The following is a 51,798-nucleotide window of genomic DNA, read 5'->3' as shown; positions in this document are numbered from 1 at the left end:
TCGGCGTCGAGGGCTCCGTGGAGCTCGTGGGCTCGTCGGCCAGGGGAACTTGGCTACCCGACGGCGTGGACGTAGATGTCTTCGTGGTGTTGCCCAGGAAGTACCGGAGGGAGTTCCTAGAAGAGCTCGTGGGCGAGATCAAGGCGGAGATGGCGAGGGACGGAATAACCGCGGAGACCCGATACGCCGAGCATCCCTACTTGGTGGTCCACTACGAGGACGTCGAGGTGGACGTCGTGCCTTGCTTCGAGCTGAGGCCTGGCGAGGAGGTCCTCACCGCGGCGGATAGATCAGTATTACATCACAGATACCTCTCGGCGAGGCTCGACGATAGGCTGAGGCTTGGGGTGCGCTTATTGAAGAAGTTCATGAGAACCATCGGCGTTTACGGCGCCGAGGTGAAAGTCGAGGGGTTCTCGGGGTATTTAACGGAGCTATTGGCGGTCCACTACGGCGGCTTTTTAGAGGTCTTGAAGGCGGCCTCTCGATGGAGGCCCTATAGGACCGTGGTGGACCCCGAGGGGCATTACCCGGATCCCCGCAAAGCGGCTCGTAAGTTCAAAAGCCCGCTTGTCGTCGTAGACCCCGTCGACCCCGGGAGGAACGTCGCCGCTGCCGTCTCCTTGACCTCAATGGCTACTTTCGTCTTGGCCGCCAAGAGGTTCCTCGAGAGGCCCTCGTTGAGCTATTTCGCCCCGACGACCGGGGCGTCCTCCTTGCCCGTGCCGGCGGTAGTCGTGAGGTTCTCCTACCCCGCAAAGCCTCCTGACGTAGTCTGGGGCATGTACAAGAGGTACGCCAGGACGTTGGCTGTCAAGCTCGAGGAGTGCGGCTTCGAGGTGTTGCGCTTCGGCGTGTACAGCGATGAGAGGACCTACGTCGACGCGGTCTTCCTCGTGGAGTCCGCTACGCTTCCCGAGTACGAGCTACACGAGGGGCCTCCCGTTTTCGAAGACGCCGTGGGTAAATTCGTCGAGAAGTACTTAGGCGAGGACGTAGTTGGGCCGTTCGTCGTGGGGTCCAGGGTCTACGTGATAAGGAGGAGGAAGATAAGGGAAGTCGAGGAATGTCTAGACAAGACCTTAAAGGAGCTGGGCCTCACGCCCGTCGAGGTGAGAAGAGGCGTATACCCGCCCATCTCAGCCAAGAACTACTGGATAAGCTGACAGTTTAATTTATATTTCCGCAGAACGAGGCGCCCATGGACGTTTACACCCTCAAGTTCTACAAACGGGCCGCCGACTTCATGGCGGAGCTCGACGACGAGATACGCAAACTAGAGGAGTCGACCAAGGCGCTGGGCTCCGAAGTGGAGCAGTTGAAGGCCGTGGCCGAGAGGTACGCAAAGCTCCAGTCCTTGCTCAAGAAGTTCAAGCCCGGAGAAGGCGGCCAGTCCGCGCCTCTGGAGATCACGGGCTTGGGCGTGTATATAGACCCCAGCCCGTTGACCAAGTACGAGATTTACAACGAGTCCTACGCCCACATGTTGGACCTACTGTCTGTGTTGAAGAAAGTGAGGGAGGTAGTAAACGCCGTCGTGTCCGAGGGCGGCTTGAACGAGGCGCCGATAGCCGTGCAGTTCAAACAAGGAGTTCCGGTGAAGCTAATAGTGTTGTAGCATCCTCCTCAAGGAGTCCCCTTTGATTATAATCGACGCGTTCTTCTCTACGCCCAGCCTCCTCGCCAACACGTCGCATTTCGCTCTGAACAAAAGCAAGGCAGGCCTCCCGACGCCCCACTCTAGGTAGGCCTCGGCGTTGGCTATGCCCTTGGCTAATATAAACCCGTCGCCCAACCACCGAATGGGCGAGATGTTGCCCGGCGTCGCCAAAAAGCCCTTGGCTGGATCCGCCACCACGTCGATCTCGTACGGCTCGGATCGGGCCACCGGCACGGGCTTAATGCCGTTTCTCCTCAGAGCCTCCATCACCACGTAGTCTATCTGGGCCTCGCCCTCGTTGTCTATCACGTAATAAAGGGTATCGGGGAGCTCTACGCGCTCCTCTATGGCGGGCTCGTCCCATATCGCCAACTCCAGCTTCCTGGGCCTATAGCCCAAGACGCTTGAGTCTATAATGTTGGCGGCCGCCGCTATGCGCAACGCGGTCCTTAAATCCCAGCCGACTTCCTCGAGCTTCCTCTCGACGACCGCGGCGACTTGCCTCCCTATTTCGGCTAGTTGTTTCTTATAATCGCCGTATGGGTCCTTGGACTCCAACAACGACGCAACGAACTTGAAACTCTCGGCGAAGGCCTCGCTTCTGCTACTCTTCTCAACAGCCCTGGATAGATAGGCCAAGAGCTTGGGGAGTTGCGGCGCTCCGCCCAGCTTGACTAAATCGGACGTCCTCGAGTGGATTAAACAAAGCTTGCACTCATTCTCGAGCCACATTGTTCAAGACCTCTGCTACTTTGACCAAGTCGTCCTTGGTCACGTCGCCCATGACTCCTATCCTGATGACTTTGTCCTTGAGGTGTCCCATCCCGGCGCTCGCCACGTAGCCGGCATCGCGTAGGGCCTTCAACGCTAGCTTGACGTCGTTACAGTAGAACGCAGCGACTGTGTTGCTCCTGTGCTGGGGCTTGGGCACGGGCCGGAGCTTAACGCCGCCGTAGAGCACGTCCATGCGCTCCTTGTGGAGCTCAGCGTATCGCTCGAGCCCAAGGCCCAAGATGTACTCCAACGACGCCTCTAAGCTGTAGACGACCGGTATTGGCGGAGTATACGGCGTGTCGAGGGTCGAGGGGACCTTGACGTACCCTCTTAAGTCCATGGCGGGCGGGACCCCGGCCTTGGCCCTCGGCTCCGCGTTGAGGAAGAGTATTGAAGCGCCCGGCGGCGCCATGAAGGCCTTGTGGGACGCCGTGGCCACCACGTCGATTCCGGGAGGGAGGGGCTCCGCCGGCATTCCCGACACGCTGTCCACGAGCAACAACGCGCCGTGGGACTTCACTACGTCGATTATCTTGGCCAGGTCCTTGTAGGCTATGCCCATGCTGGTCTCGTTGTGCACGAGGGCCACGGCGACGACGGGGCCCGCCCTCCTCAACTTATCGTCGACCTCGTCGGGTGCGGGCGGGGCCTCGACCTCCCACTCGATCACCTCGGCTCCTCTGCTTCTCAGAGATGCGGCGAACCTCCTCCCGAATTCGCCGAAGATTATTGCGAGGACCCTCTCGCCCGGGTTCACGTAGTTGTAGACCATCGTGTCGACGGCCAACGTGCCGGTGCCCGGCATTATGACGGGAATCCCGCCGTATACTCTCGACATCTTGTCCAAGACCGATTTAAGAGTTTGTTTAAACTCCTCCGATCTATGGAAAGCGGGTTGTCTATACGCTGCTTTGAGGACGAAATCGGGTAGCTGTATGGGGCCTGGAGTCAAGTACTTCATACCCTCTTCACGGCCTCTAGGATGTTCAGCGCGAGCTCCTCTGCCAGTTTTTCATAAGCCTCGTAGGTCTCGGAGCCCACGTGCGGCGTCACTACGACCTTTTCGTGCGATATGAGCTTTAACAACTTCTCGCTCTTGGGGGGCTCCTCGGGCAATACGTCGAGCGCGACCCCCCATAGCCTATCTATGTGCTTCGCCAAGGCGTCTATGTCGACGACTTCGCCCCTGCTGGTGTTTATCAACATAGAGCCGTCCTTCATCAAGGACAGCCTATCGTCGTTAATTAGCCGGTACGTGCTAGGCATCAGGGGCACGTGGAGGCTCACCACGTCGCTCTCGGCCAACAGCCTTTCGAGGGGCACTTGCAAGGCGCCTATCTTCGCGGCCTCGGCCGATACGTCTATGACGTCGCTCGCCAAGATCCTCATGCCGAGAGCCGCCGCGTATTGCGCCACGGTCCTCCCTATCCGCCCGAAGCCGACCACGCCGAGGGTTTTGCCGTAGAGCTCTCTGCCTATGTACTTCCCCTTGGGCCATCCGCCCGCCTTCACCTCCTTATCCAATATAGGTATACGCCTCGCGAGCGCGATCATTAGGCCTATGGTGAGCTCGGCGGCGCTCCTAGTGGGAGCGTTGGGCGCGTTGATAACCGCGATGCCTCGTTTTATGGCGTACTCGACCGCTATGTTGTCGAGGCCTACGCCGTATCTGGCCACGATCTTGAGCCTAACCCCCCTATCGATGAGCTCCTTGTCTACCTTAGTCCTGCTCCTGACCACCAAAACCTCGTACCCCTCGATGGCCTTGAGGAGCTCCTCCCTGGAAATGCCGGGCCTGTAGTCCACCTCGAGCCCACCGCCTCTGAGTTTTTCGATCAACCTCTCACTGGTCTGATCTGCCACGAGGACCCGCATTGGGCCCCCCGTACACGGAGTTTTTAAATATGCGCTGGTCTATTGTGCAAATCGCTTTTAAGCTTGAGGACATAAAATTCAATTGAACGATGATGACGATACGGTCTTCCGACGATGACGACGAGACCGACTTCTGAGGCGGCTTCATGGCCCAAATCGACGCGTTCGCCGCGCGGCGATATGAGGTTAAATATTTTAACGCGTTTAACTCAGCACATAATGGGTATGTCGGACTCTATATACAATGTATTGAAGACCCTCGTCGATATATACTCAAAGGAGGGCGTGCCCGTCAAGTCTAAGGAGATAGCAGAGGCCTTGAGAGTACACGAGGGCTATATAAGGAACATAATGTCGGTCCTCAAGTCCATGGGGCTCGTGTTGAGCAAGGCTGGCCCCCACGGCGGGTACGTGCCCACCAGCAAGGCCTACGATATAATAAACAAACAGACGCTCTCGGTGCCTATCTACCACAACAACACAGCAGTGGGGTACGCGCTCGACATATCCCTTATAGGGCTCCTCACTGAGAAGCCCTTGGCCTCTCTAAGAGTTTTAGGCGATCTGTCGCCCTATCTACACAAGGAGATTAGGGTGGGTCCATTGCCCAACGGGATAGTCATAGTGGGCAGACTGATCAAGGCCGATATAGAGTCCTTGATAGAGGTGGATTCCGTCGTCTCAGTGCCCCACGTGCCCGTCAGCGAGATAATGACCAAGAGGCCCGTGACTGCTAAACCCGACGACCCGCTCGAAAAATACATAGACCTCATATCCAAGAGGCGCTATAGGGGTATACCCGTCGTCGACGATCAAGGAAGGCCTATAGGCTTGTTGATGTCGTCTATGGTGATCGAGGCCTTGGCCAAGTGCGCCGGTAACCTCAAGGTGAAAGACGTCATGGTGACGAACCCGCCGGTGATTAACGCATCAGACGACATCCACGACGTGATCAACGCCATGTTGTCCAACAACATAGGTCGTCTGCTGGTCGTCGACGACGACGGCAAGCTCGTCGGGATAGTGACGCGGACCGATGTGCTGAGCAGAATAGCCTCGTTGGAGACCATCGCGATAGCGCAAGCCTAGTCTAACTTCCTCACCTCGCAGTCGTATTCCAACTTTTCGATCCTCTTAAGGCGCAGATATCCGGCCGTATACTGCGAGGCCTCGCAGAGGGCCTCCTCAGGGTCTCCGTTCCTCAACACATACGCCGAGAAGACGGCCAAGAACACGTCGCCACTCCCGGTGACGTCGTCGACGTCGAGCCCCGCGCTGGGCGCATAGTAGAGACGCCTCTCGAAGGCCATATAGGCGCCTCCGCTACCTGTGGTGTACAAAGCTATCCTCCACTTGTCGTTGTACTTGGCCAAATCACGCGGGTCTATCGCCAAGTCGTCGTCGGAGAAGTGGACTATGTCCGCCGCGGGCGCCTCCCCTCCGGACCTCACAAAGCCTTGGAGATCCACCGCGGACACGTCGGCGTAGAACTCCACTTGGCCTATCTCGTCGAAGACGGGGTTCAACACGACTAGAGGTCCCTCCACTAGCCCAGAGATCTTGCGGGACGGCCTTCTGATATTACTGCTCCTACGCGGCTTAACTCTGTAATCCAGCTCGAAGACGGCCGTGGCATCGCCGACGATCAGCTGGGGTTCCACGCCTATTTTCCTGAGCTCCTGCTCCACAAACTCCCTCTCGTCCGGCCCGACCACGCCGATCGCTACGACCTCAAGGCCGAGTCCCCTAAAGGCCAAGCCCATGTAGTAGGGAGGACCCCCGATCCTCGTCGAGACTCCATCCTTGGTTATCACGTAGTCCAACGTCGGGTTGCCGACGACGAACGCCCTCACGGACGCAAGCCGCTCGATTAATATATTTTAACGAGCGTTTGTGTCCACATGCGCCGCAAGACGGCTGCCATCAGGGGCCACGGCTGGAGCGACCAGTTCGGCTCGCCGTTGCCCCCTGTATACCTCACCGCGATCTTTGAACAGATAGGAGAGGCCAGGAAGAGCGATAGGGGCGTGGACTTGAAGTACGCAAGGGAGGAGAACCCTACGGTGAGGGCGTTCGAGAAGATCATGGCGTCCCTCGAATCGGGAGGCGACGCGCTGGCCTTCAACAGCGGCATGGCCTCGATATCTACCCTTTCTATATATCTGCTGAACGCCGGCGACGTCCTCCTCACGACGAAGGAGGCCTATGGGGCTACCCTCAAGCTGTTCTCGGCTCTAGAGGACAAGTTCAACGTGCGGGTGGTCAAGGCGTATCCGGACACGGAATCGGTAGTGGAGGCTATAAAGTCGGTTAAGCCCAAGGTGGTATTCCTCGAGACCATGACGAACCCCACGTTGAAGGTGTTGGACCTCCCAGAGGTGATTAAGGCCGCCAAGGACGTGGGGGCCATAACGGCCGTTGACAACACGTTCGCGACCCCTGTCTTGGTGAACCCGTTGACCCTCGGCGCAGATTATGTAGTGCACTCCGCCACCAAGTACATAGCAGGCCATAACGACGTCGTGGGGGGCGTAGTGGTGTCCAGAGGCGTGGATGCGGAGCTCTGGACCTACAGGGCGATGCTAGGCGGCATAATGCAGCCCTTCGAGGCGTTCCTCTGCTTGAGGGGCGTTAAGACCTTGTTCCCGCGTTTCGAGACGCAGAGCAGAAACGCTAAGGCCGTCGCCGAGTTCTTAGCCGAGCACGGCAAGGTGAAGGAGGTATTGTACCCAGGCCTCCCGACTCACAGAGACCACGAAATAGCCAAGAAGCTCTTCGGAGGCGAGCTCTACGGAGGGGTCCTCTCGTTTAGGATAAAGGGAGGCAGAGCGGAGGTCGAGCGCGTGCTCTCATCCTTCAAGGTCATCACGCCGAGCCCCAGCCTAGGAGGCACAGAGACCATAGCCACGTATCCCATAATGAGCGCAGCATCGCCCATACCTCCCGAGGATAGGGAAGAGCTCGGGATAACCGAGGACTTAATAAGGCTGTCCGTGGGGCTCGAGGACGTTGACGACATCATAGAGGACTTGGATAGGGCCCTCTCCTCGATATAGCTGTTGTCGGGGCATCATTGTTTTAATTGCCGAAGTAGCTAACCTGTATGAGGGTCGTAAGGACGGGCTTGCCGGTTACTGAGCTGTTAGACGAGCTGAGGAGGGACCTCCGGGACGAGAACATCGAGTACATGCAGAGGATACCAGCGCCGAGGCCCGGCGAGAGGTACAGAGACATAGTCGCCGAGCTCTTCACCAAATACGGCGTGGCCGCCGTGTACATATTCCTGAAAACCCCGAAGGGCGAGAAGAGGTACGTCGTCCTTGCGCGCTACGATTGGTCGGCTGGAGGTTTCGCAGAGGGCTGGATAGTTGAAGGCGACTCGGTGAGAGTCTTCGAGCCCATAGGAGTCAGCCTAGGCCAATTCTCGGCCGCCTTAGAGGAGTTCGGGGAGTTGTTCTGGAAGACCGAACAAGCGCTTGCCGGCAAGAAGGTGGAACAAGCAGGGAAGGAGCCCTATTGAACCCTCAATACGGGCGAGGCCTCGCCTATGGGCATTACGTAGTCCAATATAGTCCTCCTAACCTCTCCGTCGTTTTTTAAGGCCACCGTCGACAACCTCCTCTTGAGGACCCAGTTTATCTCGACCACGTTGCCGAGGAAGCCGACGTTACTTCCGTCGAAGACAACGGACAAAACGCCGAGCTTAAACGGTATGTGTTGCCTTATAGATTTGGCCGAAAGGGAATATACGACGGAGTCGAACGTCTTGTACTTAAGGCCTACGTCGGCAGGCACTATGAGGTTCCTCCCGTCGTGGAAATGGAGCTGGATCCGGCCGCCCGCGACATAGTTCTTGCCCTCGACTCTTAATAGCTTAAGGTCGGCCTCGTCGCTGGGTATCTGCACCGGCTTTATGTAGCTGGTTCGATCCGGCACTAGCCTGAACACCTCGCCCGTGGGGACTATCTCAACGATGTCCATCACGCCTATGGGGTATTTGTAATCCCTTCGGACTCTGCCGTCCACTTTGATGTAGCCTCTGGCTACTATATACCGGGCCTCCTTAAGGGTCTTGGCGTAACGCAAGACGTCTCTAATAAATATCGCTAGCGGCATCGAGCGGCGAAGGCTATGCGGCCCCGTCGAGGGCCTCACCGTCCAGACTCCGCCTATCTTCCTCGGTATCGGCCACCAAGCCGGCGATACGCTGCGTCGAAGATGCGGCATGGCCGCTTTCGCGGAGGCCTATTTAAGGTTTATCCCACAGACCCTCAACTCGAGAACTTTCGGTAAAGAAGAGGGGCCGCCACCCCTATCGCGAAACCCAGCGCGGCTAGCGCTATATCGCGCATCAACGCATCGCTGGAGAGCGTGCTCCAAAAGCTTAAGTCGTTGAGCAAAATAAGGAGCCCTATCAAGATAGCCGCGGCGCTTAGCGCGTACACCAACACGCCCCTCGAGGCCATGGAGGGGCCATCCCGATGCTATTTAATACTTTAGCTCGCATTACTTTTAGCGAGTTCGTATCTATCGTGGAGGTGGGCAGAGGCGTCGGCAAGATAGTGGTGGCTGCTATGAGCTCGGCCGCGCGGCGCATCTGGGTCTCCTCGCCTTGGATCGGCTCGTCCTACGCCAAGATCTTGATCGAGAAAGCGCTCGCCGGCGTGGACGTCCGGGTCATAACCTCGGACCTCCCCGACAACGAGGGCAAAGAGCTGGGCCGCGCCGCGGATATCTACGGCGAGGAGGAGCTTCAGGAAGCCGCGCTGAGAGCGGCCTACTGGAGGGGGCGCCGCAGATCGGCCCGAATAGCGGCCGTTAGGGATCCGTTGCTCTTGTTCTCGGCCGTCGCCCTCATCGCTTATGTCCTAGGCCTCGAGCCCGGCTACGCCTACGTCCTCATCGCAGCTGGGGTAGGCCTCGCGGCGTTGGGAGTCGCCTTGGCTCTATACAGGGTCAAGGCCCTACGCAAGATAGAGCCGCAGCTACTCGCCGCCGAGGCGGAGCTCGAGAGGATGAGCAAATCGCTGGCCGTCGCCCGCGAGATCGTCAGGAGGAACCTCAAGGCCCTTGTCGTGCCCACACAACTGGCCTTCGTCCACGCCAAGATATATATCGTCGATGGGAGGGCTTGGGTCTCCTCGGCCAACCTCACCGATAGCGGCGTCTCCAAGAACGTGGAGGTCTTAGTCGAGGTGGATCCCGTCGTGGCGGCGCGCTGTTTCGAAGAGCTCTGGGCTGAGCTCTCGGCGGAGCTCAGTCGGAGATCTTTATGAAAGTACCGGGGTAGTCGACGGAGCTTCTGCCCGCCGATACTAATATCACCTTGTGTCTAGAAGCGAGCTCCGAGAAGAGCTTCCTCGTCTCGCCGGTCTCGGCCAGCTCGAAATCGCTGAGCACGACGACTATCGACCGCTTACGGGCCCTCATCAACACGAACTTTATGGCCTCGTCCGGTATAGTGCCGCCGCCGCCCCTTAGCCCTCTCTTTATCTTCTCCACGTCGGTGGGCCTCCTCAGCTCTATAGGCTCATAGGCCCTGGCATCCCAAGGGACGACCACCACCCTCGACGCCCCGGCCTTCAACATGCCATAGACCTCCGAGGCGAACCTCCTTAGCTTCTCGTCGTCTATGGAGGCGGAGGTATCGAGGAGCACATATATCTCGACGGCGTTGGGGCCGAGCCCTATCTTCGAGGGGTACCACTCGGACTTCCGCGAAGTCCTGGACCACCTCTTGCGTATGTCTCTCAAGCTCTCCACGGCCTCCTCGAGCTCTTCCCTCAAGACCCTCCTCCAGTCTATCGACGGCTTCTCTATATCGGGCACGAACCTCATCTGCCCATAAGGCGACGTGCCGGGCTCTTTGAGGGACCTCGCCCTCCTTAATTTTCTCTCGAGCACCTTCTTGAGCTCGCCGGGACCGTTCGCCCTCCTCACCTCCTCAGAGCCTTGATTTATGGGCACGTAGTTGGATATCTGCCTCTCGCCCTCGGCTATCTTGGAGGACTGCTTGTAAAGGCGCAGGAGTTGCCTCCTCGAAAGCCCCGACAGCCTAGCCGCTAGCTCCTCGGCCGACATCTTCAACGCGGCGGCTCTGGAGATTCCCACGTGGCTCGCCCTTAACATATCCCACGGCACCTCGAAACCGCCCGCCTCCAGTTTTTCGTTTATCACGACGTCGGCCGCCACGTTAAACGCCATAACTTCCTCGGCCTTGCCCATCCGCATGAGGTCCTTGGCGCGCTCCAGGTGGCCCAAATAGGCGTGGAGCACTTCGTGCATGAGTATGGCGGCTCTGTTCTCCACAGTGAGCGTCTTGTCGAAGAAGCGGTCGCCTACTAGTATCATATTGCCGTTAAACACGGCGTATGCGTTCCTCGGCACCTCACTAGAATAGCCTATGGGGAAGGACATCACGAGGAAGTAGTAAGTCGGATCTCTCAACATCAAATACTCCTTGATCTTCTGGAACTCGTCCAACACGCGCCCTGTATCCACGTGTATTAGATATCGGATAATTAAATCCTCCCCTATCTCCAGAGGTTGACCGCCGCCCTCCTCACCTTTAAAGGCAACTTGCTAGCGAAATCCTCTAGGACCTCTCGGTTCATGCCCACTCGCTCCTTGAGCGTCCTCACGGCGCTGGAGAGTATATAGGCGTAGAACTCCCTCTCGTCCTCAGCCAAGTACTCGAGGAGGCCCAGGTCTATCAAGTTGCCCGAGAGGTATTTATCCACTAATGCCTTTGCATAGAGCGAGGCAGCTATCAACTTCTGTTCAAGGTCGAATTTCCTCCACCACTCTAGAGGTTTTTCGAAAAAATTCCTTGGGGACCTTGGATAGATAGAAATTGAGGAATTTAGAGCCCGCCGACCTCCCCACGTTGCCGTAAGTTATCTCCGCTATGAGATCCTCGTCGGCCTTGGCCCCGCCCAGGATATGGAGCTGGACGGCTAGCCTGGTCCAAGATCTAGGCGTAGGATAGGCCTCGAGCCCCTCGGGCTCCTTCGGCGGCTCGAACAAGAAGGAGGGGCCCTCCTTTAGGAATTCGCAGACGGCTCTCTCCCACGCGTTGCCGAATTTTCTATCCATGTAGGCGCACCACTCGTCCACAGTAGGCGGCTCCACGTTTAAGACGGTCAACCTGTTGAGGAGCGGGGCCGGCAAAGGCTCGGCGTCTGCGCTCATGGAGGGCGGGTTGCCCGCGAGCACTATTATGACGTCGGGCGAAAGCCTCCAGCTCCAGCCGGCCTTCCCCTCTTGGACTAAACTGTAGAAGAAGACTCTCTGGTCGGCCCTCTTGACATTGGTCATTTCGTCAATGAAGAAAAGGCCTCTGCACTTGGACAATATCTTGAGCCTCACTGGCGTCAAGAAGTCTATGACGTCCCCGGACGCCAAGGGCTTAGGGATGGAGACATCCTCGGGGAATATGTGGGGGGCCGCGATTCTTATGTAGACGAAATAGCCCTCGCAATCCTTCACGAGCTTGTGGGCAGTCTCCTCGTCTATCAGATCTAGGTCTACGAACACCCTCCCTTCCTTCTTGGCCAACTCCCTCGCGTACTGCTCAGTGATCTCGGTCTTTCCTATGCCGGGCCCGCCGAGAAGGAGCGTCTTGTTCAGAGTCTCCGGGGGCAAACTGAGTATTTGAGTAATTCTGACCACGCCTTATCGGCATTGTGTATATAAATCGTTACGCAACGTAGAGCACAAGCAAGGCGGCGTAGAGCGCCGAGTAAATGCCGTGGAGCAACAAGGCCGACGTGAAGCCGCCCTTCTCGTAGGCGTATGCGAATATCAAGCTCAAGAGGAAAGTCGCCAAGAGGTCGAGCGGCGCCATAGGCGCCGTCATGAGCAACGCGTACGCGAGGGAGGAAACTGCGTAGGCCAAGGCCTTCCCCTTGGGCGCTAGGCTCTGGAACAATATCCCTCTGAACACCGCCTCCGAGACCACGGGCTCCTCCAACACGTAGACGACCACGAGCAACGGCAGATAGCCGCCGGCGGCTAAGCTCCTCAGCGTCTCGGCCGATTCCGTAGAGCCTAAAAACGGCGATATTAACATGACGCCCATAAGCCACAACAAGAACAAGAGAAAGGCGTTGTAGAACGCCTTTGCGGAGTACTTGAGCTTGACCAGCTTAAACGACGCGAAGAACGCCGTCTCGAGGGCGGCCAGAGCGTAAACCGATGCCCAGACGGGGATTAAGGGCGACACCACGTCGTAGACCGCCAAGAGCGCTATGTACGTCAACGCGACATAAAGCGGCCGCGCCGTGGAGCCGAGCCCGCGCGTCTTGCCGATCTCCGAAACGCGTAGGCCATGGCGGAGCTGGGCACAAGACCAGCGTTGATGGACGCGGATATCGGCGAGGCTCGGCCCGACATCTCCTCGTTCTCCGCCCATACCGGCCGTCTCTGTCTGCATAAATACCGCGAAGTCGCGTAAATATATGCCATCGTTCTTAGCTCTAGGACACCTCCTCATGGACATACAGTTATACCTCTCGAAAAGGCCCGACGAAGAGGAGGAGGCCGTCTTGGTGGCAGAGCTCAGATACGGAGGGGGAGGCTCGGCGTCTAACTTCGCCGTGGCAGCCAGAAGGCTCGGCGCCAACGCGGCTATAATAACGTCTGTCGGTTTCGACAGCTTCGGGCGTTTGTTGTTGGAGGAGTTGCTGAAGGAGGGGGTCGAAATCGGGAGGGTTAAAGTCGTCGTGGGGCAACAGACCGGCACGTCCTTCTTGCTCGTGTACCCTAGCGGCGAGGTGAGGGTTCTCGAATACGTAGGGGCCTCGGAGGCGGTGGAGCCGTGGGAGGTGACCGAAGATGCGTTGATGAGTTTCGACGTTTTACATATCACTATGTATAAGCTCGAGACGGCCGTGGAGGCCGCCAGACGCGCCAAGAAGTTGGGCCTAATGGTGAGCGTGGATCCCGGGAGGATATGGTCGCGCAGAGGGCTGTCGTACCTAGAGGGCTTATTGAGGGAAACGGACTACTTATTCCTCAACGAATCGGAGTTCCGCAACCTCCTGGGCGGCGACGCATCGGCGGCCTTTAAGCTCGGCGTGAGGGCCATCGTGGTCAAAAGAGGCGCCAAGGGAGCGACGGCATATCTTAGCGATGGGGATGTGTTGGAGGAGCCCGGCTTTAAGGTAAACGCCGTCGACACCACGGGCGCAGGCGATGCCTTCGACGCGGCCTTCCTCGTGGCGATCACGGAGGGACGCGATGTGAGGTATGCGTTGAGGTTCGCCAACGCGGCCGGCGCCTTGAAGACCACGAGAAGGGGGGCCAGATCCTCGCCTACGAGGGAGGAGGTCGAGAGGTTGCTCGCGGCAAGGGATATATAAATCGGAACCAGGTATATTGTGTGAAGCTGTACTTCGGCTTCTATAGGTTTTTCCTGGAACGAGGCGGCTTCCTATTGTTCCTCGCGGCCGCCGCCTTCGCTTGGGCCAAGGGCCTACACGCGATCTCGGCCGTAGTATTGGCGGGGCTCATCGCCTCGTGGGCGGCTGCGTGGCGCGCGACGAGCTTGAGCGCCCCCTACTGTAGCATCGAGGGGCAGAGGCTGACACACATCAGCTTGCGCGGAGGCTCTGTCAGCTTGAGGTACGGCAACGCCTTGTTCACGTTGAAGGGTTATGGAGGGGCGTTAGCCGCTTTCGAGTGCGTCTCCAGGAAGGCCCCCGAGCTGATCGATGCAGTTTACAAGTTCGTAGAGCCCAAGGTGCTCGACGCAGATCTCAGAGGCGCTTGTATATACGCATATATGGTGGGCTCCACTAAGGACGTCGATTTGTATATATGCGAAGGAGGAGTCGACTTGGGCATCTCGCTTAGGGGCGGATGTCCGGTCGTAATGGCGGTGCCGAGGATATTGGAGGACCTCGGCGCTACTGTAATCAAGAGGACGTACAGCGGGGCCGTGTTCGCCTCGGCTTTCTTTAAGCGCGTGGAGGACGCCGTTAAGTTCTTGAACAACCTAGCCGAGTTCTGCCGCCCCGGCAAGGCTTGTGAGGGGCTCAACGCCAAGGAGTGCCTGGCCCTATACAAGCTCCTCTTCTCCTAAACCTTTAATAGGCCCGTATAACCTCTTCCGTGAAGCTAGCCGTGGCGGCGCACAGCGCTGAGTCTGAACAACTAGCGCCTAAGATCCGGGAATTCTTCGACGAGCTCGTGGAGTGCGCCAAGCCGGTCGTCCTCGTGGGAGGGTATTGGGGGCTCATGAGGCACGTAGTCGACGAGGCCGTGCGCAGAGGCCTCCTCGTCGTGGCGCTCCTCCCGATAGAGAGGGAGGACGTGGAGTTGCCCGAGGGAGCCGTCGGGATAAGGACCGGTTGCGAGTACCGATGCCGTAGCGTCATGCTTGTGCGCTCCGCCGACGTAGTCGCGGCCTTTGGGGGAGCCGCGGGCACCATGATAGAGATCTTGATGGGCTACGCCATGGGGAAGCCTGTCCACGTCTTGACGAACACGGGCCTGGCCTCCGATAACCTGAAGCGGGCGTTCCCCGACTACATAGACGAGAGGAAAACAAGCATTATTGCTTACCACGAGGACCCCCGAGAGATGGCCAAGGCGATCTGTAGGTCTAAGCTAGGCGGGAAGATCGCCGAGGTGGGCTAATCGCTTGGGGTAATGCCATGCGCTCACAGCCTCGCTAAGTATACTATATGGGAGGCCTCCGGCAACACTATGCCGAGGCCTACCTCCACGGCGTTGGGGGAGCCCGGGAGGACCACCACGAGCTTGCCGTTAGAGACGCCAGCCAGCGCCCTGGACATTATGGCGGCGGTGCCCACTTCTTGATAGCTCCGTAGCCTGAAAATATCGCCGAATCCCTCCAACTCCTTATCCAAAAGGGGCCTCACGGCCTCCACCGTCACGTCGGTCTTGGCGATCCCCGTGCCGCCTGTGAGCACTATCACGTCGACGTCAGGGCGCCTCAAGAGGTCCAGCAAGACTCCTCTAATCATCACTATATCGTCCTTGACCAACGACCTGCCGACAACTCTATGGCCGGCTCTCGATATCAACTCGACGGCCTTATCCCCCGACTCGTCGACGTAGGGCTTCCCGGAGGCCATCGCCTCATATCGCGACGTGCTGACTGTGACCACCCAAAACGACAACTCCTTGGGGCCCTTAGCTCTGTGCTCTTCGTGCGGCCTCATGGGCGTCGTAACGTCTTCATTATAAAGGCGTTGCGAGGTCAGCACCCCCTACCCTTGCTCACTAATCGCCGAGGGGACCACAAAGCGACATCACCGAGATCTCAAGGACCTCTTTTTAAAAACATAAAAGAGCTGAGGACTCGGTGAGGAGATGACCCGGGCCGACGGTGAGGAGGGCGTCCTATACCGATGTCCTCCGTGACGCGGGTTGGGCCAACATAGTCGGCAACAGCCGCCGGGGCGTCACAGCTCTATCGTCGCGGACTTTTGCACGAGCATGTCGATATAAACCTCGGCGGCATTGGCCAAATAGTCCACTACTCTGTCTGCGTGCAACATGGCTATCTCGTCCTTTGCCGTTTGCCTTATATGGAACCTCATCTTATTAATCGCGTCTATGAAGGCGAAGATATCCCTCACGTCTTTGGCGGAAGCCGTCTTGATGAACTCGGCCACGGCCTCTCTTAAAATCTCGGCGAGCTCCCTGGGAGGCTCCAGCTTGGCGAGCTCCACTATATGGTCGGCCGCTCTCTCCACATATCTGGCCAGCTGGACGTGGCTCACGCACGCGCTCGTCGGGTACTTGTGGCACAACCTCTCGATCATGTGCCTGTATCTGTCCACCTCGTCGTCTACGCTCTCGAGCAACGCGGCGTCGGCCTTAGGGGCTGTTATGAGGTGGTCGATCATGAAGGCCAACGTCGAGGTCATCCTGGCTATGAGCTTCTCCTTGTCGAACTTCACGTCCTCGACCTTCAAGACGACGTAGTCAGAGCCCTCCTCTAGCGGCAACATGTAGAGCCCTCTCGCCGCGGATGTTATCTTGTGTCGGAACTGGAGGTCCATGCCCCTCACCTCGAGCCTTACCTCGTCGTATCCCGACACTAACGCGGCCATGAGCAGCTTCACCACGACGTCCAGGTCGGGGGAGGAGATCTTGGCGGAGAAGGCCTTGGGCCTGGACGGCTTGACGACCACCACGTCCTCCTCCCACATCACGTTGACCTCGCTCCTCTCCCCCACGGAGTTCCTCTCACACCACTGCTTGGGTAGAAAGACGGCGTACGATTCCCTTATCTTAAACACGCGCCTAGTCTCCATAACTTTGTTTAAGCTAGATAAATTTTGCTATAACTAATGCGCCGACGGAGGCCTTATCGTAAACGAGGTCGTCGGGTGTTAGAAAAGCTCATTTACCATAGTTAAAATAATGCATAAAAAGAAGTATTGAAGGAAGGATGTGTCGGTCGCCCAATTCGCATCTACGGATGTAGTAAAGGCTACTCCAGACATATCTATAAAAGATGCCGCGAAGCTCTTGAGGGAGAAGAACATAGGGCTCTTGGTTATAGTTGATAGCCGAGATCCCGCTAAAGTAGTCGGCGTAGTCTCCGAGAGGGATTTAGTGAGGGCGGTCGCTGAGGGCGTGGACTTGTCGAGGCCTGTATGGGACATAGCCACTAAGACCGTCATCACGGTCGAGGCGGAGGAGCCGTTGAGCAAGGCGGCTAACCTAATGAGACAACACAACATTCGCCACCTCGTGGTGACTAAGGAGGGCAGACTATATGGCGTTTTGTCGATAAAGGATATCGTGTACGAGGACAACGCGCTGAAGGCGATCGCCGGGTACGAGGAGTGGACCTTTGAGCCGGGGATGAGCGCTTGAGCGCCACGGAGCGGGCCGCGGCTTGTTTGCCCCACATCTCGATCGGCCAACGGCCTCGCCTTAGGGGCAGTCCTCGCCGGGCGTGGCCCCGTCTGGCGAGCAAGCGCCCCTCGCATTTCACGCCCCCTCGCGACGGCGGCTTGAGCTGTCTATTATATCTCTCGTTGTTTGCAGAAGGGGATTCGAGGCAGTAAGCCCGCCACGTCTGAGGGAGTCTAGTGCCTATAAGACGTCTTCTCAGTGGCGAAGAGGACAGCGGAGCTCAGATGCAACGTTTCTCAATATATGTTGACAAGGAGAGGGCTTTGGCGTGTAGCGTGTTAGAAAGTTGATTCGACTCTTTCAGTCCTCTTCTTGAGATTCTCATACTCGAACGAGGTAGATACCTTTCAGCTATCCTGGACCTCTCCCTCGATCCTTTTCGAGATCCGCCGCTAGGGTAGAAGGGTTTGGAGCCTTTGAGCGCGGATACTTCATCGCGGTGAGAGGGGCAGGACGAGAATGCGCATCGATGAATATACCATCGTGCGGAACCCCGAGAACCGCCCAGAGGGCAAGGCCGGCGGCCGATTGAGATATAGGGCAAGGCCCGCGCATCACCTCCTCAACAACGCCGCCACGAGCTTGGCGGCCGCCAGAGGCCTCTTCGCCGCGGCCAAGAACAAGCCGCGCGCCGAGAGCTCCTCCTCTATATAATCGCGCAACAGCGCATCCTCGGCGAGTAGCGATATGCCGCCTCCGCTTGAGACTAACCTAGACGCCAGCCGGAGCAACCTCCTCTGCAACTGTATCTGCCTGATGATTGGCGCCATCCTCCTCTTGTATTCGTCTAACGGCCTCTTAGTCCTCAAGGACTCGGCGAGGGCCAACGCCGAGATCACGCCGGGTCTTATCCCCTCGCCCGTCAAGGGATAGACCAACCCTGCGGCCTCGCCCACCTTGTAGCGCCCCTCCGAGCCGAGGTCCACTTCGGGCATCACGGTCAGCGGAGCGCCCTTGATGAGCCTTATCCTCCCGCCCAGCTTCGACACGAACTCCTCGACCAGCGGAACTGGGTTGTCCACTCCGAGGAAGCCTCCGCCTACGTTGTACACGCCGCCGTGGGGGAAGACCCAGAAGAACCCCGTTAAGCCTCGAGGGAATATGAAATCGGCTGTCTCGTCGTCCCTCCTCACGCCCTCGACGTATGCCATCGCCACGATCAGTTTGCCCCCGCGGCTCGCGTAGGGGCCCCTCGCGTCCACGACCACGCCGTCGTCCTCGCCGGGCCTTATGCTTGCTCTGAGCGACTCCACCCAAGCGGCTTTATCTACTATGTACCACCTAGGCCTACTGTAGGAGACCTCGCCGATTTGCCCCTCGCCGAGGAAGAAGCGATATCTCCTAACTACGTCGACCACGAACTCGCGCGAAACAAAGGGCGTCTCGACGGGCACCGCCTCGCCGCAAGCCTTGTAGTAGCGCTTGTTGGGGTCCACTGCTATGGCGGAGCCCAGCGCAGAGCCTAGCGCGGCGCCCGACGGGCCGAGGCCCAACACTCTGACCATGGAGCTCACCGCGGCCGTGTATTTAAGCGCGTGTAGCCCGCGGGCGCGCGGAGGAGGCCGCGGCGAGGCGAGCGCCTTGCGGCGACGCGAAGAATAGATATTAATAAGTACACCGATAAGTACATGTTCAAGAGAATTCTGGTGGCATACGACGGCTCCCAACACGCCAAGAAGGCCCTCGAGGTCGCCATCGACATCGCCAAGAAGTACGGCGCGAAGATATACATAGTGGAGGTGGTCGACACGGCGACTATATTAAGCCTCTCGATAGGGCCCGTCCCGGCGGATGTGATAGACTCTATGAGAGATAAGGCCAAGGCGGATCTCAACGACGCAGAGGCCAAGGCGAGATCGGAGGGCGTGCAAGTGGAAACGGCGTTGTTGGAGGGCGATCCTGCAAACGCCGTTGTGGAATACGCGGACAGGATAGGGGCGGATCTAATCATCACGGGCAGCCGGGGCCTCTCGACGATAAAGAGGGTTCTCCTAGGAAGCGTCTCGACGGGGATCGTGACCCACTCTAACAAGCCCGTCTTGGTGGTCAAGTGATTCGGCGGAAGGGTGATGAGGAACCGGGCCCCTAGCGGTGAGGAGTTGATAGGCCGCTGAAATCGTCGTTATAAACTCCTCTTTTCTCGGGCTTCGTGTACGTGTTCGACCTCGACGGCACTCTCGTGGATTCCGTCGACGCGCACGTGAGGGCTTGGGTGGACGCTCTCGCCGAGCTCGGCGTTAGGGTAAATGAGGAGGAGGTAAGGCCGTTGATGGGGTTGCCGGCCACCGAAATAGCTAGACGCCTTGCCCCCGGCAAGGCGCAGGAGCTGGCGCGGCTCAAGATCAAATACTTCCTTGAGAGGCATATAGAGGAGGTGAGGCCCTATCCCGACGTGGACGCCTTGGGCCTTCTGCCTAGGCCCATAGCGGTCGTCACGTCCTCCAGCGGCGTGTTGGCGAGGGAGATATTAAGAAGAGTAGGCATAGCGGTAGACTTCGTCCTAGGAGGCGACGAAGTCGAGAAAGGAAAGCCGAATCCCGACCCCCTCTACGTCGTATCACGCGTCTTCGGCGTGCCGACGAGCTCCATGGTCGTGGTCGGCGACAGCATATACGACGTCGATATGGCGATCGCGGCAGGGGCTAGGCCGATTTGCTTGGCGAGGATGGCCCGCCCTTGCAAGGACGGCGTTATGTTCGTGAGGTCCTTGAGGGAGCTCCTATATATAAACTCATAACAGACGACATGGACTTCGTGAAGAGATACGTCCAGGGGAACCACATCGTGACGACATACATCCTTGACATAGGCGGGTCGAGAATCGCGATAGATCCAGGACCGCCCAACTCGATCCCTCCCATCGACGTCGACCACGTGTTATGCACTCACATACACAACGACCACTGCGGCTCGGCGGGCCATTTGGGTAAGCCTGTATACGCGCATGAGAAATACATCAAACATTTGGCGGACCCGTCGAGGCTTTGGCAATCCACCAAGGAAGTGCTGGGCCCCATAGCTGATCTCTTCGGCGAGCCTAAGCCTGCCCGCGACGTGAGGCCGTTGAGGGATGGAGATAGGCTCCTCGACGCTGTTGACGTGTACTTCACGCCGGGCCATGCGCCTCATCACGTGATGTTCTATTTCAGAGACGAGGGCGTCTTATTTACTGGGGACGGCGCCGGGGTCTACGTGCCCGAGATAAAGGCCATATTCCCGACGACGCCGCCGCCCTTTAAGTACGACCTATACGTGGAGTCATTGAGAAAAGTCGTCTCCATAGGGGCCAAGATGTTGTGCTTCCCGCATTTCGCCTGCACCGAGGATGTGGACCTCTTGAGGGTACACGCTGAGCAGATAAAGGCTTGGCGCGAGGCCGCCTCGGCGGTCAAGGGCAGAGGCGGAGGGCCCGAGGAGCTCTTGGCGGAGCTGAGGAGAGTCGACGAGAACGCGGCGAAGGCGGCCAATAAAGGCGGCCTCCTCTACAGCTTCTTTGTCTGGCAGACCCTAATAGGGCTGTTGCAAAGCGCCTAGGGCCTCCTCGTAGGACAAGGCGGCTGAGAGGAGTTTCTCGTCGTCGGACGAGATCAGCTGGACGCCCACAGGTAGGCCCGGCGCGGGGGCAGGCACTGAGATAGCGGGTAGCCCCGTCAAGTTGAAAAGCTCGGTGAAAGCCAAGAGCTTGGGCCTCACAGATATGGAGTCGGCCTCTTCTATTTTCGGCGCCGCTATAGCCGTGGTTGGCGTGACTAATACATCGTATTTCCTCAACAGGGAGCGGAAATACGATTTGGCCTCCCTCTGTACTTCGAGGGCCTTTATATAGGCCGGCGCAGGCAAAGAGGCGCCGGTCTTTAGCAGAGACGCCACGTCGCGGCCCATGGACCGCTCGTGTTGTTTGAGATAGCTCCAGTTCACCGCGGCCGCCTCCGCCAACAATATGGCGGCTCTCGCGTAGGAGAAACGACGGACGTCGACCGGGACCTCGAAGCGCTCGCCGCCCGCTTTCTCCAACGCCGAGACGGCCCTCCAGAAGGCCTTATCCACGTAGTCGTCGACCTCGGCTATGCCCTTGAGCACTGCGAAACGGAAGCGGTCCAAGGGCTCCGCCTTGATGCCCTTGAGGACCTCCATGAGGTACGCCATATCGGAGACCGACTTGGTGAAGAAGCCCACGTGGTCCAGAGTGGGCGCCAGAGGCCTTACGCCATCTAGCGGGAAGGCGCCGTATGGGGGCTTATAGCCGACTACTCCGCAAAGGGCGGCGGGGATTCTGACAGAGCCCCCCGTGTCGGTGCCCAGCGCTAAATGCGCTATTCCTAGAGCCACAGCGCCTGCCGAGCCGCCCGAGGATCCCCCCGTTATCCTCGACGGATCGCGCGGGTTCCGCGCGGGGCCGTAGTGCGGGTTTATGTTGGTCGCCCCCAAGGCCAGCTCGTGCATGTTGGTCTTGCCCAAGATAAGGGCCCCCTCGGCCTCGAGGGCCTTGACCACTGAGGCCGTGCGGTCGGGCGTCGACTTGGCGTACGGCGCGCCGTTCGTCGTCGCGAAGCCCTCTACGTCTATGTTGTCCTTGACCGCCACTATGAGCCCGAGGAGGCGCCCCTTTCGGATTGAGAGCGACTGGGCCCTCAGAGGGAGGGATCTGTCGAGGGCCAAGAAGTAGTTGTGGTCGTCGGCCTCGGCGGCCCTCAACGCCTCCTCGGCCGCCTTCACGATGGAGGCGGGATCGGCCAGGTTCCTCTCGACTATTTCCTTTATCATATAAGCCCTAGCCCTTTCAATATCGACTCCACTTGCCTCTCGACTTCCTCAGTTGCCTCCCCCAGACCCAGCTCCTTGATCAACTCCTTGACGTATTTCATACATCTGGCGGCACGTGGAGGCATAAAATAATTTCTCGGAAATCCAGTTGGCTTGATTGGAGATATAGTCGACTTTTTTCCGGAGCTCGAAGTCCCTAGGCTCGAGGGCCAACATATCTAAGTACAGCCTCTCCACGGCCGCCCTCAGCGATTCGGCGGCTTTTAGGTTCTTTTTAACAAGCTCCTCGTTAGCCCTTCTTCCCAACTCGCCGGCTATATCGGCAATTCCCATGAGGTACGTCATGACGTCCACGCCGAGCTCCTCTGGGCTCGGGACTCTCCCCTCCTTTAAGAAGAGCCAAAATGAGTAGGCCTCGACGTATTCCTGCAGCCCTTGCGCTCCGTTGTTGTAGAACATGGGGTACTTGGCCACGAGGTCCTTTAGCTCCGCGGCGACGGCCTCCATGTCCTTGAGGTGCCTCTCCGCGGCCTCCGCATCGCCTCTTATCAGCGAGTATATAACCGATTTGCTGAGCCTCGTCACTCTGATAGACGTCTGGATCACCCGCTCCCTCGCCTCCTCGTATGCCCTCAGCTCCTTGTAGAGCCTCTCCACGTCGAGCACGGCACCAACTCGACGTTTTTATAAAACTATTGCCAGTATTCTGGGTACCTCAACATGACCACGAAGGGCAACGGGACGTACTGGAACTGGTACTTCTTGGCCAATTCGTCCAAGCCCTTTATCTGGATCTTAGCGGCCGCCTCCTCGCCCAGTTTGGTCAACGTATATTTAACTACGCTCGAGCCCAGTTCTTGATACACGGCGACATATCCCTTGCTGATCAACGATTCTATGACGGGCAACAACTGCGGCATAGACAACCTCCGGCCCGGCTGAGGGACGTCGGGCACCTTGGCCTCCTCCCTTAACAGGACAAACGCAGCGATTATCGACTTGAGGTCCATCACGCCGAATTTCGAGAGAACTGCCAAGACGAGCTCCTCCAAAGTCATAACAACAAGAGGGGCATGACCAACGCCAGTGGTATCGGCAACGCGGGCGCATAGCCGTATCGCTTCAACAACAGCTCCACGGTTAGGCGAAAGCCGGCGTATATTAACATAAGCCCCGAGGCCATGGCCCCTAGCGACGCGAGCGGGCCAAGAGGCGAGTACTTAACCCCTAAATACGTGAGGGCCATCGCGTATGCGAAGAAGTCGCCGGATCCCACCGAGATATCGCCCACCTTAGCCATGAGCCCCAACAGAGGGGGCTCCTTGGGCGGCGCTCCTCGGGGTCCGGGCGGGAGCTCCTCCTTGGCCTTCCTTATTATTTTGCCCAGAAGCCCCCAGTAAACCATGACGAGGTCGTAGACGGGCAAAGCGATGAGGAGCGCCAAGACTGTGACGTGCGGCAACATCCACACGGCCATGGCGCCCGCCAAGGCGCTGAAGACCGCCACTATTGCGTCCCACTTCCACTTGAAGATGGAGTAGATCGCGACGGGGGCGGCTACGAGCGGCGCGTAAAGCAAGGCCTCGGCGATTGTAGCCGGCAGAAGCCCGCACGAGTAGTACTCCACTGCGAAGGCCCAGAACACGCCGGTTATCACCAAGAACCAGACCGCTGCTATAAAGACGTTGAAAAACTTCTTGTGCCTCATCACAAAGTAAATAAACGCAGTGGCGACGGCGGCCAGGCCCACGAAAAGCCCAACGTTGTAGACAGCCGCCCCCGCCGTATTGGAGGACGAGTAGGGAGGCGCAGATAGTGTTTGTTGAGACGCTTGCGAGGGAGCCGTCATATACGGTAGTGATCCCAACACGGCCGCCAGGAACAACAAGGCGAGGGTCGCGCGCGTCCTCACGGAATTTACTGGACCCGTATTTATGGAATGACCTCAGTGGAGTCGAGCGTCGGCTCGTAGTCGAGGTCCTCACGCCTTATCACCCCTTTGTCCATGAGCTCCTTGAGCACGGGCGCGCCCTCCTCGAGGATCTTGATGCTCTTCTTGGTGACCTCGCAGACGGCGTCGAAGCCCCTATCGCCCCAGTACTTCTCGAAGTGCGCGTATAGGCATCTGCCGCCGCATACGTGCTTGTACTCGCACCTCGAGCACCTATCGTCGAGCTTGAGGCTCGCCTTGATAAGCCCCCTCTTCACGTCGCCTACGGTAGCCCACTTCTCGGAGACGGCTATAGGGCAAGCGAGGATTCGGCCGTCGGTGTTCACCGCGAAGGCGCGCCTCCCCGCGCCGCACGGGACCCAGTCGAACGGCCTTATCAACAACGCCCGGTATATCCCCAAGAAGGGCACTATGCCGAGCAGGCGGCCCTTCCGCGCCTCGTCTAGGAACAAATCGCGTAGTTTGGCCAGACCTGGCAGATAGCTGGACAAGGCCCACTCGAGGAACTCGTCGGGCCCCCATTCGTCTGTCCACACGACGTTTAGTTGCCAATGGACCTTGTCGAAGCCGAGCGAGAGCAAGTGGGTAACGTCTCTGTATATGTCGCTCCTCTTGCCCACGGCCATCCTGGCCACTACGTCGCAATCGCACTTGACCTCGTCCTTGAGCCACCTCAGGGTCTTCAAAACGGCGCGGTACACGCCCTTGCCTCTATACTCGTCGGTGACCTCCTCCACGCCGTCTATGGAGAGGAGGACCACGTCGAACCTCCTCCAGTACTCGGGCGGAAGGCTTTTGGCCAAGAGGCCGTTGGTCTGGATCCCCCACCTCTTCGCCCTTATCGAGTCCATCACTTCCATTATATAACGCGGGTTCAGGAGGGGCTCGCCGCCGTAGAAGAAGACTACGGGACCCTCGTCCTTCAACAAAAACGATTTGAGCTCCTCGAGGCTGTATTGGACCGACCACGGCGAATGGCGCGGGTCGAACGAGCCTCCGCAATACTTGCACTTCAAATTGCACTGCCCCGTGGTCAAGAGGAACCAGAGCACTCGCCTCCCGATATTACTTTTAATTAACAAAACGCGGCGGTCATATGAACAAGGAGGTCTGGAAGATATCCCTCTCGGCGTTCTTCGCGGACCTCGGCTACCAGGGCGCCATAGCCCTCTTGCCCCTCCTCTTGGTGGTTGCCCTCAAGTTGCCGATGTATATATACGGCATAATAGAGGCCCTTAACTACGGCGGCGGGGCCCTCGTGGGGTTGTTGGGAGGCTATGCGGCCGATAAATACGGCAGAAAGAAGGTGGCGATAGTCGGGAACTCCCTCATATCGCTTATGTCCTTCACCGCCATCGCCAACTCGCCTGTGCTCTCGCCGTTGTTGTTCATGGCGGGCTGGTGGTCGAGGAACTTCAGAACGCCTGCGAGGCGGGCTATGTTAGTCGAAGTAGCCAGAGAGGCCGAGAGGAAGAAGGCGTTTGGGTTGCTACACGCGCTCGACATAGGCGGCGGGGTGGCCTCCGTTCTGATCATGGCTGCCTTGTTGCAAGCCGGGTACGGCTTTGCGACCGCGTACTTGATCACTCTCCCGTTCTTCGCCGCGTCCACTCTGTTCCTCGTCTTCGTCAAGGCCGGCGAAAGGAGCAACGGGCTTAGGCCGAGGCCGCCCAGCCTCAAGATCACTGCTCTGGCCCTCTCCTCAGCCCTCTTCGGCTTTACATACTACAGCTTCGGCTTCCCGATATTGAGCATATTCCTACACACCGGCTCCGATGTGGCGTCCGTGTTGGCTTATGGGCTCTACATGGCTGTCTCGGCGGTAGTCGGCTTGCTCGTAGGCTCCGTAAAATCGACAGGCTACAAGACGTTGGCCTTCGCGGGGTATTTAACTGCGGCTGTGGCCAGCCTCATGTTCGGGCTGGGCGGTCCCCTGCAGTTCTACCTCGCGGCCTCGGCGTTGATGGGCCTTTCCATAGGCGTCGTAGAGACGCTAGAGCCGTACATAGTCGCCTCGTTGTCAGAGGAGAAGGAAATGGGCATATCTATGGGCGCCTTGACTGCGGGGAGGAGCTTCGGCCTCTTCGCGTCGAACATAGCCATGGGCTTCCTCTTCACGGTGGGGGAGCTATACGCCTATCTTTACGCCTTCGTAGCAGCTCTAGCGGCGGCGGTTATTGTAATGACCGTGGTGGCCCGTTAGATCAACTGCAATTCGATCTTGACGGTATCGGGGACTTTTATGGTCATCAACCTTCTTATGACCCTATCGTTGGCCTCTATATCTATCAACCTCTTGTGTATTCGCATCTCCCAATGCTCGAAGGTGTGATAGCCCTCGCCCGAAGGGGCCTTCCTGGTGACCACCATGAGCCTCCTAGTGGGCAACGGTATCGGGCCGCTCACCTCAACGCCCATCTTCTCGGCTATGTCCACGATCTCCCTCGCCACGTTTTCCAAGTCTGCGTAGTTAGTGCCGTATAGCCTTATCCTGACCTTCCTCTTTGCGATCATGCCCTCTAAGGATCATGGGTTTTATAAGTTTTGAAAACCGTTGAAGCAAAAGAGGAGTCGAAGCTCTGCGTCAACAAAAAGGATTACTTTATCTGTACTTGCGCAGGCTTTATCTCAACCACTTGGCCAGCCGCGATCGTGCGGCCCATGTCGCGGAGGGCGAAACGGCCGAGCGCCGGGAACTCGCTGAACTTCTCGACCACGACGGGCTTCAGCGGCTTGAGCTTGACCATGGCGACATCGCCCTGTTTTATGAACTGGGGCTTCTGCTCGATGGTCTGGCCGGTCCTCGGGTCCAACTTGGATATGAGCTCGGTTATTTGTACGGGCACCGTCGCGGTGTGCACGTGCATTACAGGGGCATAGCCGGGCCCTATTGCAGTGGGGTGCCACAACACGATTATACGCGCCACTATCTCCTCGGCCACGGTGGGCGGGTTGTCCACCTTGCCGAGCACGTCGCCACGTTTTACGTCCTCCTTCTCGATACCGCGGAGGTTAACGCCTATGTTGTCGCCCGGCTTAGCCTCGTCGAGCTTCATGTGGTGGGTCTCCAGCGAGCGGACATCGCCGACCTTGGCCGGCGGCATCACCACGACCTTGTCGCCCGGCCTTATGACGCCGGTCTCGACGCGGCCAACGACGACGGTGCCGGCGCCGGTGATCGAGAACACGTCTTGGATCGGCAACCTCAGCGGCTTCTCGACTGGCCTCTGCGGCGGCTCCAACATGTCGAAGGCCTCAAGAAGGGTCGGGCCGTTGTACCAGGGCATGTTCTGGGACTTAACCTTCACGTTATCGCCCTTGATGGCGCTCACAGGTATTATGGGCACCTTGTTGGGATCGTAGCCGAGTATCTTGAGCATTTTGACTATCTCGGCCTTTATCTGCTCAAAGCGCTTCTGGTCGTAGTTGACGACGTCCATCTTGTTAACGGCCACTATGATCTGGTTCACGCCCAACGTCTTGGCCAAGAAGAGGTGCTCGCGGCCTTGTCCTTGTGGGCCGATGGCGGTCTCGAACTCGCCCGGACGTGCAGATATGACCAACAAAGCAGCGTCGGCTTGGCTGGTGCCCACGATCATGTTCTTGATGAAGTCGCGGTGGCCCGGCAAGTCGATAATCGTGAGGAAGTACTTGTTACTCTCGAAGCCCACGTGCGTCGCCTCGATGGTCACGCCGCGCTCGCGCTCCTCCTTGAAGCGGTCGAGGATCCAAGCGAAGGCGAAGTCCTCCTTGCCCATTTTCTTGGCCATCTCCTCGATCTCCTTGAAGCCCTTCTCGTCCACGTAGCCCGTCTCGTAGAGCACTCGGCCCGTTAACGTCGATTTGCCGTTGTCCACGTGGCCTATGACCGCTAAGTTGATGTGGGGCTTCTGCAACGCCGATGGCTTCGGGTTTAATATTATCGACGGCATGGCGGGTCTAAAGCAACTATATTTAAACTTATAGCCAGCGCGACGAAGCTTAAAAACGGAGGCGCCTCTAGGCGCCATGAAGGAGGTGGTCCACACCAAGTCCGCCCCCGAGCCCATAGGCCCCTACAGCCAAGCCGTAAAGGTCGGCGGCATGCTCTTCGTATCAGGCCAAATACCCGTGGACCCGAGAACCGGCGATGTGGTCAAGGGGGATATAAAGGAGCAGACGAGGCGCGTGCTCGAGAACATAAAGGCGATATTGGAGGCCGCGGGCTACGGCCTATCCGACGTGGCCATGGCCTTCGTGTTCCTCTCGGATATGTCGCTCTTCGGCCAGTTCAACGAAGTCTACGCCGAGTATTTCAAGGACAAGCCGCCGGCCAGAGTCACGGTGCAAGCGGCCCGATTGCCGAGGGACGTGTTAGTTGAAATAGCCGTTATAGCAGTTAAATAGTGTGGAGAGGACCCGCAACGCCGAAGGGTGATGAGGAACTGGGCGCCGACTTCCTCGTCTTTTCCTCGTCGGCGAAGAACCCCTTCAAGAGGGTCGTCGTAGGCCCGCCCGCGGAGGCCGTGGCCGTGGCCAAGAGGGTGGGAGGCGTCGCCGTCTCCGACTTCTCAGGCGTACCCCCCGAGCTGTACGGCGACGTGTACGTAGTCCACGCCTCCGGAGACTTGGGGCCTCTGCTCTCTAGCGCAGACGTGGTCCTCTACATAAAAGGCCCAATCCCTCCTCCGAGGGGCGTCCGCCTCATAGCCTTGACTTGCTCTAAGACGGACCTCTGCGAGGAGGCCGACTGCCTATGCGGCGGAGCGCTGAGGATTTAATACTCGCCACGGCCTCTGTGCGAGCCGGTGTGGAGGCTTGCGCCGATCTGGCGGACGCGATCAGCGAAAGGGCTACCCCGTTCTATTTGCCCATACCCGAGGAGGTCTGTAGAGGAGCTCTGGTGGATCTGGGCGCCTTGGGCTGGTTGCTCGAGCCGTTATTGGCCTTGTACCACAACAGACCCGACAAGTGGGTATGTTACGGCTCCCTCGAGGATCTGAGGAAGAGGGCTCTGGCTACCGCCAAGCTGGCGGGGCTAGTCGTCAAGGCGAAGGTCTTCCAATCAGTGGACCTACGCCAATGGGATTCCTTATTCCTATCGCCGGTGCAACGACCGCCGACGCCCTCCTTGGCCGTGGGCTATTGGGGCAAGGACTCTGTCGTGTGCGGAGCCCCCGTTCCGACGCCCCTGGAACTTGCTGCCAACTTCTGGGTTTTCCTAGACGCGGAACAGAAGAGGGAGCTCGTGGGATATATAGTGGAGTATATAGACCTCCTCCTGACTAGTATAAACATAGACGAGGCCTACTACAAGCTGCTATCCGACGAGCGCTACGTCGATTTCGCCAATGCGGTCGTTCACCATATGGGAAATAGAGAGCAAGACGTCGTTCCCGCGTAGTTTCCATGGAATTCGACTTAAACCCTTGCTCGACCTGGGCTCATGAAGGTCGAATTCATACCTATAATAACAATAATAATAGCCGCGGCGTTGTTGATCCCAAGCGCCCATGCTGCGGCGCCCAATTGTCCTCCCGACATTGCAATTAAGTGGTACGCACTAGTGAACTATCTAGCATACGCATCGGGCCAGAACGCCACTCAGCTAATAGCTGAGGCGCAAGCGACCGGTAACCTCTCGGTGACCATCTCGGGCGTTAAGTTGACAGTCCCCTACTGTTCGCTGAACGCCACGGCCGCCAGCGGTAATAAGGTAGTCTTCGCCCCTGCAGTGGGCACAGGAGAGTTGAAAAAATTAGGCCTTAACATAACCCAAGCGAAGGCCGTGTTCCAGAAGCTGAAAGATGCGAGAGATCAAGCTATGAAGAATCTCGACAGATATCTAAGGCCCTTGGAGGGGCTGGGCTTAGACAACGCCACCAAGGCCGTGGCCGCGGATAGAGGCTATAGGGAGGCCGCCGAGGCTAACATGAAGGTCGCCGCGTTGCTCAAGGAGATAGCTGCGCTCTTGGATAAAGTCGGCGCGAACAAGACGGCGGCGGAGCGGCTTGCGATCGCGGCGCGCATGCATGAGGAGGTTGCACAAGCTCTGTCGTACTTGGGCGAAAACGGCGGACTCGCGGGCATCAGAGAGAAAGCCGCGGCGAACTTGACGTCCGCCCTCAACGACACCGTCGGCATCGGGATCGCCATATCCAACGTGGAGAGGGCGTTGGCATACCTCAACGCGACTCTGCGCATACTCGAGGAGGCCAATGCGAGCAAGACGGCGATCTTGAAGGTGCAAGAAGCAATTACATATCACGAAAAGGCCTTGGAGGTCCTCAGAGCTCTCAACGCTGTAGGAGGCGCGGCCGGCGTTGAACAGAACGTCTACGAGGCCATAATGGGCATGCGGGGCCTCGACCCCAACGTGGTGGCGTTGTGCATAGACCTCAATTTAACTAACATACTAGCCAGTCTTAAACTCGGCGTCAACGCCACGGCCCTCCAGCTGAAATACGGCACTATCTGCGAGCTTGTCAAACTCCTCGACTGGCAGTATTATGCCAATAAGACAAGGAGGGGCGTGATGATGCCTATGGATAAGATTAATTCAATGTTGCGAGAATTGAGAACGTTCATAAACTTATATGGTGGTCTCTCTATATTTAGAAATATTTATTCTATTAAAATGTTGAATAACTACATCGCAGAACTAGAGAATGGTTTGTCCGGGTCGCTACAAATTACCGGGTCTCAAACTGCGACGAACAAAACCACCAAGACGCCCGGCGGCGGAAGTCCATGATAATACTGAACTTGACTATACCGCCTATCTTGGTATTAATACTGGCGCCCGGCGCTTTCGCCAACATCAGCATGCCGGCGCCCAACGCCTCGGCCATTGCGGCCTTCTCGGCCGGAGGTGCGCCGCTGCCCGCGCTAGCGTACGGCGGCAGGATCTACGTTCTACAAGACGGGGCCCCCGCATACGTGGAGTACGTGCCGGCGTATATCAACTCCAGCGGGGTCTACGAAATATCGCTTAATCTCGACCAGCCGGCCGTGGTGATAATTCCGCCGGGTATTATGCCCCAGGATATGCCCAGGTACCGCCTAATAGCCGTCAACAAGACGGGGATCTACGCTGAGGTGGAGCCCGGCGATGTACGAATCTCCTATTACGTAATAGGCGTCCAGCTGGCGTCGGCCGCCCAGACGGTCGCGGCAACGCAGACCACGACAACCAGCTCGGCCGGCCAGACATCGGCAGCCGGAGGCTCCGCGCTCGGCCCGACTTGGGCCCTTGGAGCCGCCCTAGTCGTCGTCATAGTGGCGGCCGTCTTCGTGTTGTTGAGGAGGAGGTAAACCCTCCTTTTTTCCTACAAGCCTCTGCGGGGCTCTAGACATCATACCTTGGACCGACCTTTCGGGGGCGCGTTATAATGTAGGCCTCTTGTACTCGGAGGGCGGGCTCCAGGAGGCGGACTTAGCGGCCAGCGATGCGAGATAGCCGTAGATCCCTCTCTCGCCGCTCCTCCTAGCCGCCTCAACCATGGCCTCCAACAACGATATGAGCTCGTCGTAGGTCCTTCTGTCCACCGGGTAGGGAACGCCGTCTTTGCCGCCCACTGCGAACGAGAACTTGAAGGGATCCACGTTAGCTGGGTCGTTCCAGTCGGCTGGCGATCTGTAGACCAGCTCGGCCACTAGCGCCAGAGCTCTGAGAGTCTTGGGGCCGACCCCTCTGCTCAATACGAGCTCCTTGAAGCTCGCGACGTCCCTCGGTATAGAGTACGCCAGGTGCCTCGGATCCCCTATTTCTTCTCTGAGCTTTTTCCTGTCCACGTAGGGGTGATAATACGTGGTGCCCGTCAGCGTGGTCTGGCCCATCAAGAGCGCGAGGTCCCGTGCCACCTTCTCGGGCCCCGAGGCGACTAAGTCCATTATAGTCGCCCTGTTGGCGGAGCTCCTCGACGAGGCCAAGTTCAAGACAGCTCCGGCGCGCTTCCCCATTATTCCGCTGTGGGGGTCGTCGAAGAATTTCTCGGTCTGGAGCCAGTGGTATCTCCTGGCCATTCTGCTTGAGGGGTTCATGCCTTGTTGTACCACGGCCCATCTGCCCCTCTCCGTGACGATAAAGGCGTGGTGGTATATGGAATAGCCGTCTTGGACGAGGGCGTTGTCGACCTTGGCCGTCAACCTCGACGCCTCGACGAGGGCCTCCCAGTCGAGGCCCCAGCGCTCGGCTATGGCCTTGAGCTCTTGCGGAGTCCTCAAGGCGCGCTCGCCCTTGCCTCCGGCTATCCTTATAGGGAGGTCCGCCTCCTCCATGGCGTATTTCAACACGGCGGTTGTCACCGTAGTGCTCCCGCTGGAGTCCCAGTCCATGCCGATGAGATCATTCACGGCCTGGAAGAAGACGGGGCTCGCCAGCCTGACGAGGATGCCCTCCTCGCCCCATAGGTCGTACATGATCCTGAGCAATAGAGTAGAAAGTTTTCTCATCCTGGCCAAAAGCCAAGGCGGCACGTGACCTGTATGCAAGGGCAGATCCGCGTAGCCCTTCAGCTCCACGTGTGTATTCGCCCCCTTGCCTATAAATCTAGCGGTCGACAGGGGGCGGGAAGACATTAAAACCGCGGCGCGTCAAACTACGTGTCGGTCTTCAAGGCGTACGACATAAGGGGCGTCTACGGCAAAGAGCTAACGCCGGACCTCTTGAGGCAGATCGGCTATGCGGTGGGGAAGTTCTTTGGCGGAGGGAAGGTCTTGATAGGCATGGACGTGCGCACCCACTCGCCGGACGTCTTAAGGCACCTCATATCGGGCCTACTGCCTATAGCCGACGTAGAGCTACTCGGCAACGTGACGACGCCCATGACCCATTTCGCCTCCCGCGTTTTTTACGAGCCCGCCGTGATGATAACAGCTAGCCATAACCCTCCGGAGTACAACGGCCTCAAGGTCATGCACAAGGGCGGGATCGACCTAACCTCCGAGGAGCTACAGAGGCTTAAGTCGCTCTTGGAGGAGCCCCCTGCGGGCCAAAAAGGCCTGGTGCTCGTCCAAGACGTCAAGGAGCGCTACTTCCAATACGTGGAGAACACGTTCGGCGAGTTCGACCTATCCATAGGCTTCGATCCGGCCAACGCGGCTGGGGTGGTGCTACGCCCTCTGCTCAAACGCCTCTTCAAGAGCGTCTATACCATAAACGGGATTCCCGACGGCAGATTCCCGGCGCATCCCCCCGACCCTGAAAGGCCGGAGAACTTGAGGCAACTGGTAGAGCTCGTCAAGTCGAAGGGCCTCGATTGCGGCATCGCGCTGGACGGCGACGGCGACCGCGTCGGCTTGGTGACGGCCAAGGGCGAGATCTTCAGGGCCGAGAAGATAGCATATACGCTCATAGAGCACTACGCGAAGCCCGGCGACGTGGTGGTGGTCGACGTCACTATGCCCTTGTACCTCGAGAAAGCCGCCGAGGAGAGAGGCGTGAAGGTCGTGCGCGAGAGGGTCGGCCACAGCTTCCAGAAGTCGACCGCTATAAGGGCCAACGCCTTGTTCTGGGCCGAGTACTCGGGCCACGTGGGCTTCAAGGAGCATTACTACTTCGACGACGGCATCTACACAGCGCTTAAGGTCCTAGACGTGGCTAGGTCCATCGGCAGAACTCTCGACGAGGTCTTGGCTGAGGCGCCTAAGGTGTACGAGGAGCGTTTGGATATACGCGTAGAGGATCAAAGAGCCGTGATGGAGAAGGTCAGATCCGCCGCTAGGTCAATGCAAGGCGTCGAGGTGCTGGAGAGCGACGGCGTTGATATCAGGTTTAGAGACGGCGGGAGGATCCTCGTGAGGCCCAGCAACACGGAGCCCTTGATCCGCGTTAAGCTGGAGGCGCGCGGCGGCGCGGAGCTCGGCCGGCTGAGGGAAAGCCTAGGCCGTTTGGGCCTCGCGTGATGATTTATTTTGCCCGGGGATTATCCGTGTGCCTCTGCTGTCGTTAAGCAATATCACCCTCCCTAACGTCAGCAAACTTCTAGGAAACTTTACTAACATTCTCTACAACATAAGCACATCGCAGAACTTGAGCGGGATCGCGAAGTGCATTAACTCGAGCAACCTAATCGAGGGATGCAAGGGCCCCAACGCGCCACACGTGACTCCATCAGATATCCTTATAATTTATTCAATATATTCAATTTTATTATTTCTTGATATTTTACTAATTATTCAATTTATTAGATATTATAGAACAGTATTAAGAAAGAGTATGACTTTTAGAGAGATAGCGCTCGAGGACCCGGTCCCCATATCGTTCATCGTTCCCATAAAGAACGAGCCGTTGGAGGTGATAGAGGGGATGTTACTACGCTTCTCGGACTTGGACTACCCGAGAGACGCGTTCGAGATCCTATTCGTGTCGGACGACGAGCCCTCGACCTTCGCCAAGATAAAGGCCCTCGTCGAATCGGCGGCCAAGGACTTAGGGCTGGACGCGCGCGCCGTCAGGAGGGTCGGCGGGGGGAGATATAGGGGCTCCGCCTTCAACTGGGCCGTCGATATCGCCAAGTACGACGTGTTGGTGTTTCTCGACGTCGATAGCAGAATACCGCGGGACATAGCCAAGAGGGTCGCCGCCCAAGTGGACGACTCGACGCTCTTGTTCCTCGGCTGGGACGGCTATATTACGCTCTTCACGAAGCTAGGCAAACTCCTCAAGTTCGTCTATAGGTACTTACTCCTATACGGCGCGTATCTGGGGAGGGCGCTCTCGGGGGATCTCATATTGGCCTTGGGCTCCGGCATAGCGATCAAGAAACCGCTTCTGAAAAGGGCCGGCGGCTTCTGCGACTGCGTAGCCGACGACTACGACATATCGTTGAAAGTCCTCCTCGCGGGGGGCCGGATAGTGTACGACGGCGGGGCGCCCATCGTGGTCGAGATACCGTCGACGTACTTCGCCTTCAGAAAACAATTCGCGAGATGGGTGTTCAACTCTTCCTACATAGCGCGTAAATATATGTTAAAACTGTTGAAGTCGCGGTTACCGCTGAGGCGTAAGCTCAGCTTAGCCCTCAACATAATACAACACCCGCTCTTGGTCACGACGACGATATTCCTGCCTATAGTCGGGCTGGCCGCGGCCTACACTGGCTATATAATACCGCCTTTGCCGGTGGCGATCCTCGAGGCTATCTTAGGCCTCGCCACGTTGGCCCTCGTCTGGCACGTGGTGTTGTTGGCGAGGCGGGAGGGCTACGGCTTACTCGAGTCCTTGGCTATAGCGGCCCAGAACGGCGTTATGTCTCTAATTATCGACATAACCGCGTTCGTCTACATGGTGTTGGGCCTCTTCCGCGACGCCGTGACCTGGAGGGTCACCCCGAAGGGATCCAGCCAACTAGCCTTCAAGGAGAGCCTTGCGCCCGAGCTAGCGTACACCGGCGCCGTCGCCGCGGTGTTCGCCTCGGCTCTGTTAGCCCACATGTGGACCTTCGCGTTCAGCGCGTTGGCGCTTTTGCTAGTGTTGCTATACGGCCTCTACTTGGTCAAGAGTTAGCCTTATCCGAGAGCTCCCTCCGGGCCACTATGGGGAAGGCGATTACGTCCTTTATGGACTCGGCGCCAGTCGCTATCATGGCCAAGCGGTCTATCCCGATGCCTATCCCGCCGGTCGGGGGCATCCCGAAGGAGAGGTCCTCTACGAAGTCGTAGTCCAACGGATGCGCCTCGTCCTTGGGGAACAGCTCCTCCTCCCTTCTAAAGAAGTCGTATTGCTTCACCGGGTCGTTCAACTCCGTATATGCGTTGGCCAACTCGTGGCCCCCCGCAAAGGCCTCGAAACGCTCCACGAGCCCCGGCTTTTCCCTATGAGGTTTACATAAAGGCGTCGACTCCTCCGGGTAGTCGTATACTATAGTGGGCTCCACCAGCTTCTTCTCCACCAACTTCTCGAAGAGCTTCACCAAAGCTATGCCGCGGTTGTAGACTTTCAGAGGAACTTGCAACTCCCTCAACTTGTCCTTTATATCGTCGTCGGTCAGCTTATCCGGGTCCACGCCGCCGAACTCGCGCAACGCGTCGTGCAGGGTTATCCGCCTCCAAGGCGGGGAGAAGTTTATGGTGGCCCCTCCGTACCTCACCACCGCCGTCCCCACGGCGGCTTGGAGCGCCTCGTAGGTGGTCTCCTCCATGAGCCTCATCATGTCCTTATAATCGGCGTATGCCTGATACGCCTCGAGGGACCAGAACTCTGGGTTGTGCAAGGCGTCTATGTCCTCGTTGCGGAACTGCGGCCCGATCTCGAACACCTTGGGGAACCCCGCGATGATGTAGCGCTTGAGGTAGAGCTCCGGGGATATGCGGAGGTACCAATCCTCGTCGATGGCCCATATGTGCGTAGTGAAGGGCCTCGCCGCGGCCCCGCCGTATATTGGCTGGAGGACGGGGGTCGGGATCTCGATAAAACCGCGTCTCCAGAAGGCCTCGCGGAACGCTTGGATGAGCCGAGCCCTCGCGTAGACCCTCCAGCGCAGTTGTATGTCGAGTACCATAGACACGGCGCGGTGGCGCATGTAGAAGGGCGACTCCCTGTCGACTTTGCCCCATTCGGGCAAGGGCTGGACCGCCTTTGCTAGGAGGTAGAGCCGCTCGGCCCTCACGGCGTAGTCGCCCCTCTGGGTCTTGACCAAAACGCCGGAGACTCCGACGTAGTCCCCCCTCCAAATGTACTCCAACATGGGCTCCTTGGGGTCTACCATGATCTGGAACCTCGCCCCGTCCTCGTAGATGTCGATAAAGACGACGTTGGGATGTCTGCGTATGTCGGTGGCTCTGCCCGCGGTGGTCACCGAGGTCCCGACCCACGGGTCGAGGAGGGCTTGTCTCCTCAACTCGTTGAGCGTTCTAACCGTGTGGGTGATCTTAAAGCCGTGAGGGAAGGGCTCGATGCCGGCGCTTCTGAGGTTCAGTATCAGCTTGCGCCACTCGGCGACCTTGGACTCCATGGCCTGTAGAGGGCTCTATAAAAAATCAGCTATCGCCCGGACAATAGCTCGTTAGCTGCGGCGGTACGTAATGGTCGAGAGAAATCCGCCTAGAGGTGGCGAGAACAAGACCGCGCGCAGATTACCGGAAAAGAGATAGGCTATGTGACACGCCAAGACTAATATATAACTACAATTTCTAAGACATGTTGGTAGGAATTATATCGGATAGCCACGACGACGTGGACGCGATAAGGCGCGTCGCCGGGCTTTTCAGAAATAGGGGAGTGGGCTTAGTGATACACGCCGGCGATTGGGTGGCTCCCTTCAGCGCAAAGGCCTTGAGGGAGGCGTTGGGAGACGGAGTCAAGATAGTGGGAGTGTGGGGGAACAACGAGGGCGAGCTTTTGTATTTCCAGAAAGTCGCTTCGCAGTTCGGCGTCGAGATAATGGGCTATGCAGGGTCTGTTGAGGTCGACGGGAAGAAGATCGGCGTCTATCACGGCACTTCGGATCTGTTGACCGAGGCCATGATAAGATCCGGCATGTTCGACGTAGTCGTCTACGGGCACACGCACAGGGTCGACGTGCGGCGCGTGGGGAGGGCCCTTGTGTTGAATCCGGGCGAGCTCTGCGGCTGTTTGACCGGGAGGAGCACAGCGATCGTCCTCAACGTGGCAGAGCTGAAGGCCGAAGTGGTCGAGGTATGAGCCAATCCCTCGCCCAGCTGGCCGCCGGGCTCCTCTTGGGCTACAGCCTAGCTGTCCCGCCAGGCCCCATGAACGCGCTCATAGCCGCTTGGGCCCTCAAGGGGTTGAGGCACGGGACCGCCGTAGGGGCTGGCGCCATGACGGCCGATTTCATCTTCATGGTCGTCACTCTATTGCTCTATCGGGAGTTGCTAGCAGCCGTTAGTTCTAGATATACCGCTATTATATACTTCGCCGGCTCTTTCTTCCTTCTTTATATAGCGTATAGAATCGCGACATCCCGCCCTCCCGAAAACGCCGGCAATAAGGCAGGCGACAGGGCGCTCAAGGGATATCTCTTGGGGCTTTCTCTCGGGCTGTTGAACCCCTATCAGCTGGGCTGGTGGTTGACCGTGGGCCTCAGCTCCATAAGCTCCTTCGGCGTCTACTGGGCTCTCGGCCTCTTCTCCGCGATAACGACGTGGATAATCTCGTTCCCAGCCGCCGTGAGGGCCGGTTGGAGGCTCAACAGCGGGGCCACGTGGTTGACCATAAAGATCTTCTCGGCGGCCACCCTCGTGGCCTTCGGCGCATACTTCGTGTATCAAGGTATTAATCTCCTCGTCAAGCCTTAAGTGGACGCGGTGGTCATTGGGGCTGGGCACAACGGGCTCATAGCAGCGATAAGGCTCGCCGAGGCCGGGCTCAAGGTCGTCGTCTTCGACAAGGTCTTGTGGCCCGGCGGCATGGCGGGCTACCACGTGCTGGGCGGGACGGAAGTCGGCGTGGGGGCCTACGTCGTCGGCGTGATGCCCCGCGAAGTTTTAGCGCGGATCGGCTTGGATTTAGGCATCGAGGTGCCGGACCCTATAGCCGTATACGAGATGGACGGACAGTATGTCAGATGGTGGCGCGACCCCGCGAGGAGGATCGAGGAGTTCAAGCAGTGGGGGCTCGGCGACGAGATCGCGGCGTTCTGGGACAAGCTCGTCTCGTTGAACAAGACGGCGCGTAGGTATTTCTTCGGCGAACCTCCCGCCGAGGAGCAGCTGGCCGAGGACCCGGGGGCAAAGGAGCTCTTCGAGAGGACAGCGAGGGATATACTGTCGCAGTACCTCCCGCGCGAGTTCTGGCCCATGTTCCTCTACGAACACCTCTGGGACGGGCCGGCCTACGTCCTCGCCTATTTCAACCCGCCGGAGGGGTGGGGCCGGCCTACGTGGAGGGGGGAGAGGGGGATTCAAGCGTTGGCGAAGGCCCTCTACTGGAGGGCGTTGAGCTTAGGCGTCGACGTAGAGCTCGGCGTCGGCGTTAGGAGGATAATAACGGAACGAGGAGCCGTCAAGGGCGTCGAGCTGGACGCGGGCAAGATCGTCGAGGCGAAGATAGTCGTGTCGACGGCCAGCCCCGTCCACACGCTCCTCGACCTAGTGGAGGGCGTGGACGACGAAGTGAGGTCCAGGCTCGAGAACATACCAACGATGGGCCCCTATAGGCTCAACTTGGTGTTGTCGGAGCCTGTCAAGTTAAGGGCTGGGCTGGCCCCCTACAAGGACTCGATATTCCAGTTGCCCTTCGGCGAAATGGTCGTCGACGGCAACGTGGTATCCGCCGTGGGGATGCCCGACCTACATCTACTGGAGGCGTACGTGGAGAACGTGGGAAGGGCTAAGGCCTTCGAGATATGGACGCCGTCTGATTACCAGCGGGTCTTCAACGCGAGGGGGGCCTACGTCAACCACTTGCCGTTGACTCGCGACTTTTTGTTGTGCAGGCCCGTCTGCGGCTGGGGGCACAGAACGCCCATAAAAGGCCTCTACTTGGGCGGAGCCGGCACTTGGCCGGGCGGCCAGATAAACGGGGCGCCGGGCCTAAACGCGGCCGAGGCCGCGTTGAGGGATCTATGACCACCTTGGTCATCTTCGCGGGCGGCATCTCTCGGCGATTTCAGAAGCCGGGAGAGCCCTGGGTCAACAAGTGCTTGTATCCCCTGGGCGGGAGGCCGATGATAGAGGCGGTGGCCGAGGCGGCGAGGGGGCTCGTGGACGAGATATTCGTGGCCCCCGGCAAGAACGAGGTTAAGGGCTACCCGATAATAGAGGACGATCCTAGGTTCTCGGGCCCCATAGCCGCAGTGGTCTCGGCCGCTTTCAAGCTCGACGACACGTTGATCTTCGCGCCGTGCGACACGCCGTATATAACCGAGAGGGCCTTCGCGGAGTTGCTCAAGGCCGAGGGCACCGCCGTGTTCGTCCTCCCCAACGGCCTCGTGGAATCCCATATATTCAAGGCGGACTCCCGGACGGTGAGGAGTATAGCGGATCGTCTGCTGAAAAGGCGCGGGAGGCTCGACGACGTGTTCAGGCTGTCGGAGCGCGTGTCCTACATCAGCGTCGTGGAGCACGGGATATCCCCCAAGGAGCTCCACAACGTGAACTTCAGAGAGGATCTAGAGCCGCGGGCCGAGGTAGCCGGGGACGCCTTCACTGAGGACTTGGTGCTAGAGTGGAGCCCGCCGCTTGCGCGTTATATGGACACGGGCTCCAGGGAAGTTCTATGGCAAGAGCTCGCGACTTACATGGAGGCGGGGCTGTTCTCCATGGCCGCCCACGTCTTGGAGGACCTCGCCGAGGACAACAAAAGACTCGGGATCGCGGCCAGGGCCCTCAAGGAGGCGTTGGGGATCAGGAAATCAGCCTAGCGTTATCTTCTTGTTCATCTCCTTGACCTTCTGGTTGACCTCCTCGAGGATCTGCTCCTTGGTCTTCCCCTCGGTGTTTATGCCGAGGCTCCTGGCCACCTCCAACAGCTTCTTGTAGTCCTCGTCTTCAGAGGTCGCTAGACCTTGGGAGGCCCTTCTGAACTCGTGGAGCGCTTGGCCTAAGCCTCTGGCCAGCGCCGGCAATTTCGAGGGGCCCCAGATGAGCAGTATCGCTATAGCAATTAGGATAATCAACCAGTCCTGGCCTGTTATGAACAACAACATTAGAGAAAGAGATATCATCGGCATAAAAGCTTTTCCCGCATCAACCGGCCGAGAGGGCCCATTTATATATCTCATAGGAGCACGTCAACTCCACACCAGGCGGTCCGTCGAACTCGATGCCGACGTCTATCGAGGTCAGCTTGAGCTCGCCCAGGTCTATCGAGGTCCCGTTCAACGCCCTCTTCGCTATCTCCATTAAATCCCTCAAGTTAACGGCCACGGAGCCTTGTCGAACAGGCTCCTTGAACGCCAATATTAAGACCGACCAGCTCGACGAATCAACGTGGAGGAAGGCCTCTATGGGCATATCCACGCGCGCGCCGTTGATGTAGACGGGAATCTCGTAGATGCCTGCCGGCGTCCAGTACGGGCTCGGCGCGCTTTTAGTTAAGGGCGTTGTGTAGTACATCCAGAGCATGAGCTCCAAGTCCCCGGGGCCTAGGCCTGGGCCTTTAGTAAGCCATATATCGTAGGAGAAGTCGGTCACGTCGCAGTTGCCGGGGCTCACGGCGTATTCCAGCGTCATTAACGCGTTCGCGTTTAGGGCCGGAGTCGGCAACGCCAAGGGAGGCCTCGTAGTCGTACACGCTCCGAAGAGCGGATCGCAGCCGTAACGGGCGCTGGGATAGCCGAGGACTGGCGCATATGGGTTAAACTTCTGCGAGTACTTGGCGTCGACGAAGGCCCTTAGGGCCGAGCCGTTGTACTCCACCACTATTTCCCCGCTCCACGCCTTCATGTTCCAAGGATACGGCGTTATCATGACGTAGCCATCCCCTATATAGTACGACGCCATCATCTCGCCGACCGATCTGGATACGGCCTTTACCGGACTCGTGCCGTTTGGGATGAGCAACACCTCGGACGACGTCGTAGTGGTCGTCGAGATCGGCGCGGGCCGCCTCTCCACGAAGAACACGATTGCCGCTATTAAAACCACTAATAGCAAGACCAGCGCCGTTGTGCGCCTCATATTCAAAACATCGCGATATATATTTATCCGAGCGCTGTGTAGCCGATTAGCAAAAGTTTAATATAGCGGTGAACCTAAGCGGCCGTGGCCAAGAAGAGGGAAAGGCCCAGGAGGCGCAACAAGAAGGTGTTCGCGATAGCCATAGCCGCTATTATATTCGCTGAGGTGGGCTGGGTGTTGGGCACCTCCGGCTTCCGGCTTCCGTTTTTCAACAAGCCCCCCGAGCCGGACTTGGCCACGTTGTTGCGCGGCTCCCAGCTCTGGGTCCTCACCCAGAGGGGCTACGCGCCCAGCAACTCGCCGCCGCCTGCGTATAATAACTCGATAGTCGTGATAGCGGTCTCCGGCATTCCTCTGCCTAAATCGTTGTTGAACTCGACAGAGCCCGTCTATATCCTCATGCTGGATCCCTTCTATGGGCCCTATTCGTTCAACGCGGCCAACTACGTCTATTATTCGCTTTTCGGCGGCAACTACACCGTGGCCTCCCAGTACCGGAATAAGGTGGTCTTGATAATGCCCAGCGACCAGCAAGCCGCGGCCGTCTTCCAGTGGGTGGAAGAGGTCTTGGCCAAGGGTAACATCACCATCACGGCGACCTCGGCGCAACAATACTTGTCGCAATTGCTACAAGCATTGCCCATCACGGCCGTGGTCGTCAACGGGAAGGTCGTCGGGGTGGTGCAGGGCGTACCCAGTTAGTTTTATATAGGCCGCCGGGTTGGGGCGTGGAGAGCTACAGGAGAGTTCGTCTGTATTTAGAATCGGGCGAGGTCGTCGAGGGCGTCTTGTTGCCCCCGACGGCATATACGTCGCCTGATGTGTACGTCGTCAAGCTCAAGAACGGCTACAACGTCGGGATCTCGAAGGGCAAGGTAAAGAAGGTGGAGGAGGTTGGCATAATCGCGAGCCCCAAGGCCGAGGCCAAACAAGCCGAGATAAACACCGGCAGGCCCTGGGTGGCCGTGATAGCGACCGGCGGTACTATACTGTCCCGCGTCGAGTACTCGACCGGCGCCGTTTATCCCTCGGCTGATCCCTCGCTTTTGTTCGAGATGGTCCCCGAGATATCCGAGATCGCCTCGGTGCGCGTGGACGTGCTCATGGAGAAGTTCAGCGAGGACATGACCCCCGCCGACTGGGCCGCCATAGCGGAGAGGGCGGCCGAGCACTTCAGAAAAGGCGCCGTGGGGGTCGTCGTGATGCACGGCACGGATACTATGCACTACAGCTCCGCGGCCATGGCCTTCGCCTTCAAGGAGGCGCCGGGGCCTGTGGTGTTCGTGGGCTCCCAGAGGTCCAGCGATAGGCCCTCCAGCGATGCCTTCCAGAACATCCTCGGCGCTGTGATAACGGCGACCTCGGCGCCCTTCGCCGAATCCGTCGTGGCCATGCACGGGGCGTCTAGCGATGGGAAGATCTACGTGCACAGAGGCACTAGGGTCAGGAAAATGCACACGTCGAGGCGCGACACCTTTAGGAGCATAGGGACGCGGCCTCTGGCCGAGGTCGATGTCGAGAACAAATCGTTGAGGACGTTGGTCGATTCCTTCAAGGCGAGGGGCGGCTTGTCCTATTCGGCGAAGTTCAGCGATAGGGCCGCGCTGGTCAAGTTCTTCCCCGGCATGGACCCCCGCCTCCTAGACGCGTTGGTCGAGATGGGCGTGCAAGGTATCGTACTCGAGGGCACAGGCTTCGGCCACGTGAGGGATGCCCTATTGCCGTCAATAAAGAAGGCTATCGACGCCGGCGTCGTGGTGGCCATGACGAGCCAGACCCTTTACGGGCGCGTGAACCTATACGTCTATAAACGCGGCCGAGAGCTCCTCTCTTTGGGCGTTGTGCCCTTGGAGGACATGTTGCCCGAAACGGCCTACGTGAAGATGTCGTGGGCGCTCGCCAACTTTAAACGCGAGGAAGTCCCCGCCGTGTTGAGGACGCCTTTAGCTGGGGAGATAACGCCCAGGAGCGACCCCGAGGCCTTCGTGGGCGAGCTCTAATGGACCTCATAGCCGTTGTGGACACGTTGTGCAACATAAAGAGGATAGGCTGGCTCCAACGCGGCGTGGATAACGCCGAAACGGTCTGCCAACATTCCCTCTTGGCGGCTCTCTTGGCAGGCGAGATCGCGGCCGAGCTCAAGAACAGAGGACACGACGTAGATCCCGCACAAGCGGTGGCGGCCGCGGTTATCCACGACTTGGCGGAGGCGGAGCTAGGACACCCCAGCAACGGCGTTAGGTCGTCGGCTGATTGGAGCTCCCTGGAGCTGGAGGCCATGAAGCGGCTGTACCCGCACCTCTACGACCTCTTCGAGAAGTATAGAAAAACCGAAGGCGTCATAGGGGTCTTGGTGTCCTTCGCCGACAAGCTGGCGACTTTGATAAGGGCTTGTAGATACGCCGAGCTAGGGCACAAGACCGAGGACTTAGTCGAGGCCTTCTTGCGGAAGCTCTCGGGGTTCCCGCCGCCCTATCCGGAAATACTCGAGAGGTATTTGTCTAAGTATTGTCGAGCGGCTCTATCCTCACAGAGTCGGGCCTCCTCGGAATGACCAAGCTCTTGCCCAAGGGGTCCTCCAAGACGAGCGTGAACCCGCCCGCCTCGATCGCCCTCTGGACTTTGGCCACGAACTCGTCGACTTTCTGCGCGCTCTCGGGCTGGAGCACTTTTAAACGCTCCGCGTAGTCCAACGCCTTATACAAAAGCCCCTCCACCGTCGTTATAAACGGCTCGGCCTGGGGGCCGGGCTCGAGGCTGAAGCCGAGCTCCGGCGATTTCACCGACCCGGTCCTCGACCTCACCACGAACGACCTCGAGACGTCCTCGCCGTCCTCGGCCCTGAAAACCACCCTGGTGGGCTTGCCCGACTCGGCGTAGTTTATATCGAAGTATCTATACCCGCACGCGCTGCAATAGCCCGTCGAGATCAACACGTTGCCGAAATAGGGCGTATCGTATAACAACTCGGTGTAGTTGAACGCGTTGGCCCCGCACACGGGACATCTGGCTACCATCTGCGTGATTATGGACATATAACTAGTGCGCTCGGCACTATAAAAACGTGCAGAACATTTAAAACGAGGCTTTGGCGCGCGCTCATGGCTCGGAAGACCGACACGGTGGCGCTCATCGTGGCGATCGCGGCGGCCGCCCTAGTCGCCTTGTTCCTACAAGGTTTTTGGTCCATAGTGCTAGCGCCTGGGCTGTGCGGAAGCTTGGCCTGGTACACGGTCCTCGGCGTCTTGCTAGCCGTCGTTGTGTTCTACGCATACGACAGAGGCAACACCGCGTTATGGGGAATCGCCGTGGTTTTGCTCTTGATATACGTAGTCTTAGCGCTTTATTTAACGGCCAACGCGCCTAACGTGACTTGTTGATATAGCTACAAGTATCGGGCCGCTTGCCCTCGGCCGCCGACTTTAACGCCTCGGAGTCGTCTATCGAGCAGTAATACACGGGGATGCCCAGCTCGGCTATCCTCAAGCCAGTTTCTATTTTCTTCGCGATGCCTCCAGTCACGTCGACGCCGGCGGCGCCTCCCGACACGACCCCGGTTATCTCCCTCAGCTTGACCGCGCCGGGCGTGCCGGGCTCCGCGCTGTATATCCCGTCGACGTCCATGAGGAAGACCACGGCCTTCGGCCTATACACGGCGGCGAGCTCGAGCGCTATGTCGTCGCCGCTCAACACCACGTAGCCCTCATCTGAGGGGACCACATCGCCGTGTAATAGCGGATAAAGGCCTTGGGAGAGGGCGAAGTCCAACGGCTCCCTCCTCGCCAGTTTCCTCCCCCAGAACACCTCGCTGGGCTCTACAGGGAAGGCGTAGATGCCCGCCGCGGCTAAATCCTCCACGACTAGGGCAGTCTGCCTCCTCAAGGCGGCTTTAGTATATGCGAGCCCTATGGGGGTGAGCCCGAAGGCCTTGACGTGGGGATGGGCGAAGGACCCGGCGCCGTGTATCAATACAGCGCGCGTCCCCCTCAGAGCCCGCGCCGCCGGCCTCAGCCGTCCCCATCTATAGGTATAGGCTATTTTCTTGTCGGTTATAGCCGATCCGCCAAACTTTACAATTATCATCAGAACTGCCTCTGGACTATGAAAGCCGCTAGCTCCTCCAAGTCGCGGCTGTGGGGGAGCTTAGAGAGGCTCCTCAAAGCCTCCTCCTTGAAACGCTCGGCCAACGCGAGGGCCCTCTCCTTGGCGTTGGTCGTCTTCAAGAGCTCGACCCCGCGCCTCGCGTCCTCGTCGCTGACAACGGGCTTCGATAGTATGGACAAGAGCTCGTCCCGCTTGGCGCCTTCCAGCTCCTCGAGCCCCAGCAACACCACCGCGTTGCCCCTCTTATGCTCCTTGAGGTCCTTGCCTATCTCTTTTCCGAACTTCGCGGGATCGCCGAATATGTCCAACACATCGTCGATTATCTGAAAGGCTATCCCCGCGTTCATGCCGAAATCCCAAGCCGATTGAATGAACGCGGCGTCGTCTGTCACGCTCATCGCACCCCACTTGGCCGCCGCCGCTATCAACGCGCCGGTCTTGAGGCTGACCATTTTTATGTAGTCGTCGATGCTCACGGAGGGGAATCTGGCCTTGACGAAATAGGGGTCCTCGCGCCCGGCCAGCTCGAAGAGTATGTCGAGCCTCTCGCCCTCGTCTATGGCTTTTATCACCTTGGCCACGTCCTTGGCGAACTCGAGGGGCTTCGGGGTGTCCATCACGGCCTCTTCTATCGCCTCGCGGTACCATATGCCGATGAGGATCGCCGCGTAGTCCCCAAAGGCGGCCCTGGTGGTGGGCTTATTCCGCCTTATCTCCCCCCTGTCTATTATGTCGTCGTAGATCAAGCTGTAGTTGTGTATCAGCTCCACGATCGCGGCGGCCGGCAAGGCCTTATCGAAGGCGCTTGATAGGGACTCGGCCACGGCCAAGGTCAGCATAGGCCTAAGCCTCTTGCCGCCGGTGGATATCTGGTACAACACCGCGTCTTTGAAATCGGGCGCTACGTCTTTCGTGAGGTATTTAGCCAAGGCGTCCTCTATTAGCTGTCCGTACCTCCGCCAGAGCCTATCTAAGACATCCATGACGACGCTAATAGGCCTCCTTAAAATGATTATATACCGTGAGGAAGTTGGGGCATGGACCTCGCCTTGCTCGGCGTCTTCGCCGCGATCCCGCTCTTCGCGCTCGGGGCCTATAAGGCCGGCTTCATAAACATGAGGGGGGCAATAGCGGGCACGCTCGTGGCGTGGGCCCTAGCGGCGGCGGGCCTCGGCGTCTTCGCCATCTTCATGTTCTTCTTCGTCTCGGCCAGCCTCCTCACAAAGCTCAGAGGCTCTTGGAAGGCCCAACGCGGCCTCAAGGACGTCGCAGGGAGGTCGATAACACAAGTAGTGGGGGTGGGCACGCCGATGGCTTTATTCGCGCTCTTGTACACGATGGGGGTCCAACAAGCGCTGGCGGCCACTGTAGCGGCCATAGCCGTAGCCACTGCCGATACTTGGGCCAGCGAGGTCGGCGTTGCTTACGGCGGAAGGCCCAGGCTCATAACAAAGCCGTGGGTACAAGTCGAGCCCGGCACGTCGGGAGGGGTCACGCCTGTCGGCACCTTGGCCTCGTTGGCGGGCGCCGGAATTATCGGCCTCTTGTCGTATTTATTGTTGGGGCTCAACCCGTTCCTGATATGGGCTCTGGGATTCGCCGGCGACGTCCTCGACAGCGTAGTCGGCGCAGTTGCCCAGCGCAAGTATATCTGCGGCGGCGAAATGTATGACGAGCCGCGATGCCGCGACTACAAGACGACGGGGTTCTTAACTAACGAGGCGGTCAACCTCTTGGTGGAGGCCTCGCTGGGGTTGGCCTATATATTGTTCTCGATTTACCTGTAATAGCTAGATATCCTTCTCCTCGGCATATTTAAGGTATATCTTTACTTGAGGATCCGAGGCTAATAAAACAGGTAGAATTGGTCTGGATTATCCCATTCGGTCCACAGGCCTTATTTTCGGCCGCGGGTTTTAGGCCATGAAGCAATTCAACGTCGCCGATTTCAAGGAGGTTATCAAAACCGTCGCCGCGGGCCTCCACAAGATAGTCTCGGAGGCCAGGGGGAATTGCGTGTCCTTCACGCCACGCCGCGTCTTGGAATTCGCCGGAATAGACACAACGGCTCCAATAGCGTTGACGTTAGTCAAACATGTTTTGGAGGGGCTCGCGCAGAGGGGGCTCGTGGTGAAGGACGACAGCCGCTCGAGGATACGCTACGTGATCTGCCGCGGTAGATCCCCCTTGTGGGAGCCCTTGAGGGAGGGTCCGGAGGAAGTCGTCGATATTATCTATAGGGCTGTGGACTGACTCCCCTAGCTGGGAGGTTCCCCCTCGGTTCGAGGCTACACCTCATCTGGGGGACAGTTGAGAGGGTCAGAGACCCCTCATGAGGTTGATCACTAAGACGACATCGCGGTCGTTCTCAAAAACCTTCAGCTTCTCGTACTGTGCAACGTGGACCGCGTCCACGCTCGTCGTCTTGTTCTCTCCAAGCCGGGCGAGGACGGCCCTGACGCCGTCCGAGTAAGTCCTGTCTAGGACGAGCTGGGCGAGGGAATCCTCATAGCGGCTCGGATTCCCTAATCGCCAGCACGACGAGCGAGGCGTCGCGAATCCTATCATCCCCGCCCTAAAAGGCGAGGCTTTCGGTCGTAAGGCCCCGAGCGGCCGCGGGGAGTTGCCGTCATAGATAATAACTCGGGAGACCATATAGCTTAATGGACGAGAAGATCTTACAGCGTCTTTTCCTCAAAGAGCTCGGCGAAGAGGACAACGACGTGAGCTACGTGGACGGCTATGCCGTTAAGGTCGACGGGTTCGCGGAGAGCGCCGCCATGATGCCCTTCCACACATACGCCGACCTGGGCTGGAGGGCCGTCGCGGCTACTTTGAGCGACCTCCTCGTGAAGTTGGCGACCCCCAAGGCCTTGCTCAGCTCCATCACGGCCCCCGACGCGGGCAAGGCGCTTGAGATATTCAACGGCATCAAGGAGGCGGCTGCCCGCTTCGGCGTGAGGTACCTCGGCGGCGATCTCAACCAAGGCCGCGAGGCTGTCGTGGACATAGTAGCGATAGGCGCCGCCCCGGCCAGGATAGGCAGAAGGCCCAAGCCAGGCCACGTGCTCATCGCGCCTCCTCTTTTCGGATACACGGGGTTGGCCTTTGTGGCCTACAAGGAGGCGTCGCCGGCTGTGGCCAAGGGGATCTCGTGGCTTAAAAGGCCGGTTCTGGATTGGCCGAGGCCCCCGCCGCTCGAGTGCATCTCGGCGTCCATGGACTCGTCCGATGGCCTAGCCGACGTGTTGTGGACAATGGCCAGAGGCGTCGACATAATCCTCGAGGAGTTGCCCGCTCCCGACGAGGTCATCGCAGAGGCGGCGAGGCTAGGGGTCGACCCCGAGGAGGTCGTGCTGAACGCCGGCGAGGAGTACCTCCCCGTATTCGCCGTGGATCCGCGATGCAACGTGCCCGAGGGCTATATAGCCTTCGCCAAAGTCGTCGAGGGCGCCGGACGCGTATACTATAAAGGCGAGGAGTTGAAATATAAAGGGTGGGCGTATTTCAGATAATCTCAGGAGGATTTTTAGGAGGCGCGAGTTCGTGTACTCGGTAGCGGCCACTGCGGTGTTGGCCGTAATCTTGGCGACCTTCATCACGCTGTACTCATTGTATTATGCGTACGATAAAACGTTGAAGGCCTACCTCCCAGCAAAGGCGGTCTTGGACGCTTGGCGCGAGCTCGTCGAGCAGTTGCCCAACGCCACTGTGTGCATGGTCGAGGAGAGGGCCGCCGCCGCGGTCGCCTCCAACAACCCCGCCGTGTACCTCTCGGCGCCTTTTGAGTTCAACGAGACCTTGGAGGGGCTTAGGCGCTATCCTCCTCTGGACAAGCTGATAGGCGGCGCGAGCCTCCATGGCGAGATCTTTCGGTACGAGGTTAAGTTCCTCAACTGGACCTTGAAGGGCGATGTGTACTGGGCAAGGCCATTGACGCTCTTGAGGGCCTACTCGTATATAGCTACGGCGAGTTTATACGCCAACTGGGACGACGTGGACAAATTGCTGGAAGCCTACGTGCCCGAGGGCTTCGCCTTATACGGACACTTGGAGGGCGTGTTGAGGAGGGAGGGGCGAGCCTTTGTGGGGACTCTAGGCGGGGAGCTCACTTTGCTCGAGAACGCGAGGATGCGATGCCTAGGGTATTACTTGAACAAGACCTTCGAGCCGAGGATTCGCGCAGTTCTCTTCATGAACGACAACTCGAGCGAGGTGTATGTATATATCCCTGTGAGTATAGCCAAGTAGCCGGGACTAGCGGCCGCGAGCGCCGGCGATGCCGGCTCGATGAAAGGCCGTGGGGTTATTTTTTCTCGGCCAATCGCCTCAAGTGGACAGACGTGTCTACTTCGTAGGGGATGTGCCGCAGATAGGGACGCGGTATTTCGGGATAGTGGACCAAGGCACTAATATAGTCGAGGTCAGGCCCACGAGCCTCTGCCCTTTGAATTGCTCGTTCTGCTCCGTCGCGGCCGGCCCCCTTGAGCCGAGGCGATGGGCCGACTTCGTGGCGGAGAAGGATGCCTTAGTGGAGGCTCTCAGATCCGTCGTAAAGTTCAAGGGCGGCGGCGTCGAGGTGCACATAGACGGCATGGGCGAGCCCGCCGTGTATCCCCACCTAGTGGACCTCGTTCAAGAAGTCAAGGAGATAGGGGGAGTCTCCGTGGTGTCCATGCAGAGCCGCCTTTTCGTCCTCGACGAGAGGAGGATCGAGGAACTCGCCGAGGCGGGGCTGGACAGAATAAACTTAAGCCTAGATGCAGTCGATCCGGCGCTCGCCAAGGCCTTGGCGGGGGCCCGCTACTACGATCCGGGGAAAGCCATGGCCCTCGCCGAATACGCCGTCAAGAACACGAGGATGGACGTCTTGGTCTCGCCAGTCTGGCTGCCTGGGGTCAACGACGAGGAGATCCCCAAGATCGTCAAGTGGGCTCTGGGGGCCGGTCTAGGCAAGAGGTGGCCCCCTGTGTTGATACAAAAATACATACCGCATAAGAGGGGCAGAAATCCCAGAGGCGTAGCGGCCGTGGACTGGGCGACCTTCTGGAAGAAGATAAAGGAGCTGGAGGCCCTACTCGGCGTGAAGCTGGACTGGCGCAAGGAGAACCCGTTCGGCGTCCGGAAGACGGCGCCTTTGCCCAAACCGTTCACGGTCGGCAAGAAGGTCAAGGTCAGGATAATCGGAAGGGGGATCTTCAAGGGCGAGCACTTGGCGGTGCCGGTCAAGCTGTCCGGCGATCCTCTCGTGGACCGCGCCATCACCATCGTCTCGCCGGGCCGAGAGCTCCCGCCGGGGGCCGAGGCCGTGGCGAGGATAGTCGAGGACGAGGACAATATACTGCTAGCAAGGCCTGAAGTCGTCTATTTATAGCGCCGTCGGCTCGTCCCGAAACGGGCTCGGAGCGATCGTCGCGCCTATGCGAGGCTCAGGGCGCCGCGGCGACTACAGGACGAAGACGCCGCGCTCGTCCGCTAATAAGACCACGGCGTCTCTCCGTTTGGCGAATATGCCCGTGTCCACTACGCCAGGTATGGCCTTTATCTCGTCCTCCATCTCAGGATACACGGGATGAGGCGGCGTCCAGTCGAGAATGTAGTTGCCGTTGTCGGTGACGAGGGGGCCGAGTTTCCCGCCGCATCTACACGACCTCAGCTCGGCCCGGCCGCCCCACCTCCTCTCCAAGTCCTTGGCCACCAGCCTCCAGGCAGGCGGGATCACCTCCACCGGTATGGGGTGCTTAGAGGGCGCCCTTTCGACGAGCTTGTGCGCCTCGGCTATTATGACGAGCTCCGACGCCCGGTAGTCCACGACCTTCTCGCGGACTAAAGCGCCGCCTCCTCCCTTGATGAACAATCTATCCTTGGCCACTTCGTCTGCTCCGTCCACGGCCAAGTCTATCCTGTCTACCGCCCACATCGGCGCTAGGTATCGCCCGAGGCCGACCTCCACGGCCTTCATCTCGCTGTCGGCGCTAGTCGCCACCAGCACTACCTCGAGGCCTCGCTCCTTGACGACCCTCGCCAGCTCCTCTATGAATGCCTTGGCGGTAGAGCCCGAGCCGAGGCCTACCACGTACCCATCCCTTACGAACTCCGCCGCTTTCTTGGCCAAAAGCTCCTTCACGTTGGGGCCGGGCTGTTCGTGTATAAAAGCTAGGGATAGGCCCCCTCGAGCGCAATTAAGCTCCTCAACGCGTCGCGTATG

The 51,798-nt window shown here is 58.6% G+C and carries 64 protein-coding genes (2 of these 64 running past the window's edge); 34 read left to right on the top strand and 30 right to left on the bottom strand.

Going from position 1 to position 51,798, the window contains the following annotated elements:
- Positions 1 to 1,166, top strand: the 3' portion of a protein-coding gene (gene cca, locus ACZ5PA_RS06450) for a CCA tRNA nucleotidyltransferase (protein ID WP_464929523.1). Its footprint begins 124 nt before the window's first position; only the last 1,166 of its 1,290 coding nucleotides appear in the window; the start codon falls outside the window, past its left edge; its stop codon occupies positions 1,164 to 1,166.
- A gap of 35 nt (positions 1,167 to 1,201) precedes the next feature.
- Complete coding sequence (locus ACZ5PA_RS06445) at positions 1,202 to 1,618, top strand: hypothetical protein (protein ID WP_464929522.1); 417 nt, start codon at positions 1,202 to 1,204, stop codon at positions 1,616 to 1,618.
- Here ACZ5PA_RS06445 and ACZ5PA_RS06440 read toward each other — a convergent pair.
- The 3 genes from ACZ5PA_RS06440 to ACZ5PA_RS06430 are packed head-to-tail and all read right to left on the bottom strand — an operon-like array spanning position 1,604 to position 4,309.
- Positions 1,604 to 2,392, bottom strand: a complete 789-nt coding sequence (locus tag ACZ5PA_RS06440) for an ARMT1-like domain-containing protein (protein ID WP_464929521.1) — start codon at positions 2,390 to 2,392, stop codon at positions 1,604 to 1,606. The genes ACZ5PA_RS06445 and ACZ5PA_RS06440 overlap by 15 nt on opposite strands.
- Entirely contained in the window at positions 2,376 to 3,395 is a 1,020-nt protein-coding gene (locus tag ACZ5PA_RS06435; protein ID WP_464929520.1) for a pyridoxal-phosphate-dependent aminotransferase family protein, read from the bottom strand. Before ACZ5PA_RS06435 ends, ACZ5PA_RS06440 begins: the two co-directional genes overlap by 17 nt.
- On the bottom strand, positions 3,392 to 4,309 hold the full coding sequence (locus ACZ5PA_RS06430) for a D-2-hydroxyacid dehydrogenase (RefSeq protein WP_464929519.1): 918 nt from the start codon (positions 4,307 to 4,309) through the stop codon (positions 3,392 to 3,394). The genes ACZ5PA_RS06435 and ACZ5PA_RS06430 overlap by 4 nt, the downstream gene beginning before the upstream one ends.
- Positions 4,310 to 4,528: 219 nt before the next feature.
- Here ACZ5PA_RS06430 and ACZ5PA_RS06425 point away from each other — a divergent pair, with 219 nt between their 5' ends.
- Positions 4,529 to 5,398 carry a CBS domain-containing protein gene (locus ACZ5PA_RS06425; RefSeq protein ID WP_464929518.1) on the top strand — a complete coding sequence of 290 codons (870 nt, stop codon included), beginning with the start codon at positions 4,529 to 4,531 and terminating at the stop codon, positions 5,396 to 5,398.
- Here the strand turns inward: ACZ5PA_RS06425 and ACZ5PA_RS06420 are convergent.
- Entirely contained in the window at positions 5,395 to 6,162 is a 768-nt protein-coding gene (locus ACZ5PA_RS06420; RefSeq protein ID WP_464929517.1) for a carbohydrate kinase family protein, read from the bottom strand. The two genes, ACZ5PA_RS06425 and ACZ5PA_RS06420, sit on opposite strands and share 4 nt — an antisense overlap.
- A gap of 48 nt (positions 6,163 to 6,210) precedes the next feature.
- Here ACZ5PA_RS06420 and ACZ5PA_RS06415 point away from each other — a divergent pair, with 48 nt between their 5' ends.
- Both ACZ5PA_RS06415 and ACZ5PA_RS06410 read left to right on the top strand, forming a co-directional pair.
- The gene (locus ACZ5PA_RS06415; protein WP_464929516.1) at positions 6,211 to 7,365 is read left to right on the top strand and encodes a cystathionine gamma-synthase family protein; all 1,155 of its coding nucleotides are present in this window, start codon (positions 6,211 to 6,213) and stop codon (positions 7,363 to 7,365) included.
- 47 nt (positions 7,366 to 7,412) lie between these two features.
- Positions 7,413 to 7,829, top strand: coding sequence for a hypothetical protein (locus ACZ5PA_RS06410; protein ID WP_464929515.1), 417 nt, complete (start codon positions 7,413 to 7,415; stop codon positions 7,827 to 7,829).
- Here the strand turns inward: ACZ5PA_RS06410 and ACZ5PA_RS06405 are convergent.
- Both ACZ5PA_RS06405 and ACZ5PA_RS06400 read right to left on the bottom strand, forming a co-directional pair.
- Positions 7,823 to 8,536 carry a 30S ribosomal protein S4e gene (locus ACZ5PA_RS06405; RefSeq protein ID WP_464929514.1) on the bottom strand — a complete coding sequence of 238 codons (714 nt, stop codon included), beginning with the start codon at positions 8,534 to 8,536 and terminating at the stop codon, positions 7,823 to 7,825. The genes ACZ5PA_RS06410 and ACZ5PA_RS06405 overlap by 7 nt on opposite strands.
- A gap of 44 nt (positions 8,537 to 8,580) precedes the next feature.
- Positions 8,581 to 8,775 carry a hypothetical protein gene (locus tag ACZ5PA_RS06400; protein WP_464929513.1) on the bottom strand — a complete coding sequence of 65 codons (195 nt, stop codon included), beginning with the start codon at positions 8,773 to 8,775 and terminating at the stop codon, positions 8,581 to 8,583.
- A gap of 66 nt (positions 8,776 to 8,841) precedes the next feature.
- On the opposite strand from ACZ5PA_RS06400, the gene ACZ5PA_RS06395 reads away from it, so the two are divergent.
- Positions 8,842 to 9,585 carry a phospholipase D-like domain-containing protein gene (locus ACZ5PA_RS06395; RefSeq protein WP_464929512.1) on the top strand — a complete coding sequence of 248 codons (744 nt, stop codon included), beginning with the start codon at positions 8,842 to 8,844 and terminating at the stop codon, positions 9,583 to 9,585.
- On the opposite strand, the gene ACZ5PA_RS06390 is transcribed toward ACZ5PA_RS06395, so the two are convergent.
- The 4 genes from ACZ5PA_RS06390 to ACZ5PA_RS06375 are packed head-to-tail and all read right to left on the bottom strand — an operon-like array spanning position 9,566 to position 12,743.
- Positions 9,566 to 10,810: a DUF2201 family putative metallopeptidase gene (locus tag ACZ5PA_RS06390; protein WP_464929511.1), complete on the bottom strand. Its 1,245-nt coding sequence runs from the start codon at positions 10,808 to 10,810 to the stop codon at positions 9,566 to 9,568. The two genes, ACZ5PA_RS06395 and ACZ5PA_RS06390, sit on opposite strands and share 20 nt — an antisense overlap.
- Positions 10,811 to 10,842: 32 nt before the next feature.
- A complete protein-coding gene (locus ACZ5PA_RS06385) occupies positions 10,843 to 11,049 on the bottom strand; it encodes a hypothetical protein (RefSeq protein WP_464929510.1) in 207 nt (68 codons plus the stop codon).
- A 40-nt stretch (positions 11,050 to 11,089) separates the two neighbouring features.
- Entirely contained in the window at positions 11,090 to 11,980 is an 891-nt protein-coding gene (locus ACZ5PA_RS06380; RefSeq protein WP_464929509.1) for an ATP-binding protein, read from the bottom strand.
- Positions 11,981 to 12,008: 28 nt separating this feature from the next.
- Positions 12,009 to 12,743: a lysostaphin resistance A-like protein gene (locus tag ACZ5PA_RS06375; protein WP_464929508.1), complete on the bottom strand. Its 735-nt coding sequence runs from the start codon at positions 12,741 to 12,743 to the stop codon at positions 12,009 to 12,011.
- Positions 12,744 to 12,768: 25 nt separating this feature from the next.
- On the opposite strand from ACZ5PA_RS06375, the gene ACZ5PA_RS06370 reads away from it, so the two are divergent.
- Genes ACZ5PA_RS06370 through ACZ5PA_RS06360 form a run of 3 tightly spaced genes read left to right on the top strand, consistent with a single transcriptional unit; the run spans position 12,769 to position 14,950 of the window.
- Positions 12,769 to 13,671 (top strand): carbohydrate kinase family protein, encoded by a 903-nt coding sequence (locus ACZ5PA_RS06370; RefSeq protein ID WP_464929507.1) that lies wholly within the window; start codon positions 12,769 to 12,771, stop codon positions 13,669 to 13,671.
- Between the two features lie 20 nt (positions 13,672 to 13,691).
- Positions 13,692 to 14,393, top strand: coding sequence for a hypothetical protein (locus tag ACZ5PA_RS06365; protein ID WP_464929506.1), 702 nt, complete (start codon positions 13,692 to 13,694; stop codon positions 14,391 to 14,393).
- Between the two features lie 29 nt (positions 14,394 to 14,422).
- On the top strand, positions 14,423 to 14,950 hold the full coding sequence (locus tag ACZ5PA_RS06360; RefSeq protein ID WP_464929505.1) for an SLOG cluster 4 domain-containing protein: 528 nt from the start codon (positions 14,423 to 14,425) through the stop codon (positions 14,948 to 14,950).
- A gap of 23 nt (positions 14,951 to 14,973) precedes the next feature.
- Here the strand turns inward: ACZ5PA_RS06360 and ACZ5PA_RS06355 are convergent, their stop codons facing one another.
- Both ACZ5PA_RS06355 and ACZ5PA_RS06350 read right to left on the bottom strand, forming a co-directional pair.
- A complete protein-coding gene (locus tag ACZ5PA_RS06355) occupies positions 14,974 to 15,498 on the bottom strand; it encodes a MogA/MoaB family molybdenum cofactor biosynthesis protein (protein WP_464929504.1) in 525 nt (174 codons plus the stop codon).
- Between the two features lie 243 nt (positions 15,499 to 15,741).
- Entirely contained in the window at positions 15,742 to 16,599 is an 858-nt protein-coding gene (locus ACZ5PA_RS06350; RefSeq protein ID WP_464929503.1) for a PhoU domain-containing protein, read from the bottom strand.
- Between the two features lie 139 nt (positions 16,600 to 16,738).
- Between ACZ5PA_RS06350 and ACZ5PA_RS06345 the strand changes: the two genes are divergently transcribed.
- Positions 16,739 to 17,167, top strand: coding sequence for a CBS domain-containing protein (locus tag ACZ5PA_RS06345; protein ID WP_464929502.1), 429 nt, complete (start codon positions 16,739 to 16,741; stop codon positions 17,165 to 17,167).
- A gap of 596 nt (positions 17,168 to 17,763) precedes the next feature.
- Here ACZ5PA_RS06345 and ACZ5PA_RS06340 read toward each other — a convergent pair.
- Complete coding sequence (locus tag ACZ5PA_RS06340) at positions 17,764 to 18,714, bottom strand: NAD(P)/FAD-dependent oxidoreductase (protein WP_464929501.1); 951 nt, start codon at positions 18,712 to 18,714, stop codon at positions 17,764 to 17,766.
- A gap of 123 nt (positions 18,715 to 18,837) precedes the next feature.
- Between ACZ5PA_RS06340 and ACZ5PA_RS06335 the strand changes: the two genes are divergently transcribed.
- The 3 genes from ACZ5PA_RS06335 (at position 18,838) to ACZ5PA_RS06325 (ending at position 20,743) form a co-directional block, all read left to right on the top strand.
- On the top strand, positions 18,838 to 19,263 hold the full coding sequence (locus ACZ5PA_RS06335) for a universal stress protein (protein ID WP_464929500.1): 426 nt from the start codon (positions 18,838 to 18,840) through the stop codon (positions 19,261 to 19,263).
- Positions 19,264 to 19,358: 95 nt separating this feature from the next.
- Positions 19,359 to 19,946 carry an HAD family hydrolase gene (locus ACZ5PA_RS06330; RefSeq protein ID WP_464929499.1) on the top strand — a complete coding sequence of 196 codons (588 nt, stop codon included), beginning with the start codon at positions 19,359 to 19,361 and terminating at the stop codon, positions 19,944 to 19,946.
- A gap of 8 nt (positions 19,947 to 19,954) precedes the next feature.
- Entirely contained in the window at positions 19,955 to 20,743 is a 789-nt protein-coding gene (locus ACZ5PA_RS06325) for an MBL fold metallo-hydrolase (protein WP_464929498.1), read from the top strand.
- Here the strand turns inward: ACZ5PA_RS06325 and ACZ5PA_RS06320 are convergent.
- The 5 genes from ACZ5PA_RS06320 to ACZ5PA_RS06300 are packed head-to-tail and all read right to left on the bottom strand — an operon-like array spanning position 20,717 to position 24,976.
- Positions 20,717 to 21,973 carry an amidase gene (locus ACZ5PA_RS06320; protein ID WP_464929497.1) on the bottom strand — a complete coding sequence of 419 codons (1,257 nt, stop codon included), beginning with the start codon at positions 21,971 to 21,973 and terminating at the stop codon, positions 20,717 to 20,719. The genes ACZ5PA_RS06325 and ACZ5PA_RS06320 overlap by 27 nt on opposite strands.
- A 48-nt stretch (positions 21,974 to 22,021) precedes the next feature.
- Positions 22,022 to 22,639, bottom strand: coding sequence for a translin family protein (locus ACZ5PA_RS06315; protein ID WP_464929496.1), 618 nt, complete (start codon positions 22,637 to 22,639; stop codon positions 22,022 to 22,024).
- 26 nt (positions 22,640 to 22,665) lie between these two features.
- Positions 22,666 to 23,031, bottom strand: a complete 366-nt coding sequence (locus ACZ5PA_RS06310) for a hypothetical protein (RefSeq protein ID WP_464929495.1) — start codon at positions 23,029 to 23,031, stop codon at positions 22,666 to 22,668.
- Entirely contained in the window at positions 23,028 to 23,885 is an 858-nt protein-coding gene (locus ACZ5PA_RS06305) for a hypothetical protein (RefSeq protein ID WP_464929494.1), read from the bottom strand. Before ACZ5PA_RS06305 ends, ACZ5PA_RS06310 begins: the two co-directional genes overlap by 4 nt.
- Positions 23,886 to 23,905: 20 nt before the next feature.
- Complete coding sequence (locus tag ACZ5PA_RS06300; protein WP_464929493.1) at positions 23,906 to 24,976, bottom strand: TIGR04084 family radical SAM/SPASM domain-containing protein; 1,071 nt, start codon at positions 24,974 to 24,976, stop codon at positions 23,906 to 23,908.
- Positions 24,977 to 25,020: 44 nt separating this feature from the next.
- Here ACZ5PA_RS06300 and ACZ5PA_RS06295 point away from each other — a divergent pair, with 44 nt between their 5' ends.
- On the top strand, positions 25,021 to 26,127 hold the full coding sequence (locus ACZ5PA_RS06295; RefSeq protein WP_464929492.1) for an MFS transporter: 1,107 nt from the start codon (positions 25,021 to 25,023) through the stop codon (positions 26,125 to 26,127).
- On the opposite strand, the gene rpsJ is transcribed toward ACZ5PA_RS06295, so the two are convergent.
- Complete coding sequence (gene rpsJ, locus ACZ5PA_RS06290) at positions 26,124 to 26,438, bottom strand: 30S ribosomal protein S10 (RefSeq protein WP_464929491.1); 315 nt, start codon at positions 26,436 to 26,438, stop codon at positions 26,124 to 26,126. The two genes, ACZ5PA_RS06295 and rpsJ, sit on opposite strands and share 4 nt — an antisense overlap.
- An 83-nt stretch (positions 26,439 to 26,521) precedes the next feature.
- A complete protein-coding gene (gene tuf / locus ACZ5PA_RS06285) occupies positions 26,522 to 27,856 on the bottom strand; it encodes a translation elongation factor EF-1 subunit alpha (RefSeq protein WP_464929490.1) in 1,335 nt (444 codons plus the stop codon).
- Positions 27,857 to 27,932: 76 nt separating this feature from the next.
- Here tuf and ACZ5PA_RS06280 point away from each other — a divergent pair, with 76 nt between their 5' ends.
- From ACZ5PA_RS06280 to ACZ5PA_RS06260, 5 genes are read left to right on the top strand one after another with little or no spacing between them, the layout of a single operon-like run.
- Positions 27,933 to 28,310 carry a RidA family protein gene (locus ACZ5PA_RS06280; RefSeq protein WP_464929489.1) on the top strand — a complete coding sequence of 126 codons (378 nt, stop codon included), beginning with the start codon at positions 27,933 to 27,935 and terminating at the stop codon, positions 28,308 to 28,310.
- Positions 28,310 to 28,684: a hypothetical protein gene (locus tag ACZ5PA_RS06275; RefSeq protein WP_464929488.1), complete on the top strand. Its 375-nt coding sequence runs from the start codon at positions 28,310 to 28,312 to the stop codon at positions 28,682 to 28,684. Before ACZ5PA_RS06280 ends, ACZ5PA_RS06275 begins: the two co-directional genes overlap by 1 nt.
- A complete protein-coding gene (locus ACZ5PA_RS06270; protein ID WP_464929487.1) occupies positions 28,660 to 29,307 on the top strand; it encodes a hypothetical protein in 648 nt (215 codons plus the stop codon). The genes ACZ5PA_RS06275 and ACZ5PA_RS06270 overlap by 25 nt, the downstream gene beginning before the upstream one ends.
- Before the next feature lie 42 nt (positions 29,308 to 29,349).
- Positions 29,350 to 30,657, top strand: a complete 1,308-nt coding sequence (locus ACZ5PA_RS06265) for a hypothetical protein (protein WP_464929486.1) — start codon at positions 29,350 to 29,352, stop codon at positions 30,655 to 30,657.
- A complete protein-coding gene (locus ACZ5PA_RS06260) occupies positions 30,654 to 31,217 on the top strand; it encodes a helix-turn-helix transcriptional regulator (RefSeq protein WP_464929485.1) in 564 nt (187 codons plus the stop codon). The genes ACZ5PA_RS06265 and ACZ5PA_RS06260 overlap by 4 nt, the downstream gene beginning before the upstream one ends.
- Positions 31,218 to 31,289: 72 nt before the next feature.
- Here ACZ5PA_RS06260 and ACZ5PA_RS06255 read toward each other — a convergent pair whose 3' ends face one another.
- Positions 31,290 to 32,426, bottom strand: a complete 1,137-nt coding sequence (locus ACZ5PA_RS06255; protein WP_464929484.1) for a DUF763 domain-containing protein — start codon at positions 32,424 to 32,426, stop codon at positions 31,290 to 31,292.
- An 81-nt stretch (positions 32,427 to 32,507) separates the two neighbouring features.
- Here ACZ5PA_RS06255 and ACZ5PA_RS06250 point away from each other — a divergent pair, with 81 nt between their 5' ends.
- Both ACZ5PA_RS06250 and ACZ5PA_RS06245 read left to right on the top strand, forming a co-directional pair.
- A complete protein-coding gene (locus tag ACZ5PA_RS06250) occupies positions 32,508 to 33,809 on the top strand; it encodes a phosphomannomutase/phosphoglucomutase (RefSeq protein ID WP_464929483.1) in 1,302 nt (433 codons plus the stop codon).
- A gap of 313 nt (positions 33,810 to 34,122) precedes the next feature.
- Complete coding sequence (locus tag ACZ5PA_RS06245) at positions 34,123 to 35,412, top strand: glycosyltransferase family 2 protein (protein ID WP_464929482.1); 1,290 nt, start codon at positions 34,123 to 34,125, stop codon at positions 35,410 to 35,412.
- Here ACZ5PA_RS06245 and ACZ5PA_RS06240 read toward each other — a convergent pair.
- Positions 35,402 to 36,859 carry a lysine--tRNA ligase gene (locus tag ACZ5PA_RS06240; protein WP_464929481.1) on the bottom strand — a complete coding sequence of 486 codons (1,458 nt, stop codon included), beginning with the start codon at positions 36,857 to 36,859 and terminating at the stop codon, positions 35,402 to 35,404. The genes ACZ5PA_RS06245 and ACZ5PA_RS06240 overlap by 11 nt on opposite strands.
- Before the next feature lie 185 nt (positions 36,860 to 37,044).
- On the opposite strand from ACZ5PA_RS06240, the gene ACZ5PA_RS06235 reads away from it, so the two are divergent.
- From ACZ5PA_RS06235 to ACZ5PA_RS06220, 4 genes are read left to right on the top strand one after another with little or no spacing between them, the layout of a single operon-like run.
- Positions 37,045 to 37,548 carry a metallophosphoesterase gene (locus ACZ5PA_RS06235; RefSeq protein ID WP_464929480.1) on the top strand — a complete coding sequence of 168 codons (504 nt, stop codon included), beginning with the start codon at positions 37,045 to 37,047 and terminating at the stop codon, positions 37,546 to 37,548.
- Positions 37,545 to 38,162: a LysE family translocator gene (locus ACZ5PA_RS06230; RefSeq protein ID WP_464929479.1), complete on the top strand. Its 618-nt coding sequence runs from the start codon at positions 37,545 to 37,547 to the stop codon at positions 38,160 to 38,162. The genes ACZ5PA_RS06235 and ACZ5PA_RS06230 overlap by 4 nt, the downstream gene beginning before the upstream one ends.
- A complete protein-coding gene (locus ACZ5PA_RS06225) occupies positions 38,163 to 39,434 on the top strand; it encodes a phytoene desaturase family protein (RefSeq protein WP_464929478.1) in 1,272 nt (423 codons plus the stop codon). It begins immediately after the preceding gene.
- Positions 39,431 to 40,228, top strand: coding sequence for a molybdenum cofactor guanylyltransferase (locus tag ACZ5PA_RS06220; RefSeq protein ID WP_464929477.1), 798 nt, complete (start codon positions 39,431 to 39,433; stop codon positions 40,226 to 40,228). Before ACZ5PA_RS06225 ends, ACZ5PA_RS06220 begins: the two co-directional genes overlap by 4 nt.
- Here ACZ5PA_RS06220 and ACZ5PA_RS06215 read toward each other — a convergent pair.
- Together ACZ5PA_RS06215 and ACZ5PA_RS06210 are read right to left on the bottom strand one after the other, a co-directional pair.
- Positions 40,220 to 40,513, bottom strand: coding sequence for a twin-arginine translocase TatA/TatE family subunit (locus ACZ5PA_RS06215; protein ID WP_464929476.1), 294 nt, complete (start codon positions 40,511 to 40,513; stop codon positions 40,220 to 40,222). The genes ACZ5PA_RS06220 and ACZ5PA_RS06215 overlap by 9 nt on opposite strands.
- Positions 40,514 to 40,553: 40 nt before the next feature.
- Positions 40,554 to 41,486, bottom strand: coding sequence for a glycoside hydrolase family 12 protein (locus ACZ5PA_RS06210; protein WP_464929475.1), 933 nt, complete (start codon positions 41,484 to 41,486; stop codon positions 40,554 to 40,556).
- An 84-nt stretch (positions 41,487 to 41,570) separates the two neighbouring features.
- Here ACZ5PA_RS06210 and ACZ5PA_RS06205 point away from each other — a divergent pair, with 84 nt between their 5' ends.
- The 3 genes from ACZ5PA_RS06205 to ACZ5PA_RS06195 are packed head-to-tail and all read left to right on the top strand — an operon-like array spanning position 41,571 to position 44,040.
- Entirely contained in the window at positions 41,571 to 42,188 is a 618-nt protein-coding gene (locus tag ACZ5PA_RS06205; protein WP_464929474.1) for a hypothetical protein, read from the top strand.
- Positions 42,189 to 42,214: 26 nt separating this feature from the next.
- Positions 42,215 to 43,486, top strand: coding sequence for a Glu-tRNA(Gln) amidotransferase subunit GatD (gene gatD, locus ACZ5PA_RS06200; RefSeq protein ID WP_464929473.1), 1,272 nt, complete (start codon positions 42,215 to 42,217; stop codon positions 43,484 to 43,486).
- Positions 43,486 to 44,040: an HD domain-containing protein gene (locus tag ACZ5PA_RS06195; RefSeq protein WP_464929472.1), complete on the top strand. Its 555-nt coding sequence runs from the start codon at positions 43,486 to 43,488 to the stop codon at positions 44,038 to 44,040. The genes gatD and ACZ5PA_RS06195 overlap by 1 nt, the downstream gene beginning before the upstream one ends.
- On the opposite strand, the gene ACZ5PA_RS06190 is transcribed toward ACZ5PA_RS06195, so the two are convergent.
- Positions 43,988 to 44,521 carry a ZPR1 zinc finger domain-containing protein gene (locus tag ACZ5PA_RS06190; protein WP_464929471.1) on the bottom strand — a complete coding sequence of 178 codons (534 nt, stop codon included), beginning with the start codon at positions 44,519 to 44,521 and terminating at the stop codon, positions 43,988 to 43,990. The genes ACZ5PA_RS06195 and ACZ5PA_RS06190 overlap by 53 nt on opposite strands.
- Before the next feature lie 66 nt (positions 44,522 to 44,587).
- Between ACZ5PA_RS06190 and ACZ5PA_RS06185 the strand changes: the two genes are divergently transcribed.
- Entirely contained in the window at positions 44,588 to 44,866 is a 279-nt protein-coding gene (locus ACZ5PA_RS06185) for a hypothetical protein (protein WP_464929470.1), read from the top strand.
- Here the strand turns inward: ACZ5PA_RS06185 and ACZ5PA_RS06180 are convergent.
- Together ACZ5PA_RS06180 and ACZ5PA_RS06175 are read right to left on the bottom strand one after the other, a co-directional pair.
- Positions 44,850 to 45,569 (bottom strand): isopentenyl phosphate kinase, encoded by a 720-nt coding sequence (locus ACZ5PA_RS06180; protein ID WP_464929469.1) that lies wholly within the window; start codon positions 45,567 to 45,569, stop codon positions 44,850 to 44,852. The two genes, ACZ5PA_RS06185 and ACZ5PA_RS06180, sit on opposite strands and share 17 nt — an antisense overlap.
- The gene (locus ACZ5PA_RS06175; protein ID WP_464929468.1) at positions 45,569 to 46,573 is read right to left on the bottom strand and encodes a polyprenyl synthetase family protein; all 1,005 of its coding nucleotides are present in this window, start codon (positions 46,571 to 46,573) and stop codon (positions 45,569 to 45,571) included. The genes ACZ5PA_RS06180 and ACZ5PA_RS06175 overlap by 1 nt, the downstream gene beginning before the upstream one ends.
- Positions 46,574 to 46,627: 54 nt before the next feature.
- On the opposite strand from ACZ5PA_RS06175, the gene ACZ5PA_RS06170 reads away from it, so the two are divergent.
- Both ACZ5PA_RS06170 and ACZ5PA_RS06165 read left to right on the top strand, forming a co-directional pair.
- Positions 46,628 to 47,377, top strand: a complete 750-nt coding sequence (locus tag ACZ5PA_RS06170; RefSeq protein WP_464929467.1) for a DUF92 domain-containing protein — start codon at positions 46,628 to 46,630, stop codon at positions 47,375 to 47,377.
- Positions 47,378 to 47,513: 136 nt separating this feature from the next.
- Positions 47,514 to 47,843, top strand: coding sequence for a DNA-binding protein (locus tag ACZ5PA_RS06165; protein WP_464929466.1), 330 nt, complete (start codon positions 47,514 to 47,516; stop codon positions 47,841 to 47,843).
- A 66-nt stretch (positions 47,844 to 47,909) separates the two neighbouring features.
- Here ACZ5PA_RS06165 and ACZ5PA_RS06160 read toward each other — a convergent pair whose 3' ends face one another.
- Entirely contained in the window at positions 47,910 to 48,158 is a 249-nt protein-coding gene (locus ACZ5PA_RS06160; RefSeq protein WP_464929465.1) for a hypothetical protein, read from the bottom strand.
- A gap of 95 nt (positions 48,159 to 48,253) precedes the next feature.
- Here ACZ5PA_RS06160 and ACZ5PA_RS06155 point away from each other — a divergent pair, with 95 nt between their 5' ends.
- The 3 genes from ACZ5PA_RS06155 to ACZ5PA_RS06145 are packed head-to-tail and all read left to right on the top strand — an operon-like array spanning position 48,254 to position 50,964.
- On the top strand, positions 48,254 to 49,105 hold the full coding sequence (locus ACZ5PA_RS06155) for a thiamine-phosphate kinase (protein WP_464929464.1): 852 nt from the start codon (positions 48,254 to 48,256) through the stop codon (positions 49,103 to 49,105).
- Between the two features lie 31 nt (positions 49,106 to 49,136).
- A complete protein-coding gene (locus ACZ5PA_RS06150) occupies positions 49,137 to 49,841 on the top strand; it encodes a hypothetical protein (RefSeq protein ID WP_464929463.1) in 705 nt (234 codons plus the stop codon).
- Between the two features lie 49 nt (positions 49,842 to 49,890).
- A complete protein-coding gene (locus ACZ5PA_RS06145) occupies positions 49,891 to 50,964 on the top strand; it encodes a radical SAM protein (protein ID WP_464929462.1) in 1,074 nt (357 codons plus the stop codon).
- Between the two features lie 72 nt (positions 50,965 to 51,036).
- On the opposite strand, the gene rpiA is transcribed toward ACZ5PA_RS06145, so the two are convergent.
- Both rpiA and ACZ5PA_RS06135 read right to left on the bottom strand, forming a co-directional pair.
- Positions 51,037 to 51,717: a ribose 5-phosphate isomerase A gene (rpiA, locus tag ACZ5PA_RS06140; RefSeq protein ID WP_464929461.1), complete on the bottom strand. Its 681-nt coding sequence runs from the start codon at positions 51,715 to 51,717 to the stop codon at positions 51,037 to 51,039.
- Between the two features lie 29 nt (positions 51,718 to 51,746).
- Positions 51,747 to 51,798 carry the 3' portion of a CBS domain-containing protein gene (locus ACZ5PA_RS06135; RefSeq protein WP_464929460.1) on the bottom strand. It continues 335 nt past the right edge of the window, so the window shows 52 of its 387 coding nt (coding positions 336-387); its start codon lies off the right edge, out of view; it ends in the stop codon at positions 51,747 to 51,749.

The sequence above is a fragment of the Thermoproteus thermophilus genome (assembly GCF_055392855.1).
Note: the sequence above shows the minus strand (reverse complement) of the source record. Positions and strands in the feature narration are given on the sequence as shown.

Bases quoted from the DNA above. Each gene is read 5' to 3' on its own strand.
- ACZ5PA_RS06445 (WP_464929522.1), top strand. From the start codon at position 1,202: ATGGACGTTTACACCCTCAAGTTCTACAAACGGGCCGCCGACTTCATG.
- ACZ5PA_RS06440 (WP_464929521.1), bottom strand. From the start codon at position 2,392: ATGTGGCTCGAGAATGAGTGCAAGCTTTGTTTAATCCACTCGAGGACG.
- ACZ5PA_RS06435 (WP_464929520.1), bottom strand. From the start codon at position 3,395: ATGAAGTACTTGACTCCAGGCCCCATACAGCTACCCGATTTCGTCCTC.
- ACZ5PA_RS06430 (WP_464929519.1), bottom strand. From the start codon at position 4,309: ATGCGGGTCCTCGTGGCAGATCAGACCAGTGAGAGGTTGATCGAAAAA.
- ACZ5PA_RS06425 (WP_464929518.1), top strand. From the start codon at position 4,529: ATGGGTATGTCGGACTCTATATACAATGTATTGAAGACCCTCGTCGAT.
- ACZ5PA_RS06415 (WP_464929516.1), top strand. From the start codon at position 6,211: ATGCGCCGCAAGACGGCTGCCATCAGGGGCCACGGCTGGAGCGACCAG.
- ACZ5PA_RS06410 (WP_464929515.1), top strand. From the start codon at position 7,413: ATGAGGGTCGTAAGGACGGGCTTGCCGGTTACTGAGCTGTTAGACGAG.
- ACZ5PA_RS06405 (WP_464929514.1), bottom strand. From the start codon at position 8,536: ATGCCGCATCTTCGACGCAGCGTATCGCCGGCTTGGTGGCCGATACCG.
- ACZ5PA_RS06400 (WP_464929513.1), bottom strand. From the start codon at position 8,775: ATGGCCTCGAGGGGCGTGTTGGTGTACGCGCTAAGCGCCGCGGCTATC.
- ACZ5PA_RS06375 (WP_464929508.1), bottom strand. From the start codon at position 12,743: ATGCAGACAGAGACGGCCGGTATGGGCGGAGAACGAGGAGATGTCGGG.
- ACZ5PA_RS06370 (WP_464929507.1), top strand. From the start codon at position 12,769: ATGCCATCGTTCTTAGCTCTAGGACACCTCCTCATGGACATACAGTTA.
- ACZ5PA_RS06355 (WP_464929504.1), bottom strand. From the start codon at position 15,498: ATGAGGCCGCACGAAGAGCACAGAGCTAAGGGCCCCAAGGAGTTGTCG.
- ACZ5PA_RS06350 (WP_464929503.1), bottom strand. From the start codon at position 16,599: ATGGAGACTAGGCGCGTGTTTAAGATAAGGGAATCGTACGCCGTCTTT.
- ACZ5PA_RS06340 (WP_464929501.1), bottom strand. From the start codon at position 18,714: ATGGTCAGAGTGTTGGGCCTCGGCCCGTCGGGCGCCGCGCTAGGCTCT.
- ACZ5PA_RS06335 (WP_464929500.1), top strand. From the start codon at position 18,838: ATGTTCAAGAGAATTCTGGTGGCATACGACGGCTCCCAACACGCCAAG.
- ACZ5PA_RS06325 (WP_464929498.1), top strand. From the start codon at position 19,955: ATGGACTTCGTGAAGAGATACGTCCAGGGGAACCACATCGTGACGACA.
- ACZ5PA_RS06320 (WP_464929497.1), bottom strand. From the start codon at position 21,973: ATGATAAAGGAAATAGTCGAGAGGAACCTGGCCGATCCCGCCTCCATC.
- ACZ5PA_RS06310 (WP_464929495.1), bottom strand. From the start codon at position 23,031: ATGACTTTGGAGGAGCTCGTCTTGGCAGTTCTCTCGAAATTCGGCGTG.
- ACZ5PA_RS06295 (WP_464929492.1), top strand. From the start codon at position 25,021: ATGAACAAGGAGGTCTGGAAGATATCCCTCTCGGCGTTCTTCGCGGAC.
- rpsJ (WP_464929491.1), bottom strand. From the start codon at position 26,438: ATGATCGCAAAGAGGAAGGTCAGGATAAGGCTATACGGCACTAACTAC.
- tuf (WP_464929490.1), bottom strand. From the start codon at position 27,856: ATGCCGTCGATAATATTAAACCCGAAGCCATCGGCGTTGCAGAAGCCC.
- ACZ5PA_RS06280 (WP_464929489.1), top strand. From the start codon at position 27,933: ATGAAGGAGGTGGTCCACACCAAGTCCGCCCCCGAGCCCATAGGCCCC.
- ACZ5PA_RS06270 (WP_464929487.1), top strand. From the start codon at position 28,660: ATGCGGCGGAGCGCTGAGGATTTAATACTCGCCACGGCCTCTGTGCGA.
- ACZ5PA_RS06265 (WP_464929486.1), top strand. From the start codon at position 29,350: ATGAAGGTCGAATTCATACCTATAATAACAATAATAATAGCCGCGGCG.
- ACZ5PA_RS06260 (WP_464929485.1), top strand. From the start codon at position 30,654: ATGATAATACTGAACTTGACTATACCGCCTATCTTGGTATTAATACTG.
- ACZ5PA_RS06245 (WP_464929482.1), top strand. From the start codon at position 34,123: ATGACTTTTAGAGAGATAGCGCTCGAGGACCCGGTCCCCATATCGTTC.
- ACZ5PA_RS06240 (WP_464929481.1), bottom strand. From the start codon at position 36,859: ATGGAGTCCAAGGTCGCCGAGTGGCGCAAGCTGATACTGAACCTCAGA.
- ACZ5PA_RS06235 (WP_464929480.1), top strand. From the start codon at position 37,045: ATGTTGGTAGGAATTATATCGGATAGCCACGACGACGTGGACGCGATA.
- ACZ5PA_RS06230 (WP_464929479.1), top strand. From the start codon at position 37,545: ATGAGCCAATCCCTCGCCCAGCTGGCCGCCGGGCTCCTCTTGGGCTAC.
- ACZ5PA_RS06220 (WP_464929477.1), top strand. From the start codon at position 39,431: ATGACCACCTTGGTCATCTTCGCGGGCGGCATCTCTCGGCGATTTCAG.
- ACZ5PA_RS06215 (WP_464929476.1), bottom strand. From the start codon at position 40,513: ATGTTGTTGTTCATAACAGGCCAGGACTGGTTGATTATCCTAATTGCT.
- ACZ5PA_RS06210 (WP_464929475.1), bottom strand. From the start codon at position 41,486: ATGAGGCGCACAACGGCGCTGGTCTTGCTATTAGTGGTTTTAATAGCG.
- ACZ5PA_RS06195 (WP_464929472.1), top strand. From the start codon at position 43,486: ATGGACCTCATAGCCGTTGTGGACACGTTGTGCAACATAAAGAGGATA.
- ACZ5PA_RS06190 (WP_464929471.1), bottom strand. From the start codon at position 44,521: ATGTCCATAATCACGCAGATGGTAGCCAGATGTCCCGTGTGCGGGGCC.
- ACZ5PA_RS06185 (WP_464929470.1), top strand. From the start codon at position 44,588: ATGGCTCGGAAGACCGACACGGTGGCGCTCATCGTGGCGATCGCGGCG.
- ACZ5PA_RS06180 (WP_464929469.1), bottom strand. From the start codon at position 45,569: ATGATAATTGTAAAGTTTGGCGGATCGGCTATAACCGACAAGAAAATA.
- ACZ5PA_RS06175 (WP_464929468.1), bottom strand. From the start codon at position 46,573: ATGGATGTCTTAGATAGGCTCTGGCGGAGGTACGGACAGCTAATAGAG.
- ACZ5PA_RS06170 (WP_464929467.1), top strand. From the start codon at position 46,628: ATGGACCTCGCCTTGCTCGGCGTCTTCGCCGCGATCCCGCTCTTCGCG.
- ACZ5PA_RS06165 (WP_464929466.1), top strand. From the start codon at position 47,514: ATGAAGCAATTCAACGTCGCCGATTTCAAGGAGGTTATCAAAACCGTC.
- ACZ5PA_RS06160 (WP_464929465.1), bottom strand. From the start codon at position 48,158: ATGATAGGATTCGCGACGCCTCGCTCGTCGTGCTGGCGATTAGGGAAT.
- ACZ5PA_RS06155 (WP_464929464.1), top strand. From the start codon at position 48,254: ATGGACGAGAAGATCTTACAGCGTCTTTTCCTCAAAGAGCTCGGCGAA.